General features: G+C 55.5%; 17 protein-coding genes (2 of these 17 running past the window's edge). 11 read left to right on the top strand and 6 right to left on the bottom strand.

All coding sequences use genetic code 11. From position 1 onward, the window contains the following. Positions 1-569, bottom strand: partial view of an alpha/beta fold hydrolase gene (locus KF752_04835; protein ID MBX3420865.1) — the beginning only. Its footprint begins 1,552 nt before the window's first position; only the first 569 of its 2,121 coding nucleotides appear in the window; the start codon lies at positions 567-569; the stop codon falls past the left edge of the window. A 492-nt stretch (positions 570-1,061) separates the two neighbouring features. Here KF752_04835 and yajC point away from each other — a divergent pair, with 492 nt between their 5' ends. The 5 genes from yajC (at position 1,062) to KF752_04860 (ending at position 8,762) form a co-directional block, all read left to right on the top strand. Next, on the top strand, positions 1,062-1,481 hold the full coding sequence (gene yajC / locus KF752_04840; protein MBX3420866.1) for a preprotein translocase subunit YajC: 420 nt from the start codon (positions 1,062-1,064) through the stop codon (positions 1,479-1,481). A 1,705-nt stretch (positions 1,482-3,186) separates the two neighbouring features. Then, positions 3,187-4,866 carry a protein translocase subunit SecF gene (secF, locus tag KF752_04845; GenBank protein ID MBX3420867.1) on the top strand — a complete coding sequence of 560 codons (1,680 nt, stop codon included), beginning with the start codon at positions 3,187-3,189 and terminating at the stop codon, positions 4,864-4,866. 149 nt (positions 4,867-5,015) lie between these two features. After that, on the top strand, positions 5,016-6,146 hold the full coding sequence (locus tag KF752_04850) for a hypothetical protein (protein MBX3420868.1): 1,131 nt from the start codon (positions 5,016-5,018) through the stop codon (positions 6,144-6,146). Positions 6,147-6,225: 79 nt separating this feature from the next. Then, positions 6,226-7,335 (top strand): hypothetical protein, encoded by a 1,110-nt coding sequence (locus tag KF752_04855; protein ID MBX3420869.1) that lies wholly within the window; start codon positions 6,226-6,228, stop codon positions 7,333-7,335. A gap of 2 nt (positions 7,336-7,337) precedes the next feature. Beyond that, positions 7,338-8,762 carry an aldehyde dehydrogenase family protein gene (locus KF752_04860; protein ID MBX3420870.1) on the top strand — a complete coding sequence of 475 codons (1,425 nt, stop codon included), beginning with the start codon at positions 7,338-7,340 and terminating at the stop codon, positions 8,760-8,762. 129 nt (positions 8,763-8,891) lie between these two features. Here the strand turns inward: KF752_04860 and KF752_04865 are convergent, their stop codons facing one another. The 3 genes from KF752_04865 to KF752_04875 form a co-directional block, all read right to left on the bottom strand. Next, a complete protein-coding gene (locus KF752_04865; GenBank protein ID MBX3420871.1) occupies positions 8,892-9,680 on the bottom strand; it encodes a hypothetical protein in 789 nt (262 codons plus the stop codon). Between the two features lie 117 nt (positions 9,681-9,797). Beyond that, on the bottom strand, positions 9,798-10,103 hold the full coding sequence (locus KF752_04870; protein MBX3420872.1) for a hypothetical protein: 306 nt from the start codon (positions 10,101-10,103) through the stop codon (positions 9,798-9,800). A 222-nt stretch (positions 10,104-10,325) separates the two neighbouring features. Further along, entirely contained in the window at positions 10,326-10,835 is a 510-nt protein-coding gene (locus tag KF752_04875; protein ID MBX3420873.1) for a hypothetical protein, read from the bottom strand. 1,965 nt (positions 10,836-12,800) lie between these two features. Between KF752_04875 and KF752_04880 the strand changes: the two genes are divergently transcribed. Then, positions 12,801-29,222 (top strand): tandem-95 repeat protein, encoded by a 16,422-nt coding sequence (locus tag KF752_04880; GenBank protein MBX3420874.1) that lies wholly within the window; start codon positions 12,801-12,803, stop codon positions 29,220-29,222. A 165-nt stretch (positions 29,223-29,387) separates the two neighbouring features. Next, positions 29,388-46,505, top strand: coding sequence for a tandem-95 repeat protein (locus tag KF752_04885; protein MBX3420875.1), 17,118 nt, complete (start codon positions 29,388-29,390; stop codon positions 46,503-46,505). A gap of 146 nt (positions 46,506-46,651) precedes the next feature. On the opposite strand, the gene KF752_04890 is transcribed toward KF752_04885, so the two are convergent. Beyond that, a complete protein-coding gene (locus KF752_04890) occupies positions 46,652-48,166 on the bottom strand; it encodes a hypothetical protein (protein MBX3420876.1) in 1,515 nt (504 codons plus the stop codon). A 940-nt stretch (positions 48,167-49,106) separates the two neighbouring features. On the opposite strand from KF752_04890, the gene KF752_04895 reads away from it, so the two are divergent. From KF752_04895 to KF752_04910, 4 genes are all read left to right on the top strand, one after another. After that, positions 49,107-50,777, top strand: coding sequence for a sigma-70 family RNA polymerase sigma factor (locus KF752_04895; GenBank protein ID MBX3420877.1), 1,671 nt, complete (start codon positions 49,107-49,109; stop codon positions 50,775-50,777). A 625-nt stretch (positions 50,778-51,402) separates the two neighbouring features. Beyond that, positions 51,403-53,565, top strand: a complete 2,163-nt coding sequence (locus KF752_04900) for an enoyl-CoA hydratase/isomerase family protein (protein MBX3420878.1) — start codon at positions 51,403-51,405, stop codon at positions 53,563-53,565. A gap of 27 nt (positions 53,566-53,592) precedes the next feature. Then, positions 53,593-54,753 carry an acetyl-CoA C-acyltransferase FadA gene (gene fadA, locus KF752_04905; protein ID MBX3420879.1) on the top strand — a complete coding sequence of 387 codons (1,161 nt, stop codon included), beginning with the start codon at positions 53,593-53,595 and terminating at the stop codon, positions 54,751-54,753. An 84-nt stretch (positions 54,754-54,837) separates the two neighbouring features. Further along, entirely contained in the window at positions 54,838-56,757 is a 1,920-nt protein-coding gene (locus KF752_04910; protein MBX3420880.1) for an acyl-CoA/acyl-ACP dehydrogenase, read from the top strand. A gap of 215 nt (positions 56,758-56,972) precedes the next feature. Here the strand turns inward: KF752_04910 and KF752_04915 are convergent, their stop codons facing one another. Beyond that, positions 56,973-57,671: the 3' portion of a hypothetical protein gene (locus KF752_04915; protein MBX3420881.1), read on the bottom strand. Its footprint extends 492 nt past the window's final position; only the last 699 of its 1,191 coding nucleotides appear in the window; its start codon lies beyond the right edge, outside the window; the stop codon is at positions 56,973-56,975.

Here is a 57,671-nt window from a genome sequence, read left to right on the forward strand (position 1 = left end):
AGCGTCTGCACGTAGTACTGCTTGTCACCAGAGATAACCTCATAGCTGGTGCCGGGCTGAAGCTGCCCCTTGGCGTTTACCAAACGCAGCGAACACTCTAGCGACTGGTTGTACAAATCGCAGGCACCGCGAAACACGGGATCATAGGGATTGCGAATCCGATCGAACTCCATGGAGAACAGGTACATGTAAGCGTTACTAACCGCCACGCCATACATGTCCAACGCTTCGGCGGGCTTATGTTGACGCTCCAGTCGTTTGGCTTCCACATAGGCCACCTCGCTGATGCCATACACCAGTTCGCCATCGGACTCGGTCTGCACCAGCTTCTGCATCGCCAGCAGGCATTCGGCTGGTCGCGATTGATATAAGTCGTCCAGCGCATACCGCCGCAGGACCAGCGCTGTACGATTGGTAACCTGTGGCCCAGTACGACTGGCGATGCGCAGTTGGTTGGCCAGCGGATTGACCGGCATGTCGCGCCGCACCAAATAACGCTGGCTGGCGCAACCACTGGCCGTTACCAGTAGCCCCATCAGCAGATAGATTGTCCAGCCTCGCCAGGCCATATTACCTCGTCCATGAATCCCGTTCGTCAGATCAGCAGCGGTCTACCGCCAGGCATGCCGCCTGATGCCGACCTACGACTACGCACGATAGACGACGGTTCCGCGCATCCATCACCTCGCAGCCGAACAGTAGGTTCTGGCGGCGTTGAGGGTCAATGTCGCTTCCATTGCATGCATTTCTGAACCAGCCTTTGACCGGCGACTCAGGTTGGGTACGAATTTCCCCAGACTCTCAAACGCTACCTCTTACCGGCGGTCGTCGTGGCGCTGGCAAGGGCACGGGAAATACCTGCAACTCCACGGTCTGGCGACCGCCGCTACTTCTGCCTGGCGACCGTAGCCACTTCTGCGTAGTGACTGCGACTCAATTTTTTCGCGGGAGAATACGCCTTGTGAGTTCTTCTGGCGACTCTTATCATCTTGGGTTAATCTCCATCACGCCTACCACCATAAAGGTGGGGTTTTGACTTTGTTGATAGTAGTTGGTTCTCGATGATCGAACTCTCAAATTGGACGACCGTAACGGTCGGAGGTCTGTTGGCGCAGATTTCCGAGACGGGTACGGCCAACGAAAGTGGTGGAGCCGCAGAAGGCGGTCAGGCTGGCGGTTTTTTGGAGCAGTTTATTGGCAATCCAATTAACTTGGTGCTGTTCAGTGTGATCCTATTCATGCTGCTGGTAGTTCGCCCGCAGCGCAAGGAGATGCGCAAGATGCAGCAGTTGCTTGCGGGTCTGAAAAAAAACGATCGCGTGGTGACCAGCGGTGGCATCCATGGCGTGGTGGTTCAAGCCGCGTCGGGCGAGTCAACAGTTGTCATTCGCATCGACGAAAACTCTGGCGCCAGAATGACGGTCAATCGCGAGTCGATCGCCAAAGTGCTGGGCAGTGATGCAGGCGAGTCCACAAAATAGAGACGGCATTTACTCAATTCATACAATCGATTGGCCTGTGACTGAGTTTCGTAACTGGCCAATCAAGCACAATAATATCATTCCTTAGGGACATTCGATGGACGGGAACTTGCTTCAACTCCTGCTGGCTCAGGCCGAAACGGCTGTTCAAGGCGCACCGGAATTGACCGGCTTTGCAAAATGGTGGGCCGAGTGGCATCCCTTAGTCATGGGACTGTTGTACATTGCGATCATTTTTGTGCTACCGTTTGTAATCGGTAATTGGATTGCTAAAAGAATACGATTGCCCGCCCTGTCCGGTCGCATCGGCACCGTGTTCGCCGCCATTGCGGCCGCTGCATTGTTTGTGGTCAACGGCAAACTGCTGCTGGGACCGGACATGCAAGGTGGCACGACGCTAGTCTACAACATCGTCGATCAACCCAGTGGCGAAGAGATCGATGCATCGGCGTTGGCATCCGCGCTCAGCGGTCGCATCGACCCCTCGGGTACCAAGGAAATCACCATTCGTCCGCGCGGTACTTCGCAAGTTGAAATCACCTTGCCCAGCACCGACGAATTTGAACTAGAGCGCATCAAAGAAAGCATCACGACCTCTGGTCAGTTGGAATTCCGCGTGGTGGCCAACACCCGTGACCACGAGGACATCATTCGACTGGCTCGCGAGCAAGCTGACGAGAACTTAATCGACGTCACCAACGCCGATGGCAAGCCGGTTGGTCGGTGGTATCGTGTGGGCCGAGAAGAAAAGATGACCGAAGGGGTCTATCCGCTTATTACTCCTATCGCTGGTGACATTATCCGCAATTCGGCTACTGGACAATTGATCAATCTTCCACCGCTGGGTGACAAGGAGATCGCTGTTTCAAAGTGGTTGGCCTCACAGAACATTGAAGATGTCGACGTACTGATGGCGCTGGAGGTGTTCGGTGAGCCCTATACTGAGCTGTTCGGTGATGACTTATCCAGCGCGCAGCTCGAGTTTGGCAAGATGGGCCAACCCATTGTTGGCTTCCGTTTTGGTGCCGAGGGTGCCAATAAAATGTTGGAGCTGACGACGTCGATTGGACCTGACGGTGCTTTCAAGCGCCGCATGGCCATCATTATGGACAAGCGAGTTCTATCGGCGCCAAACGTTAACTCACCCATTAGCAGTGCGGGTATTATTGAAGGTCGGTTTACTCAGGCAGAAGTCAATTTCTTGGTAACCATTCTGCGTTCTGGCCGTTTGCCGGCCACGTTGGAAAAGACGCCTGCCAGCGAAAGTCGCGTGGGGGCTGGGCTGGGTGAAATCACTATCCAAAAAGGCACCACCACCGCCCTGTGGTGCATCGTCGTGACGCTGGCGTTTATGCTGCTGTATTATCAATTCTCCGGCATTGTCGCCTGCCTGGCGCTACTGCTGAACGGATTGCTGATCTTCGGCATCATGATCTTTATTCGCCAGCCGCTCAGCTTGCCTGGCTTAGCCGGTCTGGTTTTGACTGTGGGCATGTCGGTGGACGCCAACGTACTGATCTTCGAACGCATTCGCGAAGAAATCGTCAAAGGCGCTGCTCCGCGTTTATCGATTCGCAACGGCTTCGATCGCGCGCTAACCACAATTGTGGATTCCAACGTCACCACGCTGATCGCCGCTGGAGTTTTGTACTGGATCGGTACCGATCAAGTGCGTGGCTTTGCGGTCACGCTGTTCATCGGCATCATGGTCAGCATGTTCACCGCCACGTTTTGCTCACGAATCCTGTTTGAAATCGCTGAGCGACTAAAGTTTGTCAACTTGAGAATGATGGACGGCGTCGGATTTCTGAAGCGAATTCTGCTGGGACAAGGTGATTTGAACTTTATGTCGATGAGCAAGCTGTGCTTAGGAGTTTCCGTTGCATTGACTGCGGTGGGACTGACCGCAGCGTTGATACGCGGCAAGGGACTGCTAAACATCGACTTCGTTGGCGGCACAACAGTGACTATTCAGCTTGAGCAGCCGGTAGCCCTGGAAGACATGCGCCGCATCACGCAACAAATCTTGGTTGACGATCAGGGCAAGCCCATCGAATCGACTCTGGTTCGAGTAGAGAAGGAACCTCAAAACACCGTTTATACGTTGGTCACATCGCTGAATGATGAAAATCAACTGGCCGAACGACTTCATTTGGGATTAGCCAAGAACGACGTAGCGAACTTGGTAACCTACAAGGCCAAAGTTACCAGACTAGATGCAAGTGGAAACAGCCACTGGCAGCCGCCCCAGCGCTCCGTTCGTCTGGTAAGTATGCGGGCTGAAGACGGCCAAGACACTACACCTGCTGCCACTGACGTTTCTAGCTCGGACGGTGTTGCCGTAGTAGAAGTTGCCCCTGCAAGCACTGCTGTCGTTGACAGCCAGCCGACCAGTGAGGCTACATCGGACGGCCAATCGACTGGCGGATCCGAGGCAACCGTCACTGACGCAGCGACTGCCACTGACGCACCGGCTGTCGAGCCAGAGGTCCGAGTCTCCAGCAAGTTCCGCTTGGAGCTTTCTGGGGCTGTCGAAAAGGACTCCCAAGGGAATGACCGCAACATCGCACGCCGGAATCCCACCAAACTCAAGCAAGAGTTGGTCGAAGCTGCACAAGCCGTCCACGTTGATCTCAACCCAGCCTTCATTCGCATGAGCCCCAACCCACGGCCTGCAAAATGGCGCGAGGACCAAAACGAATCGTTTTCGACGTGGGACGTTGAATTGCCGGTCGCCGAAGAAGCCGGCGCTCAAATCATGCAACACGTCGCTGAACAGATTCAGAGTACTCCGCTGTGGTTATCACTCAGTCAGATCGGCGGGCGTGTGGCTGGCGAAATGCAGCAACGCGCTTTGGCAGCCCTCCTGGTCAGCTTGCTGTTCATCGTGGCCTACATTTGGTTCCGATTCCAGCGGATTTCCTATGGTCTGGCCGCTGTGGTAGCATTGGTCCACGACGTCCTGATCACGCTGGGACTGATCGCTTTGTGCCACTGGCTGGCTCGTCCCTTGGGCTTTTTGATGATCGAGGAATTCAAAATCGGTCTCACCGAAATTGCGGCTTTTTTGACGATCATCGGCTACTCGCTGAACGACACCATCGTGATCTTTGACCGCGTGCGCGAAATTCGCGGTCGCAGCCCGCGATTGACTACGGAAATGCTCAACACGGCCGTCAACCAAACGCTCAGCCGCACGCTGCTGACCAGCAGCACCACGTTGTTGACCGTGCTCCTGTTGTATATTTTCGGTGGCGAAGGTATTCACGCCTTCTCATTTGCCTTGTTGATTGGCATTTTGGTTGGAACGTACAGCTCAATTTACATCGCAGCTCCCGTCTTACTGTGGCTCAGTGAACGCGAAGCAGCCGCCGCTATCAAGTAAGCGGTGTTTCGCGCCAGCTACCATTCACCTCAGTGGTGGGCCTGCACGGCGAGTTATGGCGCAGTGAAACCAGGTTTTTGTTGTCCAGCTAACTTTGAGTTTTGCCTGAAGTCTTGCGTCGGGCCCGCAGGGGCAATCCTACGAATCGCGTGAACCGTTATCGTTTGTTCTACCTAGCGATCGCATGCCTACCGGCTCTCAGCGGCTGCTCGCCGTCGACGATCGATCAGCTGCAGTCAAATTCATCTGCATCTGGCTCGCGCGTTAGTACTGATCCAGGCGCAGATCAGGACAACTCGGTGGTCGACATTCTGACTGGTCTCGGCGTTCAATTAACCGTCGACGAGAAATCTGGCCAAGTAACCTCGGCTGACTGTCGCAACATCGTCGTCAGCGATCTCACAGCCGGGCAGCTTGCCGCGCTTCGCAGTCTCCAACGTCTTACGATTCGCGATTCACGGTTAACGCTGACCGGCTGGCAGCAACTGTCGAAACTAAGGAATTTACAACAGCTGGACCTGCGCGACTGCCGGATCGACAACCAACAATTGTCAGTTGTGGCTGGCGGGATGTCGGCGCTGCGCGTTGTGCGAGTAGGAGGATCAAATCATCCGCTCGCAATCGATGATTCGAGTCTGTCGGAACTGCTGCCTGGCTGGCCGCGCCTAAAGGTACTAGCAGCTGACCACGTGCCGATTACCGGCCAGTGCTTGCCAGTCCTGAAGAGTTGTCCCGAATTGAGTGAACTCTATCTGGGTCACACACGGATCACGGACTCGGCACTGTCGGCACTCGCCGGTTGCTCCCGGTTGCGCAAACTGCGTTTGGCCGGAACTGAAATCAGCTCGCGGGGGTTGGAATCCCTGGCGAATCTGGCCCTTGAGGAGCTGGACGTCAGTCAGTGCCCTGGGCTGGACGATCTGGCTCTGATTCCCATTGGCACAATGACGACCCTTCACCGACTGAATTTGTACAGTGTACCGGTTAGCGATCAGGGGTTGCCGCACTTGGCAGGGCTGACGAATCTGAACTGGTTAAATTTGGACAATACCCGCATCACCGACGCGGGTCTACCAGCGCTGCGCGGCTTGAAAGAATTGTCTTTTCTACATCTTGGGCTAACCGCTGTGACGGACAGTGGTATGTCTCACTTGATCGGCCTGGGTGCACTGCGAGAATTGGTGGTGACCCGCACGGCAGTGACTGGGGCCGGTGCCGACCTGCTGCGTCAGACCAATCCGGCCCTTTCGATTGAGCTGGAGTATCAGGGTGGTCGGTAGTCGAATTTTGTCCGGTCGGTTATAAACGCGGGTTTATTTCCTGGAATTGACTAGCCGTTGTACACGACGAGGTTGATTGATGAGCGCACCGCAACTGGACGCTGCCACTGCTAAACAGCAATTGGACGCGCATACGATCGAGATGGTCCGCTGGCATTTTCATGAGAGCAGCGGATCGCCGTTTTGGCTGGAGAAAAAATCGCAGCTCGGCTTTGACCCGCTGACTGAAGTTCGTTGCTTCGAAGATCTCAAGAAATTTCCGCTATTTGAAGATGATTGGTTGCGCGGCGGTCCCGTTCGTCGCTGGGTTCCCAAGGGGCTGGAGGGTCGGCCCACTTACGTCTTCGAAACCGGCGGCACAACCGGGATCCCCAAGAGCCGAGTGGTGATCGACGACTTTCGCATTGACTACGAATTGTTTAGCGACACGTTGCCCGACTCTTATTTCCCTCGCGGCGCCAATTGGCTGATGTTGGGACCATCCGGTCCTCGGCGGCTGCGGTTGGCCGTCGAGCACTTGTGCCAATATCGTGGCGGCATCTGCTTTTGCATCGACCTCGATCCGCGCTGGGTTATCAAGCTGATTAAAAAAGGCTGGATGGAACACTTGGAGGCCTACAAGCAGCACTGTATTGACCAAGCCATAACCATCCTGACGGCTGGCCACGACATCAAGTGCATGTTCACTACGCCCAAGTTATTGGAAGCGCTGGCCTACGGACTAGCCGAGCGTGGCACCAGTATTCAAGAGACTGGCATTACCGGCATTTTTTCGGGTGGCACCGAATTCACGCCTCAGTGGACTCGCTTTTGCGTGGAAGAACTCTTGGGCGGTTCACCTACTGAGAGCGGCGTGTATATGACACCGACCTACGGCAACACGCTTATGGGGCTGGCGTGTAGTAAGCCGATTTCCTCAGCCGATGACTACAAGATCACTTACTACGCACCGCAGCCACGAGCCGTAGTGGAAGTCGTGGATTTCGACGATCACACTCGCGTCGTCCCTTACGGGGCGACGGGCCGCGTCAAGCTGTATACCATGACCAAAGAATTCTTTGTGCCCGGCTTCTTGGAACGCGACGAAGGCGAGCGCGAGCCGGCGTATGAAAAATATCCTTGGGATGGCGTCAGCGGAGTCAGACCTTACCACGTACTGGCCTCACAAACCACTGTTGGAGTCTACTAACCGTGCTGCATTTACCCGCTCTGCGGTGGGGCAAGCCCTACCATTCGCTAGAGACTCAAGAGGTCTTCCACTTCGACAACGGCGAGCCCATCGCCAAGATTTCGCAAGTTGGCGGAGGCGTATTGCAGTTGGACTATCGCCATGCATCGCGCGCTCGTCAAGCGCTGCGCGCCTTGGCGCCCGCCGAACTGATCGAGCGTTGCAAACAGGCTGCTCAACTGTTCGAGTCGGCGGAGCTGCCGATGGGCGATGGTGTTCAGTCGGTTGCCGATTTTATTCATCAGCAATCGGCCAGCACTGGTTTGCCAGAGCACATGTGTTTGGCCAACATGAAGAAGAACGCCTTTGTGCTGGGAAATATCGACAAGATTCTGGACGCACTGACTCGCGGACTGGACCTGGAGATTCTTCGTCGCGGCTACGGCCAAGAGAGTCGCGGGGTAACGGTCAGCTATCAAGTGCAGTCGCCGGTGTTAGGCGCGGTATTGCCCAATAATTCGCCGGGCGTGCATACGCTGTGGCTACCCGCCGTGGCGCTGCAGATCGGATTGCTGCTCAAGCCCGGTAGTCAAGAGCCGTGGACGCCCTATCGCATGGTGGCCGCCATGATCCAGGCTGGATTGCCCAGCGAAGCTTTTGGATTGTATCCCGGCGGTCACGACGTCGGCGGAACGTTGCTCAATCGCTGCGCGCGATCGATGATCTTTGGCAGCGCCGAGACCGTCAAACAGTACCATGGCAATCCGCGAGTCCAGCCGCATGGGCCCGGTTTTTCTAAAATCCTGATCGGCGATGATGTGGTGGATCAATGGGAGCGGCATTTGGACCTGATGGTCGAGAGCGTCTTTTCCAACAGCGGTCGCAGTTGCATCAACTGCTCCAGCATCTGGGCGTCGCGGCACACGCAGGCCATTGCCCAAGCCCTGGCCGAGCGGCTAGGACCCGTCGATGTGTTACCGCCTCAAGATCCAAACTCCGGCCTAGCCGCCTTTACCAATCCGCCTATGGCCACCGGCACCTGGGCCATGATCCAGCAAGACCTGGCTGAATCTGGCGTAAAGGACCTGACGGCCGGTTTCGGTCCCCGACTGATTGAAAAGGAGCGCTGTGCCTATTTGCGCCCCATGGTGGTGCTAGCGGATAAGGTCGATCGCGGCGTTGTCAGCAAGGAATATATGTTCCCGTTTGTCAGCGTCGTGCAGTGTCCTCAGAAGGATTTCGTCAGCAAGCTCGGTTCGACACTGGTGTGCACCGCACTAACGCAAGACGATCAATTGATCGATCAACTGACGCAAAGCACAGACATTGATCGCTTAAACGTCGGACCCATCCCCACCAATCGGCTCAACTGGCTGCAGCCGCACGAAGGCAATTTGATCGACTTCCTCTTCCGCTCGCGCGCCTACCAAATCCAGCCGCTGGGCTAGTTTTCCCCGCAGATTCAGGGACGCCAACAGATTGAGCTGCATTTTATGCCTTGATCTTGCACTATCTGAGGGCCTGTCTGAATCGGTGGGAAAGCCGACTGATTGTTGGGAATTTCGTAATGTCGAAGTTCACTCGCTCGCGGCGTTTTGTCTCGACCGGCTTGCTGCAACCGACGAAGCGGCCAGTTCGCTTGGTTCAGCGGGGCCGTTGATCGGATAAACGTGATGAGCAGCGCGCGTAAAGTTGTCGCGGGCCAGTCGAGCCAGACAGCAGAGTTCATCGCCGGATGTGTGGCCTGGATTGCGGCGCGCAAAGAATTCGATGTGCCTGTCGCGGAGGCGTTCGGGGGTCATGTCGGCTACGCCGCAGCGCAGGCGATAGTGATGTGGTTGAGCGCGAATGACGCCGCGAGCCGCATCGTAGCTGCCGGCATATTTATGCCTAGCCAGTGCGTCGATGATTGCCTGTTCGCGCTCGGGTGTAGGGCGATGGTAGTGCGGGTAGAATTCGCGGAAGAACACCGGCAGGAAGCGATAGGTCTTGTAGCCCGACGCGATCAGAAACCACCACAGCTCCTGGTCGGGTGACTCGTCGACCAGCCGCAGCGCCAGCTCGCCCCACGCATAAGCCAGCGCCTGATCACCCCAGCGGCTGCGATCGATAATCGTATCGCCCGAAAACAGCGCTCGCACCGGCTGGCCCTGGACCTCTACATCAATAATCGTCTGTGTAGAAAACCCACACAGTTCGCCGGTGTTCGGGTCGAACAACTGGATCACCCACCGCTTGTCCGCCAAATCCTCCTCAAACGCCCGCGGGCAAACGCCCTCATAATACATCTCCATCAGCGCCAGCATCCGTTGGCGATCCTCATTCGACAATTGGGTGACTTGCACGACTTGCCCAACCAGATTCATTATTTTCCTACGGTTCAGTTGCTATCTGTGGTTGATTATAGCTCTGCACGCGTGTTGTCCGGCCTCGCAGTTAGTTCGGGCCTCCCTGCCAGAAATGGTCAGCAATCTTCCATGGTACTATCCTATGGCATCCAATAGTAGGATTAGGCACGCTACGAACAGCACCACCACTGGCGGAATCATAAGGTATCGCAAGCGAACATTTCTCGTGACGACGAAGTGGAGATACACGCCTGCAATAGTCGAAGGCACAAAAAAAATCACGGCTGTCCACAGCATATTGCGGCCTAACGCAAAATCGACCCAAACGAAGGCAATTACGTAGAAGTACGTTACACAAAACGCTGCCCAGAATAACGAGCTAACTGCGAATGCAATACTGATCATCCGTATGACGCGAGTCAAGGCATGTGGAGCTTTCATCTTTTAGTCACTCTTTGCCTGAACCTCATTAGAAGAAAGCTCAAAATGGTTGGGTGATCGTCGATGGTTGTATGCACAACATATTGACCTGAGGAGTCTTGAAGATTGCTGCGATTTAGATCGTCATCTGCATTCGATGGGCCGCCAATTAGTCCGTAAGAGCTAAGTGAGCGTTCCGTGAACCTTTCAATTACCCACAAGTCCTTTGCTGCTGTAACCAGGTCACTTGAGTCCGGGCACACTCGTCGATTGCATGAACGTGTATGTGGCGTAGGAACTTAAAGCAGTTACTGTTAGTAGACCAAATACAAACACCGCATATCTGAGCTCGCTTATTGGCTGAATCTCATCTTCTTCTACGAGTGGCTCCTCAAATGGACTGATAAACTTACCCTTACGATAAGCCATCACTCCTCGAACAAACCATGCCAATATGGCTACGGTCAGGACCCCGACGAACATGGGTCCCGAAACGACTGGAAATAGAAAAAATTGCATGAGGTAGCCAGCGATAACCGTCAATGGAAGCACCAACAATGACTCGTCTGAATGGATCGGTTCCGAATTGGTCAAGCCATATGCCAGCCCACCAAGCCAGAGGCCAATCACATTGATGGTTAGCGCCGCGATGTATGGACGCCAAAGCAATCCCCACCTTCTCTGCTTAGATATAGTCAAGAACACAATAGCAACTGCTTGACCAAGTAGCAGGTACACATACGTAAGATACATCGTAGTCATTTGCATTTACGAGTGCAGCGTTCCACGCAGTTATTCATCGTTAAGGCTATTAAATCTATCAACTGCAATGAAGATAGATTACCTTACTCCCGATAACACTCCTTCCGTAAAACTACTTAAAAGAAATAGTATGGATAATGCCACTTTACTACCGCCAACACGGACAGACAAATCGCAAACGCCCAATAAGCTTGGCTGCTTACAGCTTCTGGTTTCTTCGCGTGCGAACGATTCCTATTGGCTATTCAAGTGGAACTTGACGACACAATCCAACAAAGTCCACGAACAAGCACTGTTCCGAGAAAGATTGGAATTGCCGTAAACGGAAACTCTAAGAATTGCCCGTACATCGAGTGCATTAACGACATAAGGAACCAGTCCAGCGGGGTTTCAGTCTCACCATGACCTATCGCTAGTAAGGGCAGAAATAGAAAACGTCGCTAACGCCCAGGCTGTCCAAAATGGACGCCAAAACCAATTCCACCTTCGCGGCCAACCAATAATCAAGAAGGTAAGTGCCACCGAAATCCCAAACAGTACATTGTAAAGAAATATCCCCATGAAACGGCACTCGTAATTCACTGCCTACATTGTTGCACACTGCGCCAATTGGGTACTGAAGTCCACTAGTTCCCTTCAGGATCCCACGGGCCGAGGTACTCAAGTCTACTGCTCGGCGTTGCCTGAGAAACGTAATCTCCATCATCTTCCTCGGTCACAAACTCTGCAAACGACGCTACCGAAACGTTCAAACGCTGCGCCAGCTCTTGTTTCGTATTAAGCCGCATTTCTTCCCAGAGATTTACAATTTGTGACTGCGGGTTATTGCCTACTCGCTGCGGAATAACGACCACAAAGACTCGAAGTCAGGGACGGACGTGGTTGCTTGGCGAGTACGAATTGTGCCCGGCTTGAACCACATTTTGCTGTTGGCTTGCTTAACTTCAAGTCATCGGCGATGAACAATCAGCCTACAGTCGACGCACCTGCAGGCCGTCCGCGCGGATTTGTCAGTGCCTGGTCCGTACGCTACGGGAACAGCTACGGTCATGGTAACACGACCGGTCGGTGATGGAAGTTTTTCAGCACTGCTGTATTATCCATCGACGACCGGTGGCGCCGGCGCACCGCTGGCTAGTAGTGGCGATCCGATTTCTGCAATTTCCGTTGGCAATGGCTTCTTGCAACAACCGTCGCCATACGTTGGGACGATGGCGGTACACGAGGCTACATGTGCCTCAGCACCACTGCCGTTCCCGAGGCCAGTGGACCGGTGCTGATGTCAGTCGCGCTTTCAATGTACCTGATGCGGCGCAGGGTCGTTTAGTCCGGCAGGCTTGCACTTGCGGTTTGTTCAGCTTCCAAATCCCGCAGTCTTGTACTGCCGGATCGTTCGGCTTCCTGTTACACCACGAACCCAAAAAAAACCTTCACTTCAGGCACGAAGGGCTGAGTCAACTATCCAACTTTGGAACCACTGGGTGGCTACTGCGGGTCCACCGGCTGGCGACGGTAGCTACAAGAGGAACGAGAAAAGCGTACGGTTTCTACCGTAACGGGGTTCCGATTCTGAGGATCAGTCCGGCTGTCGGGAACTTACCTCACGGCGATACGTCCAAGCGTCAGCCGTCGGTCTGTATGAATTGACTGCCGGTTGTAGGCCACCTGCCTGTGCCGCCACTCAGTCGGTTCGCCGACAGTAGGCCTAAAACGCCTTGTAACTATGGGGCACATAGGCATATTGCGTCAAGTTTGCAACAAATTCCGGGGCAACTATAATCGTGTTTTGAGTCGCAATTACTGGGTCAAGCAGTGCGCACAGAGGCAATCAAACCACCCAATAGTACTACATCGATAGCGGGAATCGTCGCCGTTCTGCGACGGCGATGCCGCCTTTGTTGCGCAGAAACCCTTCCTTCGGCCAGTGGGCATTCTACTCATGTCAGGTAAGTTTTAATGGCCAATCGCAAGCGAATTACAAGACCGTCGGCTCCTGCGTCAACAAACAGAGCGCTAAGCTCAGATGTTTCGCGCAGATCCGTCCGGCGTCAGGCCGCGCGGCATCAGGTTCGGCAGTTGCTGGCCGAACAGTTGGAACCTCGACAACTGTTGGCGATTGGTCCTCAGTTAATTGGCATCCAGCCCAATAATAGCGACCTGTTGATGGAAGGTGCGGTCCGAGACTCAGCACCGCGCGAACTCGTCTTCCGCTTCGATGATGTCCAGAAGATCGACACCAGCACGTTAGCCGGAATTCGACTGACGGCAGCCGGTGGCGATGGCCGGTTCGACCATGCGACGGCTGAGAGCGATTTCGGTAGCCATGGTACAGCCAGTATTCAACTAACCAGTGAATCGTTAGGTCAGTCCTGGAACGTGGTTGTCGCTGGCAGTAACTTAGGCAACGCCGCGCCGCCGACGTTAGCCGTCAACGGCAACACGCTCACTGTCACACTGAACACGAACGGTACCGCGCGAACTACCGCCAACCAGTTGATTCAAGCAATCAACAGTTCACCTCAGCTTGCCGGTCGTCTCAGCGCACGGCTCAAGGGTGGTCTGGCAACGGCTACTCTGGGCCATGCTGATCCCGCCAGCTATTCTCCGATCCGTGTGGACACGTCACACGACCGAGTCATTGCGCCGGGGGCCGTGCTGGTCGGCAGCAGCCCCAATGAAAATGAAGTGACCTTGCGTTTTGCCGAGGCGCTCAAGGACGACCTGTATCGCATCGACGTGTTCGGCTTCGACGATCCTGCGCGGAACATTGTGGGCCTGCGCAATGTCGGTCCGGCCGGTCCTGGTTCTGGAGACCTGTTCCAGCCCACTCGGGCTGGAACTCGCCAGGATACGATCCATTTTCGGCTGGATTTGGGTCCACAAGTCACCGCCGTTGTGCCTCAACCGGTGGTGCGAGTGGGCACTCAACTGCAGCAGCAGCGCGACACGATTATTGTCTACTTTGATTCCGATAAGATGCTGGTCGAAAATGGACCAAATGGCACTCCTACGAGTCGCTCTGTAGAGAATCCAGAGTTTTATCAGTTGATATTCACTCGGGATACGGTACGTAACACCGACGACGAGTACCTGCGTCCGCAGTCGGTGCAGTACAACGCGTTGACCAACACGGCGACACTCAAGTTCGCAGGCGATTTGAATGATCTGGTGGGGGCCGGCCATGGACCGGTAACTTATCGTCTGCGGATTGGCACGCGTGAAACTCAGCCCATCGCTCCCGTTCGCATGGATGCGGCTGCTACAGCGATCACCGACCTGAATACGGGCAGTAGTGGTGTGCAAATGCGGTTCACGGCCAAACAGGCAGGCGAGGCTGGCAACGGCATTCGGCTTGAGTTCACCAATAGCCTGAGTGGCAATCCGACGGTCAATGTGGTAGGCCGAACGATTCAAGTCGATCTCGGCCGCAGCAATCTGACAGCCGGGGAATTGAAAGACTTACTGGAAGGTTCGGCGCAAGCTGCGGCCCTGATTCGGGTCGAGCTGGCCAGCGGCAGTTTGGCTACGGTGATTGGTGGAACCAGCTTGTCAAATTCACCAATCACGCTGGTGGGCATGGGCAGCACGTTCGACACCAGCCTGAACCTAGGCCAAATCGGTTCAGCATCGCTGGCGCAGACGAGCCTGATCCTGTCGTCATCGATTGACCCCAAGCCGCTGCTACTGGACCTGTTGGGAGATAGCTCGGATCCGGGGCATCGCCGCATGCTGCAGGGACTGCTCGATAATTTCGAAGATCACATCAATCCTGCCTTTGGAGCTGACGCAACCGATGGCGTGAAGACGATTTTTTATAACTTCCGCAGTCAGTATGCGCAGAACTTGTCTGGGACTCCGCTGACCAATTCCATCAACGATCTGCAGAAGCAGCGGGCTCGAGAAATCCTGTCGCTGTGGTCTCGGTACGTCGGCGTGCAATTCGTCGAAACAGTTGATTTGGGACTGACGATCGCCGTGGGGGCCTTTAATAGCTTGAACGTGGTGCCGAACACGCGGCAGGTAACGCTGCCATTGATACAAGTTGGTACTGCGCCTAATACGACACTGGCACAGCCGGGTAGCGTGCGCGTCGACCCGGCCTTTAATAGTTCGCTGATTGTGCTGTCGGCCGAACCGGCGGCAGGCCGCCCATGGAGCAATCAATACGGCGAGAATTTTTCGCGCGTGATGGCGGCGTCGGTCGGTCTGGTGTTGGGACTAGCCAACGGCGGCGACTTGGCGAACAGCGAATTGATGCGCTTCGATCCGATCTTTCTGGCGGGCAATGATCCGCTGATCGATGGCAACGACGCTCAACTGAACGCCAACGACGAGCGGTACGAACCGGTATTTCCGGGCAATCAGGACATCTTGCATGCCCAGTATATTCATCGTCCCGATAGCACCGACATCGACTTCTACCGCTTCGAGATCAACCTGGGCGCGGCCGATCGGGTGGGGAGCTTCGTAGCGGAAACGTACGCACAACGTTTGGCTGATAGCAGCCAGCTGGACACCCTGCTGCAACTGTATCGCGAGCGGAACGCGATGGGGCAAACTACGTTCAACGTAGGTGGTCTGCTGGTGGAATTTGAATCGCTGCGACCGGGTGCTCTGGGCAATCAGTTTCAAGTCTTCTTTACACAATCCGAATTGGGTGCCGGTACGCTACCGGGAATACTGGTCTCGGATAACGCCATCAGCATCGACTTGAACTCGACCCAAGATTCTGAAACGACAGTACAAGAGATATTAGACGCCATCGCTGGCTCGCCTGAGGCCAGTCGATTGGTAAAAGCACGGCTGATGTCGGGCAACGCGGCGACCAGGGTCGGTGGAAGACAACTGACACAGAACCCAGTTCGCCTAGTGGGCGGAAGCTTTGAACTGATCGCGCAAAACGACGACTATTTCAGCCGCGATTCGCTGATTCGTCAGACGTTGGGTTCGGGCGTGTACTACATCGGCGTCAGTGCCAGCGGTAACAACCAATACAACGGTTCGGTCCAGGACAGCGGCTTTGGCGGTCGCACGCAAGGCGATTACGAACTGCGATTAGACTTTCGCGCCGGAGTCAATCCCAGCGATACGCTGCAAGATACATCTGGCCAATTTGCGGGTGATCGTTCCATGGGCCTGGATGGCAATTTGGACGGCTCGCCCGGTGGTACCTATGACTTCTGGTTCCAAACTCGACCGCTCAATCGCACGCTAACTTTTAACGCCGGTGGTTCGGCAGCGCTTGAGGGGCATACGGTGACGATCGTCGGTGCTAACGGCACGCAGCGTGTATTCGAGTTCTCCAGCGACCTGAGTGTGGCACCTGGGAGAATCCGAATCGGCTATGACAACAACACTACAGCCGCAGGGCTGGCAACCGCAGTGGCCAATGCCATTAACGCGCGCACCGAATTGGGTGTTACCGCCAGCGCCAACGGAATAGGCATGATGCTGTCCGGCGAACGATCCATTGCCCTGAATGTTCAGTTACAGCAGTTGAATGTGATCACAGTCGGCAATCGCATGATCTTCGTCGACAAGGCAGCTGGACCAAACGCCGATGGCAGCTTGGCCAAACCATTCAACAATATCTCAGCGACTGCGGCCAATGCCTTTGCGGCGGCACTGCCGGGTGACATCGTGCGGATTGTTGCCAACGGCGGTACGGACAATAACGTGGCCACCGTCGAGAACAATTTTGCCTACGAAATCGGTCGCGGTGTGCTGGCTGGTTCGACGTTGTCCGATGGACTGACAATGGACATCCCCAAAGGTGTGATCACCATGGTGGATGCTGGAGCGGTCTTCAAGTTGCGACAAGCTGCCATTCAGGCCGGTAGTAGCAATCTGAACATCGACCGCAACGGAGCGGTCCTGCAAATTCTGGGAACACCTGTCCTGTTGAACGCAAATGGCAATCCGCTGCGCAGCGCCGACGGCAGCCTGGCCGGTGGCCAAGTGTACTTCACATCCTGGCTGGATGAACGAATCGGCTTGGACAATTACACCCCCACGACTACTCCAGCACCCGGCGACTGGGGCGGAATTATGCTTCGCCGCGACGTAGATCGTTCGGCAGGTCGCGGAGACCTGGAAGACGAAGCCATCTTCCTCCGAAATATCAATTATGCTGATATTCGCTACGGTGGCGGGATCGTCAACATCGACTCGGTCCAGCAGGTCATCAACCCGGTGCACATCCTGGCCAATCGGCCGACCATCACCAACAATTCAATTCGCTATGCCTCTAGCGCCGCCATCAGCGCCGATCCCAGTGCCTTAGAAGAGACGACTTTCAACGAACCTCGCTATCAGGCGGCCGGTGCGTTTACCAGTGACTACGATCGCGTTGGTCCCAGTATTCATGGCAACCGACTGACCAATAATTCGATCAACGCTCTGTTCATCAGCGTGGAAACGCCAGTCGATGGGACGCCGCGCACGCTGACCGTGCCAGCCCGACTGAATGATACCGATATCGTTCACGTGCTGACTGAGAATCTGATCATTGTCGGGGCCTTGGGTGGAGCTTTTCTGGACAACACGCAAGTCAATCCAATCAAGACCCCGCGCTTGAGCGCGTCGCTGGTAATTGATCCCGGGATTGTGCTGAAGATGGAAGCGGCGCGCATTGAGGCTCAGATGGGTGCCAACATCATCGCCGAAGGCGTGGATGGTCTGCCCATCTATTTTACCAGTCGCATGGATGACACCATCGGCGCCGGTGGAACGTTTGATACCAACAACAATGGATCACAGACTTTGGCCAGCCCCGGCGACTGGGGCGGCATATATGTGGCTCCCACATCGCGACTGAGCATGGATCACAGCCGGGTATCGTATGCTGGCGGCGTGACCAGACTGGAAGGAACGTTCCGCGCGTTCAACACCATCGAGGTTCAGCAAGCCGATGCGCGCATCGCCAATTCGACCTTCACTCACAACGCTGATGGCATGGGCGGGCAAGGTCCGGGGACGCGACACGGTCGATTGAGCAATTCACCGGCCACCATCTTTGTTCGCGGTGCGCAGCCCACCCTTATCGGCAATACATTTGTCGACAACGCCGGCAGCATCATGCGCATCGACGTCAATAGCTTGACCGACGAAATCATCCGCGACGCTGGCCGACAAACCGGAGCTGCCGATCGTGACGTGAGTTTCATTGCGAATCGTGGTCCGCTGATTCGCAACAATCGCGCCCAGGGCAATGATCTGAATGGATTAGAAATCCGTAGTGGCACGCTGACTGTCGGCAGCGTGTGGGATGACACCGATATCGTGCATGTGGTCCGTGGTCCCATCTTTACCGGCAACATTCAGCACTCGGGTGGCTTGCGGCTACAAAGTTCTCCGACCGAATCTTTGGTGGTCAAATTCGACGGTTATGGCTCGAATTTCAATCGCAATATGGGGGCTGGCATCACCGCCAATGGCCAGTTGACGTCGGCACCGGACCGCGTGGGCGGCACGCTACATATCGTCGGACATCCTGCTTATCCAGTGATCCTGACCAGCTTGAAAGACGACAGTGTGGGGGCGGGCCAACGGCCCGACGGTGCCCCGCAAACTGACACCAACAACGATGGCATCGGTTCCATTCCGCAAGCGGCTGATTGGCGCGGCGTACTGATCGACCAATATGCCAACGATCGCAACGTGGCCATCGTTTTGGAAGCGGAGAGCCCCCGGGCAGCGGCACCTGGCTCCAATGCGACCACGGCCACAGCTCAGGTGCTGGGAGATTTGGCGGGCAGTACGTCCGGTGGCAACGAGAACTTGCGTTTGGGGTTGGTGGTCGAAGGCGTTCTCAGTCAGCCAGAAGATGTGGATGTCTACAGTTTTACTGGGGTGTCTGGCAGCGAGGTGTGGTTGGACGTGGACTACACTCGGCACGATATGGATATGATTTTGGAGTTACTTGATGCGCAAGGTAATCTACTGGCCCGCAGCACTAGCAGCACGCTGGAATCCGAAGGCCAGTTGGGCATTTTTACCACCGGCTTGATCCCGGCCAGCTACGTCGCTCCGCTCAATGCGCGTCCCGGCCAGCAGCGCACCAACATTTCAGGGTTGCTCAAAGAGGATGGCACGATCAACATCAACGATCCGGGCCTGAAGGTACGATTGCCTGGAACTGCCGGCGCGCGGAGCACCTTTTATTTCCGGGTGCGCAGTCGCGGGCAGGATGTGTCCGAAGTAGGCGCGGGTTTGAGCGCCGGAGCCTATCAAGTTCAAGTTCGCCTGCGCGAAGCCCAGGAGTGGGCCGGTTCGACCGTCAACTACGCTGACATACGTTACGCCATGAATGGCGTCCACCTGCGCGGCATGCCCGGTGAATCGCCCCTGATCGGTGAGGCCATTGAAGACGAGAGCGTCGATAGCGACGGCAGTTTGACCACCAAGAGTGGTGCCACCACTGCCAACAATGGAGTGGCTACCGGAAACGGTCGCTTGCCTGGCTTTGGCAATTTTATAGGCGTTCCGCAGTTCGGAGATGCCGAAATTGGTAATCGCCCGCAGTATTTAGGCAACATCCTCAGTACCGCCAAGGGCGCAATCAGCGTAGCAGGCAATCTATCGAACTCGTTTGATCTAGATTTTTACATGTTCGAAGTCCGTCCAGAGAATCTGGTAGCCGGACAGTCGGGTGGGTATGCGCCGGTTGTATTCGATATCGACTATGCCGATGGTCTGAATCGTCCCGACGTAACCTTAAACATCTTCCAGCAAGAGACGTCTGCATTTGTAGCCAACTCTCTGATTGCCTCGAGCGCACAACGGTTCCAGTATCGTTTGATCTATACCAGTGGCGATAGTCAGGTGGCAGATGACCAACCCCGACCGCTAGCTGGTAATGACCTGCAAGATTTGTCCCGTGGCTCAGCAGGTGCGCGCGATCCGTTTATTGGACCGATTGCCTTGCCCATCGGTACGTACCTAGTATCCGTATCCTCCACCGCTCTTCAACCGCGTGCCATTTTACAAAACCCTGGCGCATTGCAGCCGATCAACTCGCTACGACGAATTGTTGATACAGCGCATCAGCCGGGCATTACTACGGCCGCCGCTCCGGTAGTTACCAATTTCTTGACGCAACAAAACATCGTGGCCAACCAGGCCCTGGTATCGGCTGCGTTCAATCTGGGAGCGTATTCAGCAGCGGACCAACCCAATGTGTATCTCACGTACACGCATTCGGTTGGTACGTTTCAGGTGTTTGTCAGGAATTCTGCTGGCACCGAGACGCTCATTGGCACCAGCGGCGGGATCAACCCCACTTTGCTTGCCGGGGTTAATCGCCAAGCCAAACTCTCGCTGGCAAATTTTGCAGGTCAAGACGGACTACAACTGGTGTTCCGCAGCACCGGCTCGGGCACTGTACTCAATCGCACCATTATCGGCTTTGCCGAGCGCGGTGAAAGTCGCTTAGCCGACACCGAAGCCATCTTGCTGAACGCCGCATTCCTGCAGGGCCCGCTGGATACGCGTTCAACGCGCACTTTTTCATTGGAAACGTACACGAATGTAGACTCGCCGGCCCTCTCATTCGCCTATGAGATTTTTGAAGGCGAGTTGGATGCCTATGTCATTACGCAGAGTGGCGCTGAGATACTAATTGCTACTTCCGTCGACGACGAGATCAATGCGAATGTCGTTGAACTCGTCAACGAAGGTCCCCAAACGGGGCTGATCAGCCTAAACCGCTGGGCGAATCAGCCAGGCTTGCGAATTGAATTTCGCACGCGCGACGATGAACAGAGCTTTAGTTTAGTTCAAAACGTGTATATCGAGCTGGCGTCAGGAGCCCAAGTTGCCAATGGTGAAGCAAATTCAACTTTCTCGCGCGTGACGGTTCCGTCGACGGCAATTACCACTGGCAACTATCAATTGGAAGTGCGCCTGGGTGACAATTTCTTCCAATCACAAGCATTCGGCGCACCACTGCTGACTCGCTCATTCGACACCAACGATCGGCTGGCGGACGGCGTGAGTATCATCGCGCCTAGTGGTGCCAATATCACGGTTGGCGATCAGTTTTCAGTTTCCGCCGGCGGCAATGTAGTCGTCTTTGAATTCACCCAGAATGGCACGGTCTCCCATCCCGCGCATATTGCGGTGCCATTCAATGCCAGCCATGAAGACTTTGTAGTTGCCCGGACGATCCGCGATGCCATCAACAGTTCGACCGTCCAGTCGCGTTTGGCTGTTCGCGCAGCTAGCTCCAGTGGCATCGCCAGCGGCACTTTGGGACGCGATCCTCGGCTGAATTTGTTTGGAAACGCCAGCGTCAAAATCATTAGCTCAGCCAACCTGTCCGGTCGTATTCAGATTGTGGAGACTCAAGGTCGCAGCGATCGCAATGTCACTCGCGAACAAGGCCAGGTGCTGATTCAAAACAGCTTTATTCGCCAGTCGCGAGATTATGGGGTGTGGAGCGAGCCCGCCGGCAGGCTGCTCGATCCACGCGATGCGATCACGAACGCCAGGGCACTGTTGATGCAACGCAAGCCTGCGATTGTAGGCACTCAAGCAGTCCGCCACCTGCCAGTTGCCAACGACGGTGCCATGGGCGGCTTGTTGCCGGGTGTGGTGATTCAAAACAACGTGCTGGAGGAAGGCGGCCTGGGCGGAGTGAATATTTCGGGCGAGAACCCGATCTGGATGATTTCGCCGCTGACCGGCAGAATGTCCAGCTCGGATAACAGTCCATTTGTCAATGCTGATGGTACTCACTTCGGTTTTTACTTGGATGATGGAGATGTGTTGCTTATCGACTCCGATCGCACGCGACTGAGATTTGAGTTTGAAGACATGGCCGGTGGCGGAGCAGGCGGCCCTGTATATGGTAGTGGGGAAGTCGAAGGAAACGGCGTAGCCGCCGATTCCTCCATTGCTTGGTACCGCGACATGGGCGGCTCTTTTTACCTGCGGGCTCAAGGTGGTGAACTTCAAGCGTTTGCCACGAACGCTGTGGAGACCATGCATGCGCTGCGAGATTCCATTCTAGGCAGCATTTTTGTCACCAATGGAACAACCCAAATCATCAAGCCCACCATCGCAGAAAGCTTGATGGGGCCAGATCCGGGAGCTCCCAGCACAGCCTTGAGCTTTGGATACCCCGAATATTTCAATCGCCCAGCGCTGTATTTGGAGGGCGTGACCAACATCCAGTTTCTAAACCGGGGCGGCACGTTCCCGAATCCTTTTGATATCCGTACACTTGATCTCGGTCCGTCGCCACAACCGCATGCACGGGTTATTAATAATACCATCATCGGCAAAGATGGCCGTGCCGCCTTTAATGGCGGATCCGCGCTCAACGAGCCTAACGATACCATCGCCACGGCTGTGCAAACATGGCAAGGCACCAGCGGAAATCCGGTGGCTTATATCAGCCAGGGACTCATCGGCGACTCCTCGGCCAACGGACTTCCAAGCTCGGATGTCGATTTGTTTCAATTCAAACTTGGGGTAGGCGAACGGGCCATTATCAATCTGGATTCGGCGGGTAGCGGTCTTCAGGCCGCATTGCAGATTTTTGATAGTCAGGGAATCCCTCAAGCATTCAATAATTTCCTGGGACAATCGGTCTTGGTCAGCGGCAATGAAGGACCTGGTGGAACGTGGATCGGGCGTGATCCCGTAGCCGATTTCACCGCGCTCAAGTCAGGGGTGTATTACGCAGCTATCAGTTCAGTGGGTAATACGACCTACGATCCTCTCTCGACAGCCGGTCGGCTACCCGGCACCTCGACAGGCCCGTACGGCATTACGATCGTCACCAGAACGTTGCAAGAGTTTGTGATTACGGCTCAAGATGCCAGTGCCTACAGCGAGGGCCAAACCTTTACGATTCATGGCATCAGTGACAATGTACGCTCGGGCTCTTCCGGAGTGACTTTCGAATTCGTTTTTGGCCTCGGGCCTGCATCTGATCCCGCACACGTGCCAGTCAATATCGACTCCAGTTGGCGTTTTCCGGATGTGGCTCGGGCGATCGCCAAGGCAATCAATGAAGGCAATGCCGGCAACCCGGCAATTCCAAATAGTCAACAACTGCCTAACGGCTCCTTTGGCACAGCCAGCCCCCTGCCAGCCGTGCACGCCCGAGCGTTGGGCGGTATGGCCGGTGTTTTCGATGCACCGCTCAATACAATTCAAGGTGATCTGTCGGCAGTGCTTCGTCTGATGTCACAGGTGGATGAGCTGGGCACGAACGCGGTACCCGACAGGGAGATCCGTCGCCTGATCAGCGGAGACTTTTGGGAAGTCAATCAAGGCCTGAGGATGTTCCCGCGACGCAACGATGGTGTCCCACCCCTTCACTCGGCTCGCGGGATCGGCCACGATCGAGTATCGACAGCACCCCTCTCACTGACCTCCCTGGCCGATGGCACGACCGAGAAGTTTGTGGTGGTGAAAAATGCTGCCTACATCGAAGGCAACGGCAGTGTTCTGGTCAGTCCCGATGTTTTCACGCCAAACAACGTCAACCAACTGATTCCAGAAACAGGTGTTCTGGCTTCGCGCGGCGCCAGTCCAACGATCTTGAACAACGTGTTCTTCAATGTGCAGACACCGGTAATCAATGAAGAATCGCGTAGATTTCCGATCACTAATGGTCCGGCACCCTACGGGACCAACAATCCCAACACGCCGATCAAGCCTGGTCAGGTGATCCTAGCTGGTTCGATCTACCAATTTCATGAAACCAGCAGTTCCATCAATCGCTTCTTGACGGGCATCGAAGTCTCTCCGACCAATGTGCCCAACACGGCGGCTGACTTTAATACAGTTGTTCCCGGCAGCACTCGGCTATTTGTGAATGCTCAAGCAGGCAACTATCTGCCCGCGCCAGGATCACCGCTGATCGACAGCGCCATCGACTCGTTGCCCGAACGCACGGGTTTGGCGAACGTCAAAACCACGGTGGGACTGTCCGTCTCTCCCGTCATTGCGCCCGCGCTGGATCTTTTTGGTCAGTTGCGGGTGGACGACCCGGCTGTGGCGCCACCTCAAGGTCAAGGCCAGAATGTGTTTAAGGATCGCGGTGCTTTGGATCGCTCGGATACCATTGGACCGGCAGCCATTCTGCTCAGCCCGATTGACAATGACTCGGCTGGTGTCGATCAAGATCCGTCAGACGCTGTCGTGCAATTGACCTCTGGTGTTTACCCAGAATTCCGGATTCAATTGAAAGACGGGTTCGAACCGGGCAATCCGCTGGCTGGCATGGGTATCGACGATACTAGTGTAACGGGTAGCACTATCGAAGGTTTGCGAGCACCAGGGGCTGCGGTCGTGCTGCTGGAAAATGGCCGCATGTTGACAGAAGGCTTCGACTATCGTTTCGCTTATAACACGACCAGCGATGAAATCATCCTGACGCCGTTGGCTGGGGTCTGGAAGCAGGGCAATGTATACGAAATCGTCATCAACAATCGCGATCGATTCGTCATTTCTGCTTCTGCCGGTCATCAAGTCTCCGATGGCGATACGTTCTCGATCATCGACGACAATGGCGGCGTGGTGGTATTTGAATTCGATAGTATGTTTCGCCTGCAAGTACCACAGAATCTAAACTTGTTGGTACCGCTGGCCGGCGCCGCCTTTGGTGGCGTGACAGACGGCCAACGGCTGACAATAACCAACACGAGCGCTGTCGGCACGACGTTTGAATTCGATACGAACGCCAACGTCCTAGCCGGCAACCGAGCTATTCCCATCACCGTCGGTGCCAGCCAGCAGGCGGTGTTGTCTGCATTGGTAAGTGCGATCAATTCAGCCGCTATCGGTGTGACGGCTTCCGATGCAGGCGATGGCCGTATTGCGCTGGGCGCTCAGTCGGGCGTACGTTTGAATACTACGGCCACGATCGTCGATCAGCCGCGCGGTACATTGGCCTTCGAAATCCCTGCCAACGCCCTACGAGGCATCCTGCGCGACGGCCATAGCTTTACGCTCAGCAATGGACGGCGTGTTGTGGTATTCGAGTTCGACACCGATGGTGTGGTTGGATCCGGCAACGTGCGTATCGACTTTTCAGAAGCTCAATCGCTGCGTGAATTGGCTAGTTTGATGCAGCAGGCCATCGCCGGCAGCGCTCTAGGTCTTGTGCCAACCATCGTCGCCGACGATCTGCTGTACCTGGGTCTGCCCGAAGATGGATCGGTTGACGCTGGGACGTCACCTCTGACCGTGGTGGGAACGTCGCGGACACTACGCGATGGTCAGTTCTTTACGATCACGCATCAAGGTCAGTCGCGGACCTTTGAATTTACCACCGACGCCGCCTTTACTCCGGGCCGAGTGCCCATCTCGATTACCACCACCGACTCGCAGAATCAGATAGCCAACCGGATGGTACAAGCGATTCGGGGGAGTGACTTGGGACTGACTCCGACCTTGGTAGGATCGGGCAACATCGTGGTCGGCGGCGACGAGACCACCAGCATCGACATCAGCGGGGCAAGCGATTTAGGACTATTTGGGAGTCCAGGCGTACGTTCCAGTACGCGTTTGGAGTTGTTCGGCCCATTGCTTTTGCAGGTACCCTCCAGTGGTGCCAGCGGCATCACCGATGGAACGACGTTCAGCTTGACCAACGATGGCCGAACGGTAATTTTCGAATTCGACAATAACTTCAGCGGCCCAGCTCAAACTGGCAACGTGTTGGTGCGCTATTCAAACACCAGTACGGCTGCCGAAATCGCCCAAGCAATCACCACTGCCATCTTGACTACCAATCTCGGTCTGGCACCACAGACGATCAGTGGTGGCCGAGTCAGCCTGGGGCGAGTGCCTGATAGCGCTTTTGCGCAGCGCACCAGCAGCTTAACTACCGCGCGTGGCTTGGTGTCAGACGGCGAACGGTTTACCATCAGTGTTGGCACGACCAATGTGACCTTTGAGTTCGACGATGTCTCGCTAAGCAATGGATTTACCAGCGGCAATCGAGCCATTTTGTTTGGTCCCGATAGCACTCCGCAAAGCATCATCAGCGGCATGCAAGCCGCCATCAACGGTGCTGGGCTGGGCCTGGCCAGTACGATCCTGCCAGGCAACATCTTGCAATTGAACGACTCGGCGCGACACTCGATCGTTACCGGCCTGGCGCCGACGTTGGTGCGCTCAGGAGTACCCGGCGGGGCCAATCGAGTGACCTTCATCCCCGATGCCAGCTTTACGTCAGAGGACATGAAGCGCTCGCTGATTGCTGCGATCAACACTTCGACCGGCAATACTTTGGAGGCTATTGATCGCGGTGGCGGAACGCTGCTGGTTTCGGGAGCCCGATCGATCAGCCCCGAACTGGATAGCTACTTCCTGCGCGGAGTCGCTGATTTGACCGGTAATTTTTTGAAGACGAATCAACTGGATGATGAGACGCGATTTACCATTCTCATGCCGGGTGTCGAACTGGACTTTGGCGACGCACCCGACCCTCTCAGCACTACGCTGGGCAGCTACCCTACGCTGTTTGCCAACAATGGTGCGCGGCATTTGATAAGTGATCGCGCCCTGCTGGGCAGCCATATCTCGGCGGAGCCCGATGGTCAACCCAGTCCAGACGCCTCCGCCGACAGCAATGACGACGGCGTGACGTTCGGCACCAATTATCAAATTGCTGGCCTATTTAACCGCCACTTCCAAACAGCCGTAACGGTCACCCTGTCCAGCGCCGGATTTGCGGATGCCTGGTTCGACTGGAATGCCGATGGCGACTGGAATGATCCAGGCGAATATATCCTGCAGTCGGTGGTGTTTACTTCAGATAATTTGACGCAAACGTTTCACATCACAGTACCACCCTCGGCACCAGCGCTCACGCAATTGACTCCGTCGGTCGTTCGCTTCCGATCCAGCACGCGCGGTTCACTGGCACCCACGGGACTGGCCGTCGATGGCGAAGTGGAAGATTACCGGATATTCATCGCTCCGGGCACGCCTCCAACAGCTGTCCACAATCTGTATAACGTGTTTGAGGATACTGCGCTGCTGACCACCGACGCTACGGGACAGATTACACCTGGGTTTGGTAACGACGATGGTGTGGCTGCCAATGACGTTAGTCCTCATGGTCATACCTTGGGCGTTACCTTAATTCAAGGTCCGGCCCATGCCCGATTTTTTGAATTGAGGTCAGACGGTACGTTTACTTATGATCCGCTCAGCAACTACTTCGGCCAGGATTTATTTACCTACCGTGTCAATGACGGCACGTTGAACTCCAACAATATTGGTACTGTCACGATCAACGTGATTGAGGTCAACGATCCACCGGTAGCAGTGGGAGACAATCTGGAAACCGACGAAGATGTGCCTCTGGCTGTCAATCAGTCGGTATTGTTAGCCAACGATTCTGCCGGACCCAACGAAACTGATCAAACGATCAGCGTCACCCAAGTTCAGGCGATCACACTGCGCGGCGGCAGTGTGACATTGGTGGCCGGCGTGATTACCTACACGCCGCCGACCAACTTCACTGGTGTCGACACGTTCTGGTACACGATTACCGATAATGGCACCACGGCTGGCGCTCCGGCACCGCTGACTTCCACCGCCACAGTTACGATAACGGTTCAGGATGTGAACGATCCGCCGTTGCCGGGACAGTTTAGCACGCAGATGCAAGAGAACCGTCCGTCGGCACCAACCAATTTGTCGCTCAGCGGTCAGACTCTGGCCTCATTGGCATCACCCGGTCCTGCCGACGAACAGTTATGGCAGGCGGTGCGCGTGGTCGGCGTCAACTCGACCAGCGCCGCTGGCGGATTGGTAACCTGGACTCCGGCAACCAGTAGCATTGGCTACATACCGCCGTTGCATTTTGCTGGTACGGACACGTTTACCTATGAAATCGAAGACTTTAGCACCGATCCCAACCGTCCGTTGATGTCGCGGCGAGCCATCGGAACCGTGACTGTCACGGTTGATAACATCAACGATCCGCCGTTTGTCAAAACGGCCTTGGGGAACTTGACGATCGCTGAAGATTCTGGGGCCATGTCAATCGACTTGGCCAGTGTGTTTGATGATCCCGATATAGCGGTGGCCGGTGATCAGCTAACTTATCGCTTAATTAGCAACAACGCTCCCACGCTGGTCAATGTTTCGGTATCGGCCGGCCTACTGCAAATCGCGACGTTACAGGATCAAAACGGGCAGGCACTGGTCGTGGTCGAGGCGGAAGATTTGGCTGGTTTGAAGGCGCAAGACACGCTCACACTGACCGTCAGTCCCGTCAATGATGCTCCGCGCGTGGTGAATCCCTTGGGCAGTCTGACGGTTAACAAGAATTCTTTGGTGCCCAGTATCACGCTCAGCCCCAGTCGCTTCTTTGATCCCGATGTAGCCACCAATGGCGACCAACTGACCTTTGCCATCATCTCCAATTCCAATCCGCTGTTGGTCACACCGTCAATAAGTGGCAATGTGCTGAACATGAGCCTGATTGCCAATCAGTTTGGCATCTCGGTCATCACGGTCAGCGCAACCGATCTGGCCGGGCTAAGTGTCACCGATTCGCTGACGCTGACCGTTACCAACGTCAACGAACCGCCCATTGGAAGAGACGACAGTTACAGCGTGCCTCAGGGCTCTACCTTGACGGTAGCTGCCGCCCAGGGAGTCCTGGCCAACGATTCCGACCCCGAAGGTTCGCCACTGACGGCGATATTGGTCAGCGGTCCAGCGCACGCGTCACAATTCACGCTGAACCCCAATGGCTCGTTTACCTATCGGCACGACGACACGTCCCGACAAACCGATAGCTTCACCTATCGCGCGTCGGACGGACAGCTCCAAAGCCAATTGGTCACGGTCACGATGATCATCGATGCACCTCTGCCTTCGACGCATCAGAACCCGGTGAACAATTTAGACGTTGATGCCAATGGCCGCATCACGGCTCGTGACGCGCTGTTGATCATCAATCTACTGAATTCACGCAGTCAGCCGATTTTGGTCGATTCGCTGGGTCCACCGCCACCCTATTATGATGTCGATGGCAATTATCGAATCACCGCCCGCGATGCGCTGCTGGTCATCAATGAACTCAACCGGCGCAGTACCGGTGGTGGCACCGGCGGAGGTGAAGGCGAAAGTCCATCGTCAGCGGTGGACACTCGATCGCTGGCCTTCGACTTCCAGGTTTCGCACCATTCGGAGAACCAGCGTTATCTGCTGCACTCTCTGCCGGTTACCGAAGTGATTGGTCCGAGTTTGGCGACTTCCGCAGGATCCAACCAATCGGAGTCACAGACAGACCTAAGTTGGCTGGAGCAACGTGCAGCCAAGTTGCAGAAATTGCAGCCGACCGATGTGGCGCTGGCCGAACTGGTAGACGAGTTTCTTAATTCCCAAGAGAGCTGAAATGTCATTCGATCAGCGAATTCGTAGCTGCCGTCCCCAGACGGTGAACGAACTCGATTTCCGCCGTCTGGTGACGGTGGCTACGGGCATATTCGCATTGCCTGCTCGCCCTAGAATGGCACTTCAGTAATTTCATAGAGATTTCACTTTTGAAGGTTCGGTCGCATGACTAGCCCACGGTTCCGACGACGTCAGATTCAAGATACAACCGATCGCCGGCGGCGGATGCGCCGGGCTCTGATGGAAACGCTGGAGCGCCGCGAGCTGCTGGCCGTTGATCTACTGGCCAATGTCAGTGCGCATGTTTCCAGCAGCTCTGTGTTCGCTGACGGTACGTTTACTGCCTGGTCGGCAAACGCTGCCGCTCAAGCCTCCGCCGACGCAGGTGCCAGCGCTGATCAATCAGTATCCGGTGAATTGCAAAGCCAGTTAGATCGGTTGTGGGCTGGTGCCGACGGAGGCTCGATCGCCCAGCGCCCCTGGTTCGACTTGATTCAGCAAGAATACGCCCAGTGGTCGTCGGATAATGGGCTGGCGTTTTCGATAACGGCTGGTCTGCGCGCTGAAGGTGAGGGCGCCGCGTTACTGGCCGAAGGTGAAGGCGGCTTGACCGCACTGGATGTGTACGTCGCTGCGCCTGACCCCAGTTACAGTTTTAACATTATTGCGACTACGCCCGGAATCGGATTCACCCAGTACTTAGTGGAAATGACCAGTCAAACTTGGCGCAGCGCAGCCGAGACCACCTGGGAACAGTGGAAGCATCGATTGTCGATTATCGTACCCAACAGTGTTACCAGTAACAAATCGCTACTGGTGATCGGCGGTGGTGGGCACGGTGGTACCGGCGGCTTCGGTACAGGCGGTCTGTCCGGCACTGAACTGGCGTTTGCCACCAACATGGCCATGGCCACCGGTTCAGTCGTGTCATCGCTGACGAATGTACCCTATCAGCCACTGCAGTTTACTGGCGAATCCTTCACGCGCTCTGAAGATGCGATCATCGCCAAGAGCTATCGGAATTATCTGGATGGCGGCGACGATGAGTGGCCGGCACTGCTGCCAATGGTCAAGAGCGCGGTGCGTGCCATGGACACCGTGCAAACCGTCGCTCAGCAACAGCACAATGTCGCGGTAACGAACTTTGTGGTCAGCGGTGCTTCTAAGCGCGGCTGGACGACTTGGCTGACCGCTGCGGTTGATCCGCGCGTTACTGCCATCGCCCCAATGGTAATCAACGTGTTGAACATGGATGAACAGATGCCTTACCATAAGCGGGCTTATGAAGGTGTCACGGCTGCAATTGTCGGCGGTTACTCTGCCGCCGTAGTCGACTATGTCAACGAGGGAATTTTCGATCGGTTTGATGATCCGCGCGGTCAAGAATTGCTCAAGATCGTCGATCCCTACGAATACCTGGATCGACTGACGATACCCAAATTCATGATCAATGGGACTGGGGATGAGTTTTTTGTCCCTGACTCCGATCAGTTCTTTTACCACGACTTGCTAGGCGAAAAGTCCGTTCGCTATTTGCCAAACGCCGGACATAGTTTGAATCAGGACGCATTTACGTCACTGGGCCAGTTCTACCAGGCGCAGGTCGCCGGCGTAAGCCTGCCGCGGTACAACTGGAACATCCGGCCATCAGGACCAATTGAAGTCACCACGCAAGACTCACCCACCCAAGTCCGGTTGTGGCAGGCCACCAATCCGGTGAGCCGAGATTTTCGCCAAGCTGTCGTTGGCAGTAGTGTGATTTGGACAAGTTCTATTCTCAGTCCGACGGCTCCCGGCAATTATGTAGCCCGCGTCGATCGGCCCATGTCTGGATACACGGCGTTTATGGTCGAGCTGACCTACAACATCGCCGGACAAGAGGTCAAGCTAACCACCGGAGTCAGCGTGATATCATCCACCGATGACACGCCACCGGAGGGATTGCAACTGCTGTCTGTGGCTCCCAATTCAGGCATCATTTTCAATTTCAATCGCCTGAATGTCCTAGAGCAAGCTCCTACCGAATTGGTATTGCGTTTTAATGGGGCGGTCGACAGTACGAATCTCAATGGAATCCAAATCATCGGTGCCGGCAAGGACGGCGCGTTTGGGACCAGCGACGACATTCTAAATCTGCCAGTCTGGCGAGGCGAAGGTGACAGTTCAAATGTCATCATCGTGCGGTTGGCAAGCACGCTCGACGACGGACTGTATCGCGTACAAGTTTCGGGAAGAGGGGGAGATGCCCTGCGAAGCCTTGGTGGGCAGGTCATTACGACGCGCGTTTTTGATTCCACACCCGGTGATCGCACGCTCGATACGGTCGATTTTCGACTGAACTTGGGGGCCAAGGTCCTGGGTATTGTACCTCAGCCCGTTGATCGACTGCCCAATGGGGCGCTGAATCCTCGCCGTGAAATCATTCGCGTTTACTTTAACGACGATGACTTGAATCCGGCCAGCGCGCAGGATCCAGCTTTCTATCAATTGATATTCACTGGCGATACGGTCGAACCTACAGACGATCGCGTCTTTTACCCGACATCGGTGGTGTACGATCGCCACAGCGACATGGCGGAACTAACATTTGCTCAGCCCATCGACTCGTTGATGCCTGGTGGTGGTACGTTTCGATTGCGAGTCGGTTCGCGGGCACCGGTGTCATCCACTAACAATCCACCCAATGTCGTTCAGTTCAATGAATTTGGAGATGTCGGCGCGACTGTCAGCAATGCGTTTAGTCTAGGCTCTTTGAACGGCTCGGCCTCTCTGCAAGCCAACGGCACAATCATCACCACCACTGGTGCTGCACTGCCGCTAGATTTTCCGGGTGGCAACTTTGAACCTGGACATCGAGACATACAGGACGAAATACATTTGGCGGGTGCCGATTCGAATCCGCAGATCAGCACCATCTCGTACAATTTTGCGTTGAATCGTTCGTATGGTAATGACGCGGCCAACCAGCCTGTGTTCACGTCGATTACTCCCGAACAAAAGCAACGGGTGCGTGAGGTATTCGAATTCTATTCGCAACAGTTAGGCATCGACTTTATTGAATCAGAAAGTGCTGGACTGACCATCGTCGTGGGTGATATGTGGCCCAACGGAAGGCAAAGTGGTCCGGGAGGCGTGGCGGGTGTGGCTGGAGGTGGGTTGGCCATCATGGATGGTGCCGAGACGTGGGACAACAGTTTTGGTTCCGGCTTCTTCACGGTCGCCATGCACGAAATTGGTCACTTGCTCGGATTGATTCACTCGTATGATCTGCCTGCAGGTACCATCATGGGGAGCGAGTCGGAGTTGAGCGGCCCGACTGCTTTTGCGTTTCCTGGTGATCATGACGTCACCCACGGATTACGTCTGCACCGCCGTGATAATCGGGATGTGGACACCTATTCGTTTGTCTTGCCGGCTGGACAGTCGGGCCGCATGCGCATCGAGACCATCGCTCAGCGACTGGCCAATAGTAGTAACTTGGATACACACTTGACGTTATTCCGACAGACCAGCCAAGGCTTGGAAGTGGTGGCTTCGAACGACAAGAGTTTCGGCTCCGACTCTTACATCGATGTGACTCTGCCCACTAGCAACATAGCTGTTACCTACTTTGTGAGCGTCACTGGTTCCGGAAATCAGGACTTTAATCCTGAGGTACATAACACCGGCAGCGGCGCGTTTAGCCAGGGTCAGTATCAGCTTCGCCTCAGCTTTGATTCGGCGATTGAAGCAGCGGCCACTATCGTAGACATGCTGGGTACGCCCTTGGACGGTGACGGAGACGGAATCGCCGGCGGCAATTTCAACTTCTGGTTCCGGGCGGTGCCGCCGACAGCGGGCACCGGTGAACAGACTCCGAAGACGATTTACGTCGACAAGGCTTATACCGGCTCGACGACCAACGGCTCGGCTGCTCAACCGATGAAGAACTTGAATTTTGCTACCTGGCCGGCCGCACTCCGCCCGCGTTCGGGGGACATCGTGCGGGTAGCCGGTTCAGCTGGCGGCCAGGATGTGCGGACCGTACCGGCCTATGAATTCGGTCGTGGTGGTGTAGGCAACGCGATCTTGCAGGACGGTTTGACGCTGCAGGTTCCTCAAGGTGTGGCGCTGATGGTCGACGCCGGAGCAATATTCAAACTGCAAGGCAGTCAGGTTACCACGGGTAGCTTGTCCGCCTCTGTCGACAATAGTCTGTCAGCGCTGCAAGTCTTAGGCACACCCAATAGACCGGTGTACTTCACCAGCTACAAAGATGAATCGCTGGGCATCGACACCAATCCGCTGGTGACAGCTCCAGCGGCTGGCGACTGGGGTGGTATCAATTTCAAAAGCGATGTCGATCTGGCTCAGGGCCGCAACCACTGGGAGCGACATGGTATTTTCCTGAACTACGTGGCCGGCGCGCATATTCGTTACGGTGGTGGTCAAGTGACTGTCCTGTCCCCGAGTCCTGTAGTCAATCCGATCATGATGCATCGCGATCGACCCACAATTTTGAACAACCTCATCAGCTCCAACTCCGATGCCGCCCTGTCGGCCGACCCGAACAGTTTTACACAGACGCTGTTCAGCACCCCTCAGTTTCAATTGGCCGCCACGTTTTCGTCAGATTACGATCGCGTTGGGCCACACATTCGCAGCAATCGCCTTTCTGGTAATTCGATCAACGGCATCTTCGTGCGCACGACCACTCAGCCCGGTCAGCCGCTGAATACATTGGACTTCACGGCCAAGTTTGATGATACCGAGATCGTGCATGTCATCGGGGAAAATCTGATCATCAGCGGGCAGCCGGGTGGTGGATTTCGTGAAACCTCTCTGCCCAATGTGTCGTTGACTCAGACAGCTACCTCCACAGGCGGTAGTTTGGCCAGCGGAGCCCAAGTGACTTACAAAGTAACCTTTGTGGATCGCTGGGGCAATCAAGGACTGCCCAGTGCGGCCACACCCGCGACCGTAGTCGGCAGTGGCGGTGCAGTGCAGTTGAACGGCCTGCCAGCCGTCAGCGGCGATTTTGTCCGCAGGCAACTATGGCGGAGCATCGGTGGCGGAGCCTATCGCTTGGTGGCCAACTTGGACGGCGCAACCGGCTCGTACAAAGATATCGGCACGATCCTAGGGGCTACACTGGCTCAACCCAATCAGTCCAACCTGGTACGTGGCCGGCTCAGTGCACGACTAGAAGTCGCTCCGGGCGTGATTGTCAAATCATCCAATGCGCGCATCGAAATTTCGATGGGGGCTCAATTGATTGCCGAGGGCACTGCGGCCAGCCCCATTGTGTTTACCAGTCGCGCGGACGATCGCTATGGCGCTGGTGGAGTATTCGATACTGATAACGATGGCACTCTCAGAAATCCCGGAGCCGGCGATTGGGGTGGCTTGCTGGCGCGACATTTATCGTCACTGAGCATCGATCATTCATTAGTTACGTTTGCGGGAGGTGTCACCTCGGTTGCAGGAGGATTCACTGGCGTTAATGCAATCGAAATTCATCAATCGACAGCGCGCATCGCCAATTCGCGATTCGAGACCAATGCATCGGGATTGGGAGGCGATGTGGGTGGGGCTCGCGACGGACGAGGCCCCCACGATGCTAGCGTGATTTACGTGGTTGGTAGCCAACCGGTGATTATTGGCAACACGTTTCGAAATAATTCGACTGCGGGTACGGCCGTCATCAGCATAAACTCCAACGCGCTTAACGCAGTCAATGTTGTTGACCCTGGCAGGCAGACAGGCAACAGCCTTCGATCGCCGCTGGCCACCAGCAATCAAGGACCGCTGGTGCGCGGCAATGCACTGTCCAACAACGGCGTTAACGGCATGCGGGTGCGCGGACAAATCTTGACGACTGAGTCGATTTGGGATGATACCGACATCGTGCATGTCGTGCAGGGTGAGGTCAAGGTGCCTGACTTTCACACCTACGGCGGCTTGACATTGCGAAGTCGAGTCGACGAAGGCTTGATCGTGAAAATGGAGTCGGGCGCGGGGTTCACCGCCATGGGCCGGCCGCTGGACATCACCGATCGCATTGGCGGTGCGATTCGCATTTTGGGTACACCTGGCTTCCCAGTCATCATCACCAGCCTAGCCGACGACAGCGTGGGTGCCGGTTTTGATGCCCACGGTGCGCCGCTGCGCGACACTAACAACAACGGTGTATCTTCTGGCATACCCGGTGATTGGCGCAGCATTCGCCTTGAACCCTACGCCAACGATCGCAATGTGGCCATGGTATCCGAATTGGAGAGCGACCAATTGCGCGATCGCGGGGCGAACGACGATGTCCAATCGGCTCAGCACGTGGGAGCACTGGCGGCGGACTTGCGTGGTGGGGATGAGAACCTGCGACTGGGCTTTAGCATCGACGGCGTCATCGCCAATCCAGGTGATGTGGATGTGTACAGCTTCACCGGCACGGCCGGCAGCCTAGTTTGGTTGGATGTGGACCGCACGTCGGGCTCACTGGATTCAGTGGTGGAACTGCTGAATGCCGCTGGCCTGCTGCTGGCGCAAAGTACCAATTCGTTGCTGGAGAGTCTGGGCACGACGCAGCGGTACGTCATTGACGATCCATCCAAGATTCTTCCGTCTCAGGTGCTGGGGCTGGACGCCGATCCTTTCGCGCCTCGCAATTCTCGAGTGCCCATTGCGGCTGACTTCCATTCGCTCAATCCCCACGACGCCGGAATGCGAGTCATCCTGCCAGGCACGCCGGGGCAGGAGACAACTTACTATGTGCGAGTCCGTAGCAGCAACGTGCCTAGTGGCAGCAGCCCGGCCAATTCGCCAGACCTGCAAGATGAAAGCAAACTACGAGACGGCAAGACTAGTGGGACCTACAGGTTGCAGATTCGACGCCAGCAGACCGATGAAGTCGCCGGCTCAGTGATTCAGTATGCCGACATCCGCTACGCAGCAACTGGCGTTGAAGCCTATGGCATGCCCGCATCTTCACCCTTGCTGGGGCAGTTGGCTGAATCCGTATTGGGCGTCACGAATTTGGGAAACATCGCCAATTCAGATCGAGCGTCGATAACGGTGGCGGGCTCCATTGGGACTGCGAACGAAATTCGCTCATTCACATTTTCTGTTGGGCGCGATTCGATTCAGGTGATCAATCCCGAGGATGGTACGGACCATATCTCTGTGGTGTTCGACATTGACTACGCCAATGGATTTGGTCGCCCAGGCACCAAGCTGTGGGTCTTCAACAGCGCTGGCCAGCTGGTGTACATAGGCAACAGTTCCAATATCGCCGACGATCAGTCCGCTCCGGCTCGCAGCAGTGATCTGACCGATTTGACGCGAGGTTCGGGTGGTCGACGCGACGCCTACATCGGGCCTGTCGAATTGCCAGCAGGCGATTATGTAGTGCTGGTAACCAATGAAAGTCAGATTGCTGCACCGCTTTTGCAGTTTTATGACACATCCGCCACCTCTTTAGTGCAGGTGGAGCCCTTGAGTTCTATTCGCCGTATCTCCGTCGATCGCTTTGGTGGTCCGAGCGGAGCCACTTCCAGCGGCCCTCTACAGGTCTCGTTCAACCCAGACATAGACGGAAATCGAGTCGAATGGACGCTGGCCGACGTGACCGCGTTTGTGGTCACCGATTCTGCCTCCGGCTTGAATAGCATCCTTCATTTTGCCAATGCCTTTACAGGTGCGAAGGTAGCTGATGTCAGTCAATTCCCACGAGTCCATGACGTGGCACTGGCACCCACCGGCCAACTGGTGGGATTCGCAGTTCCACCGCCCACGCTTGCCACTGACGAAAACGCCGGCATATTTATGCAAATTGATACCGTTGGACAGTTGAATTCGTCCACTGTGCCTGCCAATGCATTTACGTCCCCAGGCACTTCGGGCATCGAGACCTTCACGACACAACAATCCGCGTTTTTCCCTGCACCGCCCGCATTTGCTGTTCAGCCACGGGATCAGGTTGCAGATCTGATCAACAATCCGGTGGGCGATGGTATTGTATTTGAGGCACTGACCTTCTACACCAACAATTCCGATCAAACGTTGATGTTTGCTGTTGGCTCACGGGGCAATAATCAATCCAGCTTCAATACGGCTAGCGTCGATCTGCTTAGCGGAAACGTTGTGGGAATTGGCCCAGCTAGCACCTTCACGCGCAATATCGTCTATCGCATTAATCCTGAGGATGGTTCTGTCATCAATGCCGATGGGAGAGCCGATCGAGAAGGCGTTCAACGAGTCAACGGCGTTACTGGCGCTGACGCAAATGCGTTCAGTCACGCCGGTACGAACAAGATCGAATTTGGCCGGTTTGTTAGCACTGGGACCATCACCGGATTAGCTGAAATTGGCGGTATTCTCTATGCCGTCAGCAATCAAGGCGAGCTGTTTGCGGCGACCACCGACGGCGACAGGTCGTTCGGTAGCGTAGCCGCGCCGATTACCGTTATCGTTGATCCGCAATTTGGACCAGTCTCCTTCACGGGTTTAACTCGCGGCCCCAGCGAGCTTCACCAAGATATGCTGTTTGGTACAACCGCCAATGGCAGGGTCTATGCCTTCAATACTGCTGGTCAGTTTCTGCCGGTGTTCGCCGGAGCAAGTTTTCGGACCCAAACCACTGGTCCCAATGGACTGGGGGCTGCCGTCAACGGCATCGACTTTTCAACCTTATCACGCAACCTGTGGCACGTGTCAGATTTAGAGGCTGATTCACCGGGCCATGGTCGAACCATTCCTCCCGACAATTCACAACCCGAAATTATTTCTGGAGGAGACGCGCTCTACTTCGGTATCAACAACAGCTACGACATGCCCGGCGGTGCCCACGGCGCGATCCTCAGCAATCCGATCGATCTGCGCAGCTACAGCTCGGACGATTTGCCGATGCTGTACTTCAATTATTTGTTGGACACCGAGGGACAGAACAGTGATTTGAATCAAAATGAACGCATGCGTGATGCCTTCCGAGTGTATGGCGCAGGCGAAGATGGCCAATGGATTTTGTTGGCTACCAACAACACTCCGGCTGATGGAGGAGCCAATCGCTTAGGCTCAACTGATGAATTGGATAACGATATCAACTTGAATCGAGATCCGTACGGCAATCCTATTCCGTCGCAGGAATTGTTCGACGTGGGCGAATGGCGACAGGCACGGGTTTCGCTGGCAGCACTAGCCGGTAAAGCCAATGTTCGGTTGAGATTCGAATTCAGCACGGCAGGTTCGTTTGCCACCGGCGACCCTCTTCGCGGAGGTGTGGAAGTCATTGTCGTGGCCGGGTCTAGAATTCAAGACGGCACAGGTTTCACGATGACTCCGGTGCAGTTGCCTGGACAGACGCCACAGAATTTTGAATTTGAACATGGCTTGGTGTTATCGCTGCCCGGTGGAGCCAGTTTATTGGACGGTGCGAGCTCGGTCACCATCAACGGAAACGTGCTTACCTTTTCGACTACCAGCAATGTCGGCAACAACATTTTTTATCTACCAACCGATGGCTCAGCGACCATCGCCAATCGGCTGTCGTCAAAATTGGTTGATTTGAGCATCGCCAGCCTAGCGGCAATTACGATCGACCCGCTTCACCCCAATACATTAGCCGTCGCAAATCTGCCCGCCGGGGGTGCTTATGGGGTATCGTCCATGGGTACCGGCGTACTGCGCGGACTGCCAGGGGTGACGGGCAACGCGGTTCCCATTCCAATCACCCCCGCGATGACGGCAGCGGCAGTGCGGGATGCGATGCGCGTGGCTTTTAATGATACTTTTGGTAATCCAGTGATGCGGGCTAGTTTTCCAGCTGAATCGCTGGCCACGTGGCACTTCCACGACAATATCCTGCGGCTTTACGGCTACAGGATTACAAACAACGGAAGCGCCGTAGGGGTTACGACTCAACGTGCCGGGGATCGCTTCGGTGTTGACCTGAACAACCCGACGAGTCAGGGCGATTTCGCGCACATGGATGAGCGTGCTGCCAACAACACGGGTCGAGGCGTGTTTATCGACGACATCATTATCGGTTTTGCCGAACGCGGGGAGATGGTCTTCAACGCTCCGACTGATTTAATCGCCTTTGTGCCTAATCCGCAGTACGCTCAAACGATTTACGAAACAGATCAGATTGAGGAGGGGGATTTCCAGTTGACCATTCGGACTGCGGCTGATTACGGTACGAACGACGATTTCTTTAGCCTTCTACGAGATTTCGACACCAATGATCGATTGTCGCGGAGTTTGGGCATTCAGGTTCGACCCGATGCTCCAGGGCGCATTGTAGACGGCACTACCTTTACCCTGAGTGATACTCAGCGCAGTTTGACATTCGAGTATGACGTGGTCTTAGGGCTAGGCGATCCAGCGGCTGGTGTTCAGCCTGGTAACATGCCGGTAGTAATCAGTCCTGCCGATTCACCTGAACGAATTGCTCGAGCAATTGTCGCGGCTATCAATGCAGCCTTCGCACAGTCAGTACTCAACGTCACAGCAGCCGTGCGTGGCCAAACGGCCGGCCAGTCGGACAGTCGAATCATCGAACTACACGGCAAGGTGGCAACCGATCTAGCTGGCGGTTTCGGTTTTGCTGCCAACACTTTCCTCGATCCGCTACGCTGGGGCAATGATTCTGGGTTTGGCGAAGACTTGGGGGACGTCGAGCGGCAGCGTCCACAGGGACAATTCTTGATCGCGGGTAGCTTGTTCACCAATACGGCCAATTTCGGCGTGTTGTTGTCGGCTGGCGATCGGAGTCAGCCGTATGGCAGCGTCGGTGACCGGCCTTACCCTGGTGCACCCATCAACTTTCCGACCCGCAACGTCCAGGGCTTGGCCCCGGGCGTGGTGGTTATGAATAGCATTTTCGCCAATAACTCCGGGGTGGGTTTGCGAATCAGCGGTGACCCGGAGACGGATGCCACCGTGCAGATTGCTCGGGTAATCAACAACACGTTTCATGCCAATCCCGTCGGTCTGCTGATCGACGGCGGGGCATCTCCGACCGTGCTGAATAATATCTTTTCCAATCCCAATGTTGGAATCGGCGTCCAGGCCGCGGGCGGCGCAACAGCAGTACTGGGTGCGAACCTGTTCAAGGGCAACAGTGTGAATACCAGCGGCGTGAGCGCTGGCTCGTTTAATATCGTGCTGAATGCCAACGATCCGCTGTTTGCCAACACCTTAAACCGCCAGCTCTATCTGGCTGCGGGATCACAAGCTATCGACGCTTCGCTAGAGGCACTGCAGGAGCGGGCAGCACTGACCCAGGTCAAGAGCCCCTTAGGGCTGCCGCTGAGTCCCATGTTGGCACCCGACCGCGACGCGACAGGCCAATTGCGTGTCGATGATCCCACACTGAATTCACCCTCAGGCATGGGGGCAAACGTATTTAAGGATCGCGGGGCGGTGGAACGCGCTGATTTTGCAGGCCCCATCGCGGTGCTGCTACAACCACAAGACAATGACGCCGCGTTGCTGGATAGCGATCGCAGCCTTACTAACATTCGACTTCAGCAGGGTAATCTACAGTTTTTCTCCATCCTGCTAGAGGACCTGAATGGCATCGGTCCGGACGAGGCTTCGGTTGTGTCGGCGAATCTGCAACTAACCGAAAACGGTCGGCGACTGCGGGCTGGCACAGATTACACGTTCGGTTACAACGCCAATAATCGTACGCTCAGATTGACTCCGCGGTCTGGTATCTGGCGCAACGATAGTGTGTATGAAATCACGCTGAGCAATCAAGCCAGTTCACAGGTTGTCATTCCTGACGGAGAAACTGTCACCGATGGCTTGCGGTTGACGGTCACGCGACCGCAACAGCCTGCGGTGGTGTTTGAGTTCGATCTCAACGGTGTGGTCTCAGGCAGCAATCGTCCTGTGCCATTTACGATCAATAGCTCGGCTTACGAAATTGCGTCCCAACTAGCGGGCCGCTTGGGTGCGGCCGGTATTGCGTACCTACTGACCAGCGACGGCACGTTGACCATATTCGGTCAAGCCAGCTCCTCGGATTCGAATCTCCTGCCCGTGACCGCAGTCGGCGCGATCCAAGATTTGGCAGGCAATGCACTGGCTCCTAATCGGGCTACCGGTCTGACGCAATTTACCATCATCATGCCGGAGGTTGAACTAGATTACGGCGATGCAGGTGGCGTCAACATTCCGACTGTCGAGGCTGGTGGCGGCAATGGGGCTCGGCATACCATTCTGCCCATCGACGCCGGGAGGCTGGTGTTGGGTTCATGGGTGGGGGCTGAGCCGGACGGACAACCAGCGGCTGCCGCCGATGGCGATGACTATGGCGTGCAGGTCAATATCGGCACGTTGGGCGGAGTCGCTCAGGGTACGGCTGGACCGGCACGACTGACGATGCCGGCAGCTAGTGCGCTCAATGGCCAATTCATCACTATCACCGCCGGTCCCACGCCATTGGAATTCCGGTTCGACACCACCGGCACCGCCACGGGCAATGCCTCGCGCGTGATCGTGGCGCTAGCGCCAGCCGACTCAGCTAGCGTCGTGGCCCAAAAATTTGCAGCCGCCGTTTATCAGGCACAGCTTCAAGCTCGCCTGAGCGACCTGACACCAATGGCGTCGGGAGCCGTGGTCAGCTTGGGTGGATCTTCGCTGCATCAGTTTAACCTCGCCGGCGCTCCAGCGATCAGCCGCGTGGCGCGGGGCAATGTCGATGTGGTGTTTCCAATTTCGACAGCCAGCTTGGCCAACGGCCAGACGATGAGCATCACCGACAACCTGGGACGTAGCCTAGTCTTCGAGCTGAATGCGACGACAGCGGCACCGGGGAATGTGCTGGTGCAAGTAAATCTAGCCACGGCTACTGCGGCGCAGGTGGCACAAGCCTTCGCCAATACTATTCAGGCGCAGGTCTCGGTTGGACTGCTTCAGTTAGGTGGGGCGTTCATGCAGGACGCGCGAACCTTGCGCATCCTTGGCAACGATGAAGATGGTGTGCGATTTGGTGGACTATTCAATGTCGGCTCGGCTCCGGTACCGGTCACGATCATCTCTAGCGGGGCGGGCATGTTGGACGCCTGGATCGACTGGAATGGAGACGGAGATTTTAACGATGCCGACGAACGTTTATTCGGCGGCAGCGTACCAGTCGTAGCAGGTGCTAACCTGCTGAATGTAGCAACGCCCGCCCACGCCGGGGCCGGGTTGACAACGGCCCGATTTCGGTTGAGCAAATCGGGCGGTCTGCTAGCGGGCGGCGTGGGCGTCGGCGGTGAGGTGGAAGATTACCTGATCGAGATCGCTCCAGGCTCGCCACCGGTGGCCAATGCCGATACCTACGCTCTGAATGAAGATGGATTATTACAGGTTTCTTTAACTGCCGCTGGCGTGTTGGCAAACGACACGGATGCCGATGTGCCACAGAATCAGTTGGTTCCCGGCGGAAACCTTTTTGTGCATGACGACAATCCGTTTACTCCAATTATTGACCCGGTGATCGGCGTAGCCAACGGTACGCTGATCCTGCAGCGTAACGGAACGTTCACGTATATTCCAAGAACCAACTTTGCGGGCACCGATTTCTTCGTCTATCGTGCGACGGATGGACGTTTGGTTAGTCCAGTGCCGGCCACCGTCACGATCACTGTTCATCCAGTCAACGATGCGCCCAGCTTTGCATTGTCCAGCAATGCAGTCACCAGCCGTGAAGATCAAGGCTTGGTAACCGTCGATAATTTCATGACCAACCTGCGACCAGGGCCGATCACGGCTGTGGATGAACTGGGGCAAACGGTGACACTGGTCGTCGAGGCGTTGACTCCGAGCGCCTTTACGGTTCAACCGGCGATTGATCAAGCCACCGGGCGTTTGACGTATCAAACAGCCGCCGACGTCAACAGCGACATGGGGCTCGATCTGCAGGTGCGGATTGTGGCCACTGACAATGGGCCTGCTCCTGGAACAGGAGGACTGCCGCACCAAAATCAAACCGCAGCCACCTTTACCGTCGTCGTTGAACCGATCAATGACGCGCCGCTGTTCCAGCTTTCCTCGACGCAAGTCAATGTCAACGAAGGGCCAGGATTACCGACGACGCTCACAAGTTTCGTGACTGGCGTTGAACCGGGGCCGCCGGCTGCCATTGACGAAGCTAGCCAGGTGCTGCAGTTTACGACGCTGTCCGTCAGCAATCCGGCTCTCTTCACGCTGGGTGGACTGCCACAATTGTCACCTAATGGCACGCTGACCTTCACCTCCGCGCCCCATCGTCATGGTACGGCGGTGGTGGTCGTACAGTTGATGGATGATGGTCCGAGCCAACCACTGCCTAACAGCAACGTATCTGCGCCTCAAACGTTTACCATTAGTGTTGCCAGCGTCAATGATCCACCAGAATTCACCATTCCGGCGACCGTGAATGTGGTGGAAGATCAAGGTCCGGTCATCGTCAGCGGGTTTGCCAGCAGCATTCGACCGGGCCCGGTCGAGGCACTAGACGAAATCACGCAAACGGTGCAGTTCGAGTTGGAGCCACTGGATGCCAGCGTGTTTGCCACAGCTCCGTCGATGACACCGTCAGGCAATCTATCGTTCAGAATTGCAGATAATATTAACTCGCTGAACGCCGCCCTGGATGGCAAATTGTTGCGTGTGTTGGTGCGCTTGCGCGATAGCGGCCCGAGCGCTCCTCCCAATCGCAATACCTCGGACTGGCAAACGTTCACCATCAACGTTGCGCCGGTGAATGATCCACCGGTCGCGCCAGATTTCAATACCACGACTGACGAAGATACCCCCCTGGTACTGCAAGCCACGGCCATTTTGGCTGGAGCCTCAGGTGGACCGACGTCCGACGAGAGTTCGCAGGTTGTGCAGATTACACAAGTCCCCAGTACCAGCAGTCGGGGTGGAAGGATTACGTCGGTGGTAGCAGGCTCCGGAGCAGCTGCCCATATCGTGTCGATCACTTACACGCCTCCAGAAAATTATGTCGGCACCGATTCGTTTGTGTATATCATGCGCGATGACGGCGTGCCCGAACGTCTAGGCACGGCCTCGATTGTGATCACGGTCAACGGTATCAACGATCCCCCTGAGTTCAGCTTGGGCGCCAATCAACTGGTGCTGGAAGATGCACCACCGGTAACGGTAGTTGGGTGGGCCACCAATATCCGGCCCGGCCCGTCGTCAGCGGTCGATGAAATCGGCCAGACGGTCAGCTTCCAGGTGACTACCGATCAGTCACAACTTTTCTCAGCGGGCGGTCAGCCAGTTCTCTCGAGCGATGGCAGGCTGACCTTCCAAGTTGCACCCGATGCGGTGGGCACAGCCGTCCTGCGCATTGTGGCCCAGGACAATGGCCCGAGCGGCGGAAATCATGTCCACCGATCGCCTGAGTTTACCGCTTCGATCACAATTTTGCCGGTCAACGACCCACCCGTGTTTACTTCGGGGGGCGACATCGCCGTTGACGAAGATAGCCCGACCTATTCGCAACCGTGGGCAACAGGCATTGCACCAGCCGCGGGGTTGCTGCTGAATCCTCCGCGAGCTGTCGACGAAGCCGCACAGGCGGTTAGCTTTGTGGTCAGCGTCAACAATCCAGCCGCGTTTTCCATTCAGCCCACGGTCAGCAGCACAGGCGTGCTGACCTTCAAGACGGCACAGGATTTTAACGGCGCTGCCGTGCTGACAGTGCGAGCCATCGATAGCGGCTCGGGAGTGACGCCCAATGTAAATCAGTCAGAACCGGTCACTTTCACGATCACCGTGAACCCGGTGAACGACGCTCCGGTTGCGGAAAATGATTCCTATTCGGTCGACGAGAACAGTTTGCTGCAGATTTCCGCTCCAGGCTTGTTGCTAAACGATCGTGATGTCGATCTACCGAACGACCAACTGAGTGTCGTCGCGGGCAGCTTGCAAAGCCTGTTTGGTGCCACCGTGGTACTCAACGCCAATGGTTCGTTTACGTATGACCCTCGCGGCGTACCGGCAATTCAACAATTACCTGCCGGTCAAACGATTATTGATACCTTCACTTATCGGGCTGTAGACCTGGCAGGTGCGCAGAGCAATCTGGCAACGGTCACGATCTTGGTGCGTGGGGTGAATGACCCCCCCGTGGCTAGAGACGATTCGACCGTGGTAGGGATCGGTGGAACAGTCGCGATCCTGGTGCTGAGCAACGACAGCGACCCCGATTCGCTGATCAATCCAGCCAGTATTCAAATCACGCGACTGCCGCTATTTGGCAGCGTCACGGTTCGCAGCACCGGCATCGTCGAATACACGGCCACGGCTGGCTTCCAAGGCAGCGATGTTTTTGGGTATCGCGTTCGCGACATGGAGGGCAGCCTGTCCAATGAAGCCTTGGTAACAGTGGCCACCAACGGTGCGCCGGTGGCCGTGGATGACGTGGCTCAAACCTACCGAAATCAAGCCGTGATCATTCCGGTACTGGCCAATGACTCAGATAGCGATGGAACACTGGACCCAGCCTCGGTTCAAATCGTCGTACCGCCCAACGCAGGTACTGCGGAAGTCTTGGGCGATGGAACCATTCGCTTTACACCGACGACTGGCGTGTCCGGCGAATTTGTATTCTCTTACAATGTCGCCGATAACCATGGCACCCGCTCCAATACAGCTCAAGTCGCGGTACGCATCCTGCCCAGCCGCTGGCAGAATCCGACCAATAATTTGGATGTCGACGCCAGCGGGCGCGTTACGGCGCGCGATGCGCTGTTGATCATCAATTACTTGAACTCTGATCGACCACGTTCCTTGGCCGAAGCCGGAATTGATCCGCCACCCTTCTACGACGTCAATGGCGATGAATTTGTCAGAGCTTCCGATGCACTCTTGGTGATCAATTATCTGAACCGCAGCTCACAAGGCGGAGGTAGTGGCGGAGAAGGAGAATTGGCACCCGAGGGTGAGTATGTTCCACCGTCGACGGGGACGCCAACTCAGCTTGGTGCCGGGACCGATTGGGCCATGCTGGTTACTCCTGAGCAGATGCTGCAAACGGTGGGACGACAAATCGTTCAGCGGGTAGAACAACGACGGATCGAACAAGCGCTGGTTGAGCATCTGGGGGAAGTGTCTCAGCAACCTGGCGCCTTGATCAGGCACACGACTGACGATGTGCATTTGCAGTCGCAACGCTCCAGTGCAAACGACATCCGCTCGTCGGGCGATAGCGGATTTGACGAAAGCCAAGATTCAGATGATGTGTTGCGGCTACTGAGTAGGAAGTCGACCGAACTGCGCAGCCAACGGAATTTGGTTGATTATTACTTCGATAGTTAGTCGTACAGAGGCGCGAGGGAGGATTGTTCGGTCGCTACCCGCGCCACAGGATGGAGATGTACCATGTACGTCTACTGTCCAGTCGACGGTAGCTACGAATACAGCTGACCTCAACTACGAAGGCCGCTAGCGGTAGAAGACCTCATTTACCGTTTGGACGGATGTGAACTGCGCGACGAAACTTTCTCAGGATCTGTAGGTGCAGCTAGGGCGGTTTCTGACGATGGAGGCGTTGGGTCAGTCGGCCAATCCAGGAATTCAAGATTGTCCAGCATTTGCAAATCGGCACCTGCGAACGCTTCGGCTTGTTCGGCACCGAGTGTGAACACCAATGCCATGCGTCGGCCACCGTCGTTGGACAGATGCGCATAAATCCAACGTACCGGCACACCCTCTTGATTGCCTGCCACTTCAGCCCGCAGCAAACGCAGCTTAGCAGACGTCACTTTTTCGGAGATTTCGATAAATTCTGCGAACCGCTCGCCTAAAGCCTGACGAATGTCGGCTTGCAGTCCGTCGGCAGTCAATTGCGAGCCGGCCTCCAGGCGTGGCAGTTGAGCGATGTTGCATTGAGCAATTACCTGATTGTCCTGCACCATGCGGAGCACGGCATCTTCGCCACCGTCGACGAAGATAAACCAATCGCGGCCGACATAGGCGGCGAATCGGCTGGGCACGGATTCCAAACGAACGAGCCACCGTGCTGGATCATCTGAACCAGCCAACTGCAACAACTGGTTGCGAGTAGCTTGCACACCAATGGTCTGTTCTTGGCGTATAACTTGGATGCGCGCCGTGACGGAAAAGCCGGGTTGCGTTTGGCTAACCTGGCGATTTTCTTTGATGGACAGACCCAACCAGGTAATCATGGCACAGCGCGAACTGAGTGTCGCATGTGCTGAACCGAGAATTTGCAACTCAGTGGAAACGCTGTTAGCTGTGGCTTGGATGTCGCCTTGCAAGTCGATTTTGATAACTCCTTTTTCCACGCTGGCAATCTTGGCGACTAAATTCGACTTGTGAACCGCCTCTAGATTCAACAGGCAGCGCACATCTTCCTCGGAAACTGTCCACTGCGAATTGGTTCGCGCTGGCTCGACCGGTAACAGCTTCTCGAGCATCTGCGTATTGACCGGTGAACGCAACAGTTCCACTTCGCGTCGTTCCAGAGGCAATTCCGGGCAGTATTGCTCCCAAATACCGGACTGAGGCAGCACGAAAATCTGAGCACATTCGGGGCGCAGCCGAGTGGTGGTTGCCTTGCCTGCAATCCAGTTGTCGAGTTGAGCAGACAGATACTCTCGACCAGCGGCTACAGGCTGGTCATCTTGAAAGGCGACCCGTTCGTAATAATCTTGTGTCGCCTTGGCTTTGATTTCGGCGGTCTTTTCCGACAGTTGTTTCTTGTCCGACGCCTGTTTAGTGAAAAGCTGGCCGTGCAATTCCAATTGGATTTTAGCGCGTGTGTCCAGTTGCTCGACACCCACCGGTTGCTGCAACCGTCGCGCAGGAACCTCAGCCCCGTTAGCGAGTCCAGGACAAACCAGTGTCCAGGCCACCAGAATGGCGTTCAGCCAATTTTGGCTGGTGCGGGCATAGCTCTGTGACCCAGGATGCGCCTGAGACTTGCGAAACGCACGGCCCATTAACCCTGTGTACATTGAATTCTCCTTGAACGAACAAGCGAAATCCGGATCCTGAAAAACTGGAGTCCAATCGAACTAGACTCAGGTCTGGTCTGATTGCTAGCATGAAGGCTGTGTCCCCAAAGTTCTCCCCACATCCCTAAAGTTCGCGGTCGGAGGCTTGCGCTAATGCAATTCGGCCGCAGGAAAAATATCGGCAGACGAGGTTTAGCTTCGGCAAAGTGTGGTCGTTCTAACCAGCGGAGGCACTGCAAGCGTCAGAGTCTTCGCATACTTGCCATAATGACATGCAAAATGGGGTCTGACCTAGCTACTTTGGTCAGAGCTTGGGCTGTCTGGTTCTTGCATCTCTTCCTAACGGGAATTACGACCCCAAAGGCCAGTATCCAATTACCGCAGACCGCCGGGACACAATGGCTGTTCGCGTATCAAAATGAGAGGAGTTGTGCAACAAAGTGCCAAGGAAGGATGTTGTTACAAGACTAAGGTGGAGAGCCTGGCGGCACCAGCCGATTTTCCTTCAGCGCAAACTGTTTTCCCACAATAGTTTACGAAAGAATTCTGGAATTGATTGGTCTGGGGTGGGCGGTTGGTACCCTATTTGCATTTTCGAGGAAGATGTTCAACTTGGCATTGTTTGCGAACTTTCTGTATTCCGGGACGCTCTAAACAAAGTGAACTCCGAAACGAACTGACTCCGTAGATAGGAGTGAAGGCAAGCAACAATAGAAGGTTGGCGGTAACCCCTTAGCAAACCTGTGCGGTTTACCAACAGAATTGACGCATTGGAACTTTGGATCCATCCACAGGCTGTATGGGAACGAGGTAGCGGGGGACGGGAGTAAGTATTGGGGGTCTCAGGAAGGGACTCTTACCCAGCCGTAAGCGAATGTCGGCGGTCGGAAACCGCAGGGATGGAATTGACATCGACTTACATGCAGGGAAAGGTTTTAACATGCATCAGGATTATCGAGTATCATTGCTGCGAGAGCTGCGCGACCACCAGGTCAAGTACGCGCCGCGAACCAAGAAGCTGGAACAAGCTGAGCGGGCGGAACGTCTGCTGAGCGAACTAGATTTGGCACGCGAGTACCCCTACGAGTTCATTTATTTTCGCGTTACCGATTTTCGGCCATCCGAAAACTCTAGGAAAATGGTAGCCGGTGGAGATGCTGCGCACGACCTGCGACTATTCGTGGAAGATGTAACCGATTCGTTGAATCTGCTGGTCGAAGAGGCAAAAGAGCCGGTTCATTCGGTGGAAGATCTCAGTCGGATGTTCAACGTTTCGACCAAAACCATTGCGCGATGGCGCGATCAGGGATTGGTCAGTCGACGATTCTTGACCGAGGGTCGCAAGCGCGTCGGATTCCTGCATAGCAGCGTCGAGCGATTCGTGTCTCGCAATCGCGAACGCGTTCGTCGCGGCGAGCGTTTCAGCCAGTTGTCTGAAGACGAACGCGCCGAGGTGATCGAACGTGCTCGGACCATTGCAGCCGGTGGTGCCAGTCTGTCGGAGGTTTCTCGTCAAGTGGCCACAGCCATGGGACGCAGCATCGAGACCATTCGCTACACGCTTAAAAACCATGACAAGGCTAACCCTGAACAAGCGGTATTCCCCGACGCGCGTCAATTGTTAACCGATGGCGACAAGGCGACCATCTATCAACAATATCAGCGCGGCGTTGGCGTGGGTCTGCTGGTTCGCAAGTACGCGCGTAGCCGAAGCACGATCATTCGCATCGTCAACGAGCAGCGTGCCTTGGCCATCCTGCAATTGCCACTGGATTTCATCGACAATCCGAGCTTTCACCGGCCATCGGTCAAAGCTCGACAAGAGATGCTGTCCGACTTGCCTGAGGTCATCATCCCTCCGCGCAAGATGCGTGCTCCCAGTGGCTTGCCGACTTACTTGGCATCGCTGTACGACGTACCTTTGCTGACTCGGGAGCAAGAATACCACCTGTTCCGCAAGATGAACTTTTTGAAGTCATTGGCGTTCGGTTTGCGACAAACACTTTCGACGACCGAGCCCAGTCCAGCGGTGATGGAGGAAATTGAAAACCTGTACCGTCAGTCGGTCGATATCAAGAACCAGATTGTGCAGGCCAACCTGCGTCTGGTGGTGTCCATCGCCAAGCGGCACACGCAGAACAATGACGACTTTTTCAGCTTGGTCAGTGACGGCAACATGTCGTTGTTCCGAGCGGCTGAGAAGTTCGACTTTGCACGCGGCAACAAGTTCAGCACGTATGCCAGCTGGGCGATCATGAAGAACTTCGCGCGATCGATCCCCGACGAATACCGTCACAAAGACCGCTTCCGCACAGCCGGCGAAGAACTATTTGAAGGTCACGTGGATACGCGTGGCGACCACATGGCCGAGGAACTGGCGCAGAAACAGCGGATCGTTCAAATCAATCGTATTCTCAGTCGTTTAGACCATCGTGAACAGCAAATCATCATTCGACGATTTGGCCTAAATCACTCGCAGGAGCCGTTGACACTCAAAGAGGTTGGTGCTGAGCTGGGCGTGACCAAGGAACGCATTCGCCAGCTGGAAGCCCGTGCGTTGAGCAAGCTTCGGGAAGCCGCTTCGGCCGAACATCTTGACATCGCCGAATAAGTGGTTGGCCCAAACGGCTGGCCAGCCACAATCGACTACGCCAAGTGCTCACCGCACAAGCGGTGAGCCCTTGGCCTTCGGATTAGAGGCGCAAGTACCTGCTTTACCCTACCGCGACCAGAGGAATTGCAGCTTGCCCCATGGCACGCCGGCTGGTAACGCGGTGCGCTGGCAACTGCGTAGTTGTTAAGGGACGCCCGGTTCATCAGGGCCGGGTGGTAGAGTTGGCGGGTTTAGGGGGAGATTACAAGCCCTGCGGCAATCCATCAGCTAACGATAACCCCCGTCGGGGAAAAATTGTTCATTGATTGGGCAATATTGGGCCTTCAAATTCCACTGTACGGAATTACAATCCGGGTTCGTTTTTTTGGTCCACAGTGGTCTTCGGTAGCAATGCGCGCCCAATGCATGGTTCACGTTAGCTGCGCTGGCCGAGAACACATAAGTCGGTAGCTGCGGCTCGCCCAGAGTGTGGTTGACCGGGCGGTGTATCATCCAGGTGCGGTTTTTCGTGGGGTCCATCGTGTATACCCCTGCCTACGGAGCGATGTTTGAGCCCCAGTCCTGGATCTGAGGGGTAACGATTCACTTTTATAGTCGATTTTTTTGAGAGAGAAGGTTTGGCATGGGCGGAAAGCCTACGACGACTCTGACTTTTCCAGAACCCAACATTGCGCTGATTACACTGGACAATCCGGACCGCAGCGCCAACATCTTGGCACAACCAACTTTAAAGGAGCTGGAGCAGCACTTCGATACGCTTCAGGCCCGCAACGATGTTCATGGATTGATTCTATGTTCGGGCAAGCCCGGCATGTTTATCGCCGGTGCTGACATTGGCGAATTCGTCGCGTCCATGGAGCAACCTGGCGATCATCGATCCCACGCCGAAGCCATGTGTCGCAAGGGACAGGCTCTGTTTGCCAGACTTTCGGCCATGCCGTTCGTAACCGTAGCCGCCATCGATGGTGTGTGCATGGGAGGGGGTACGGAGATATCCCTGTGGTGTGATCGCCGCATCGCTTCTAACAGTCCGCGAGCCGAAATCGGTTTGCCTGAGGTCAAGATCGGGCTGATTCCAGGCTGGGGTGGCACCGTGCGACTGCCGCGCATTGCCGGTTTATCCAATGCGATCGAAATGATTACCAGCGGTGAGACCGTTTCGGCCGCAGCCGCTTTGCAATTGGGTATTGTCAGTGCCGTTGTCAACTCGGACAAACTCTTGAGTGCCGCAATTGGGCTGGTCAAGCTAGAGCATGCGCGCGGGGGCTACTTGAAGGATCGCCAGCGCTGGCAACAGCCCATTAAGTTATCGCCTACGGAACTCGCCTTTCTCAAGGTGACTGCTGGAGCGATGATCAGTCAGTTGACCCAGGGCAACTACCCAGCACCGGTCGTGGCCTTGGAGACCATGTTGGAAACTCACAACCAGAGCATCGAAAAGGCATGTGAAGTCGAAGCTCAGGGTTTGGCGAAACTATTTGGCGGTGAAGCCAATCGAGCGTTGATGAATGTGTTCTTCATCACGGACCGTAACAAGAAGGATCAAGGTGCTGTTGGTGGATCGGCACCCGCCAAAATCCAAACGGTCGGCGTGATCGGTGCCGGCATCATGGGTTCAGGCATTGCCGGTGCCCACTTGAAGCGTAAGCTCAACACTTTCCTGTCCGATACGATGCCCGAAGCGCTCAGCAAGGGAGTCCGTGGCACGCTGGAAGAAGTATCGTTTGACAAGGCCAGTAAGGCCCCCAACCCCAAGCAGCTATTAGAGTTCGCGCCGCTATTGAAATCAACCAGCGACCTGTCGGAACTGTCCGACTGCGATTTGGTGATCGAAGCCGTGGTCGAAAAGCTCGAAGTCAAGAAGCAGCTGTTCAATCAGCTGGAGGCTGTGCTGCGACCCGATGCGATTTTGGCCTCCAACACATCCACGATTCCCATTACCGAACTGGCTAAGGGGTTGAAGCATCCGGAAAGATTCTGCGGGATTCACTATTTCAATCCGGTTCGCCGCATGATGTTGGTGGAGGTCATTCGGGGGCCACAGAGTTCCGACGCAACGATCGCCAGCGCTGTGGCTCACGTCAAGAAATTGGGCAAGTTCCCGGTGGTCGTCCAGGACGGTCCGGGATTCTTGGTCAATCGTCTACTGTTCCCGTACATGAACGAAGCTTTGCAATTGCTGGCCGAAGGCGTGCCCATGGACGCCATCGACAAGGCCGCCAAGAAATTCGGTCTGCCGATGGGGCCATTGGAACTGCACGACATGGTCGGGCTAGATACTGCTCTGTATGCCGGTGGCGTCATGCACGACAAACTGCCAGAAAGAATGATCGACACCCCCATTTTAGCTGCCATGGTGAATGCTGGACGGCTGGGGAATAAATCTGGACAGGGATTTTATTCCTACAAGAATAAGAAAGGTAAACGAACGGCCGATCCGGCGGTTCAAGAACTGCTGAAGCCGTTCATTAAGAGTTCCGGTAATCAGCCTAGTGGTGATGCTTTGACAGCCAGGCTAATTCTGCCCATGCTGCTAGAGGCAAGCGATGTGCTTGACGCCGGATTGGTTCGCGATGCACGTGATGTGGATTTGGGGCTAATTTACGGAATAGGCTTCCCGCCGTTCAAAGGCGGGTTGTTGTTCTGGGCTGATCGACAGGGCATTGGCAGTATTATGAAGATGCTGGAACCGTTAGCGGCGGTCGGCCCGCGATTCGCTCCAACCAAATATCTCAAAGAATTAGCCGCTAGCGGCAAGTCCTTCTATCAAAAATCTCAGGCTTAGAACCAAACAGGGAGCGAAATCGCGAACATGAGAAATGCAGTAGTCATTGATGCGGTGCGGACCCCTGTTGGCCGCGCACACCCGGAACGAGGCTTCTATCGCTTGATTCGCAGCGATGATTTAGCAGCCTCTTGCGTTCAGGCATTGCTCGACCGAACGGGCTTAGCCGCCGAACACGTCGAAGACCTGATCATGGGCAACACCCAGCAGACCCTCGAGCAAGGCATGAATGTGGCGCGAACCGTTGGTTTGGTTGCCGGACTGAATGTGACCACAGGCGGGACGACGGTCAATCGACTGTGTGGCAGCAGTTTGCAGGCCATCAATCAAGCCTCGCATGCTATCGCAGCTGGCGCCGAAGACGTACACATCGTGGGCGGGCTAGAGCACATGCATCACGTGTCGATGATGCACGCCGTGGACATCAATCCCAAGATGTATCGCACGACCTCCAAAGCTGCGATGATGATGGGTATTACCGCCGAATTCTTGGCTCAGTCGCAAGGTATTTCCCGTCAAGAGCAAGACGAATTTGCATGTTCGAGCCATAGAAAAGCGGCCCAAGCCGAGGCTGAGGGCCGGTTTGATGCTGAGCGGATTGAGATTTACGGTCATGATGAATCGGGCGGGATCATGTTGTTGGACCACGACCAATGCGTTCGCGCCGAGACGACCATGGAGATACTGGCGGGTCTTGACCCTGCGTTTATGCCCAAGGTTGGAACGGTAACAGCGGGCAACAGTTCACCTCTCAACGACGGTGCCGCCGCCCTGTTGGTGATGTCCGACGAGCGGGCTCGTGAATTGGGTGTTAAGCCCATCGCCCGAATTGTGGCTTCAGCCGTCGCCGGTGTTGATCCGTGTGTGATGGGGACCGGACCGGTGCCAGCTACAAAGAAAGCTCTTAAGCGAGCCAATTTGCAGCTCTCGGATATCGGGTTGATCGAGTTGAATGAGGCGTTCGCGGCACAAGCGTTGTCCTGCATTCGCACATTGGGCATGGACATGGATAAAGTCAACGTTAATGGGGGAGCAATCGCCATTGGCCACCCGTTGGGTGCTAGCGGCGCGCGGATTACCACAACGCTGCTGCACTCAATGCAGCAGCGTCAAGTTCAGTTTGGACTAGCCACGATGTGCATCGGTGCTGGGCAGGGAATTGCCACGATTTTTGAATTAGTTGCGTAAATTGAGTTTGTCATAACCGCCGGGACATCTGTGAAATAGTCGCCACGTCTGTCCCCCAGACACCTGTTTTTCAAGGAGCCTTCCATGTCGACCGAATTGAAATCACCGCACAAGTCCAGTTCGCCACAAGCGGAATCGTTCGCCGAAACCGCACTCAAGTTGGGAGGCAAGAGTGATGATGAAGCTCGACGCACCGGAGCCATTGACCGTGCGGATGATCAAGTCGAAGAGCTGTTCAAGCCGCAGTATCAAACCGTCAACAGCCCGGCTCACCGCGCCGTATGGGATCAAGGCGTACCAGTGGATCTGTTCCGTAGCAAAGAATTCACTACACCTGCCGACATTCAGCAGGTGATGGACCGTTCGATCGAGGTTGTTAAACAACATCGCGACGGCAATACACTGTTGGACGAGCGCAGTAAGATTCGGGATCAAGTCTTAGAAGACTTGGGCAGTGCCGGTTACTGGGGCTTGTTAGTTGACAAAGAGTATGGTGGGTCAGGGGCTTCGATCCGTAGCTTTTCCACATTTTTGACCCGCATGGCACAAGTGAACCCAACCATTGGTGGCTTGGCCTCGGTTCACGGCTGCATTGGTGCCGTCGATCCGGTACGTACGTTTGGTAACGATGAGCAGAAGCAACGGTTTCTGCCGGACTTAGCCAGCGGTCGCCGCTTGTCGGCATTTGCTTTGACAGAGCCGGGTGCCGGTTCCGACCTGACGGCCCTGCGAACTCGGGCGAAGCTGGATGGCGACAGTTATGTCGTCAACGGTGAAAAGTTGTTCATCACCAACGTGGTGCCTGGACGAACCGTCGGCTTAGTGTGCTTGGTTGAAGATCAACCGGCTGTTCTCATCTGCGACCTGCCTCGGGAAGAGAACGCCAATTTTCAGCTTCGTAAGTACGGCTTGCATGCTTTGAAACACACCTTCAACCAAGGCATCATCTTCAAGGACTTCCGCGTACCGAAGGAGAATTTGCTGCATGTCGAGCGCGGTAATGGCCTGACCATTGCTTACCACGGCTTGAACCTGGGTCGCATCGCACTGTGTGCTGGCGCCGCTGGGGTCATGCGCGGCATGATGGGCAGCATGATTCCGTGGGCCCAATATCGTGTTACCTATGCCGAAAAGATCGCGAAGCGAGAATTGGTTCGACGACGATTGAGTAAGCTAGCAGGCATGATCGTCGCCTCGGATTCTCTGGTGCATTGGTGTTCCGATTTGATCGACCAAGGCTATCGCGGAGAAATGGAATGTATCGTGGCCAAGATTTTTGGCTCCGAGTTCCAGAAGGAGGCCGCAATCGAACTGTTTATGAAGACCCACGGCGGACGCTCGTTCCTGCACGGCCATCTATTAGGTGACAACGTGCATGAATTCTTGGCACCTTGCATTTACGAAGGTGAAGGCGAGATGCTGGGCATGGCCTTCTTCAAGTCGTTGGTCAAACATCACGGTATGCAGTTCTTCGAGCCCGTAGGAAAGGCTCTGCACGCGGCAGGCATTCGCAATATGAATCCCGCCAACCCCATGCACTTGTGGGCGCTACGTGGCGTGATGGGCCCTTATGTTAAGTGGCTGGCGGGCCGCAAGCTGTCTCGAATTCCTCGACCGGAATTGCCGACGATGCCTTCACGACTACGCAATCATGCCGAGTTTGCCTGCATCGCCTTGCAGAAAACCGCTTTGGAGACCGACGGCTTGATGCAGCGCCATCAGCTGAAGCTGGCTGACCGCCAGTGCCAGATGTCGGAGCTGTCGCTGCGAATTCAGTCGATGATCGTCGTGCTGTGTACCAGCTTGTACGCGGCTCGTCAGAACAACGAGGTCATCCAAGATGCAGCGGATGTCTTCTGCATCGAGACGATTCGACGATATACCGGCAAACGCTTAAGCGATCGCGATTATCGCGCCATCAACAAATTGGGCGAGACCATCGTCGACGGCGGCTGGAAGACCTTTACCAGTGAAGCTCCAGACGAAATCATGATGAAGTACTAGACAGCTCAGAGCTGAACTGTTTAATCAGACTAATGACAACCAACGAACCTTGCCGACCAATTGTCGGCAAGGTTTCTTGTTGGGTGGCTAGTATTGGCAGGCCATCTGAGTAAGGTCGGCCCCAGAGATGAAGCAATGGCCAAGAGCCAAGCAATGCGGCATCTCACGCTTTGGCGAGCGTAGTTGCAGCGATCCGCACCCGACAGTATCGCGAGTTACGGGCGATAGCTATTGGAAGTTCTAGGCAGTATGGCACTGGCAGGTCGGGCAGGTACTTTTTTGGAAGCGCTCTGTCGTTGGTCTGCCAACCTAGTTTCTGACTGAGCAGATGGCAAGGTCATCTCCTGAAGTGCACTGTTGGATGATTGCTTAATGCCTTGATCGTTCCAGGCTAGTACACCTGACGATAACTGCCCTTGATGGTATTCGGCAATTGCCTTGCGCATGCCATTGTCGTGCCACCAATTCCACTTGCCTACTTGCTGGCCGGCAGCGTATTGACCGGTTGATTCTGGTTGGCCGTTGGCATACCAACTGGCGAACTTTCCATGCAACTGCCCGTGTTGATAGCTGGCTTGGTAGCGCACAGCTCCGTTCTCGAAATAGGCGGTATAGTCGCCGTGTCGAATCTCTACGTTTTGGACTTCATACGAGGCCAGCGTATTTTCGTGCCAGTTGTCAGGCGCGGTTAGCTTTTGTGCAGCAGTCAAGTATTCATACTCGATCCTAGGCTTTTTGTCGGCGAAGAATTCCTGCTTTCTCTCAACGCGCTGCCCGGCCGTATACCGCAACTGCTTGATGATATTGCCCTTGGCATCTTTCTGCACTAAATCGCCGTGTGGCAGTCCTTGCTGATAATGACTGAGCACGAACTCGTGTCCGCCAGGGTAGTACCAAATTGCAGGTCCATCGCG

The organism is Pirellulaceae bacterium (assembly GCA_019636385.1).
In the GTDB taxonomy this organism is placed as follows: Bacteria; Planctomycetota; Planctomycetia; order Pirellulales; family Pirellulaceae; genus Aureliella.

Excerpts from the sequence above, each read along its gene's own strand:
- yajC (MBX3420866.1), top strand. The coding sequence starts at position 1,062 with ATGATCGAACTCTCAAATTGGACGACCGTAACGGTCGGAGGTCTGTTG.
- secF (MBX3420867.1), top strand. The coding sequence starts at position 3,187 with ATGGTCAGCATGTTCACCGCCACGTTTTGCTCACGAATCCTGTTTGAA.
- KF752_04855 (MBX3420869.1), top strand. The coding sequence starts at position 6,226 with ATGAGCGCACCGCAACTGGACGCTGCCACTGCTAAACAGCAATTGGAC.
- KF752_04865 (MBX3420871.1), bottom strand. The coding sequence starts at position 9,680 with ATGAATCTGGTTGGGCAAGTCGTGCAAGTCACCCAATTGTCGAATGAG.
- KF752_04870 (MBX3420872.1), bottom strand. The coding sequence starts at position 10,103 with ATGAAAGCTCCACATGCCTTGACTCGCGTCATACGGATGATCAGTATT.
- KF752_04875 (MBX3420873.1), bottom strand. The coding sequence starts at position 10,835 with ATGTATCTTACGTATGTGTACCTGCTACTTGGTCAAGCAGTTGCTATT.
- KF752_04880 (MBX3420874.1), top strand. The coding sequence starts at position 12,801 with ATGGCCAATCGCAAGCGAATTACAAGACCGTCGGCTCCTGCGTCAACA.
- KF752_04885 (MBX3420875.1), top strand. The coding sequence starts at position 29,388 with ATGACTAGCCCACGGTTCCGACGACGTCAGATTCAAGATACAACCGAT.
- KF752_04890 (MBX3420876.1), bottom strand. The coding sequence starts at position 48,166 with ATGTACACAGGGTTAATGGGCCGTGCGTTTCGCAAGTCTCAGGCGCAT.
- KF752_04895 (MBX3420877.1), top strand. The coding sequence starts at position 49,107 with ATGCATCAGGATTATCGAGTATCATTGCTGCGAGAGCTGCGCGACCAC.
- KF752_04900 (MBX3420878.1), top strand. The coding sequence starts at position 51,403 with ATGGGCGGAAAGCCTACGACGACTCTGACTTTTCCAGAACCCAACATT.
- fadA (MBX3420879.1), top strand. The coding sequence starts at position 53,593 with ATGAGAAATGCAGTAGTCATTGATGCGGTGCGGACCCCTGTTGGCCGC.
- KF752_04910 (MBX3420880.1), top strand. The coding sequence starts at position 54,838 with ATGTCGACCGAATTGAAATCACCGCACAAGTCCAGTTCGCCACAAGCG.